59 protein-coding genes (2 of these 59 only partly in view) are annotated in these 55,501 nt (G+C 66.7%); 19 read left to right on the top strand and 40 right to left on the bottom strand.

Translation table 11 applies throughout. The features are described from left to right. From PY310_RS08045 to dacB, 19 genes are all read right to left on the bottom strand, one after another. On the bottom strand, positions 1-516 hold the 5' portion of the coding sequence (locus tag PY310_RS08045) for a GAF and ANTAR domain-containing protein (RefSeq protein ID WP_275213865.1). 195 nt of this gene lie to the left of the window's left edge; only the first 516 of its 711 coding nucleotides appear in the window; the start codon lies at positions 514-516; its stop codon lies off the left edge, out of view. 9 nt (positions 517-525) lie between these two features. Then, a complete protein-coding gene (locus PY310_RS08040) occupies positions 526-1,218 on the bottom strand; it encodes a GAF and ANTAR domain-containing protein (RefSeq protein WP_275213864.1) in 693 nt (230 codons plus the stop codon). A 130-nt stretch (positions 1,219-1,348) separates the two neighbouring features. Further along, positions 1,349-1,594 (bottom strand): hypothetical protein, encoded by a 246-nt coding sequence (locus PY310_RS08035; protein ID WP_275213863.1) that lies wholly within the window; start codon positions 1,592-1,594, stop codon positions 1,349-1,351. Between the two features lie 8 nt (positions 1,595-1,602). Beyond that, positions 1,603-1,824, bottom strand: a complete 222-nt coding sequence (locus tag PY310_RS08030; RefSeq protein ID WP_275213862.1) for a hypothetical protein — start codon at positions 1,822-1,824, stop codon at positions 1,603-1,605. 128 nt (positions 1,825-1,952) lie between these two features. After that, positions 1,953-2,882: a 4-phosphopantoate--beta-alanine ligase gene (locus PY310_RS08025; RefSeq protein ID WP_275213861.1), complete on the bottom strand. Its 930-nt coding sequence runs from the start codon at positions 2,880-2,882 to the stop codon at positions 1,953-1,955. A 1-nt stretch (position 2,883) separates the two neighbouring features. After that, positions 2,884-3,774 (bottom strand): Rossmann-like and DUF2520 domain-containing protein, encoded by an 891-nt coding sequence (locus tag PY310_RS08020; RefSeq protein WP_275213860.1) that lies wholly within the window; start codon positions 3,772-3,774, stop codon positions 2,884-2,886. Then, positions 3,767-5,314 (bottom strand): PH domain-containing protein, encoded by a 1,548-nt coding sequence (locus tag PY310_RS08015; RefSeq protein WP_275213859.1) that lies wholly within the window; start codon positions 5,312-5,314, stop codon positions 3,767-3,769. Before PY310_RS08015 ends, PY310_RS08020 begins: the two co-directional genes overlap by 8 nt. Then, positions 5,311-5,823 carry a PH domain-containing protein gene (locus PY310_RS08010; RefSeq protein ID WP_275213857.1) on the bottom strand — a complete coding sequence of 171 codons (513 nt, stop codon included), beginning with the start codon at positions 5,821-5,823 and terminating at the stop codon, positions 5,311-5,313. Before PY310_RS08010 ends, PY310_RS08015 begins: the two co-directional genes overlap by 4 nt. Then, positions 5,804-6,334: a DUF3180 domain-containing protein gene (locus PY310_RS08005; protein ID WP_275213856.1), complete on the bottom strand. Its 531-nt coding sequence runs from the start codon at positions 6,332-6,334 to the stop codon at positions 5,804-5,806. The genes PY310_RS08010 and PY310_RS08005 overlap by 20 nt, the downstream gene beginning before the upstream one ends. A 2-nt stretch (positions 6,335-6,336) precedes the next feature. Continuing rightward, a complete protein-coding gene (folK, locus tag PY310_RS08000) occupies positions 6,337-6,873 on the bottom strand; it encodes a 2-amino-4-hydroxy-6-hydroxymethyldihydropteridine diphosphokinase (RefSeq protein WP_275213855.1) in 537 nt (178 codons plus the stop codon). Next, positions 6,870-7,229 carry a dihydroneopterin aldolase gene (gene folB / locus PY310_RS07995; protein ID WP_275213854.1) on the bottom strand — a complete coding sequence of 120 codons (360 nt, stop codon included), beginning with the start codon at positions 7,227-7,229 and terminating at the stop codon, positions 6,870-6,872. The genes folK and folB overlap by 4 nt, the downstream gene beginning before the upstream one ends. A 14-nt stretch (positions 7,230-7,243) precedes the next feature. Next, on the bottom strand, positions 7,244-8,164 hold the full coding sequence (gene folP / locus PY310_RS07990; protein ID WP_275213853.1) for a dihydropteroate synthase: 921 nt from the start codon (positions 8,162-8,164) through the stop codon (positions 7,244-7,246). A gap of 10 nt (positions 8,165-8,174) precedes the next feature. Continuing rightward, positions 8,175-8,819 (bottom strand): GTP cyclohydrolase I FolE, encoded by a 645-nt coding sequence (gene folE / locus PY310_RS07985; RefSeq protein ID WP_275213852.1) that lies wholly within the window; start codon positions 8,817-8,819, stop codon positions 8,175-8,177. A gap of 10 nt (positions 8,820-8,829) precedes the next feature. Next, positions 8,830-10,896, bottom strand: a complete 2,067-nt coding sequence (gene ftsH, locus PY310_RS07980; RefSeq protein ID WP_275213851.1) for an ATP-dependent zinc metalloprotease FtsH — start codon at positions 10,894-10,896, stop codon at positions 8,830-8,832. A 182-nt stretch (positions 10,897-11,078) separates the two neighbouring features. Next, the gene (locus PY310_RS07975; protein ID WP_342755737.1) at positions 11,079-11,729 is read right to left on the bottom strand and encodes a LacI family DNA-binding transcriptional regulator; all 651 of its coding nucleotides are present in this window, start codon (positions 11,727-11,729) and stop codon (positions 11,079-11,081) included. A 94-nt stretch (positions 11,730-11,823) separates the two neighbouring features. Continuing rightward, complete coding sequence (hpt, locus tag PY310_RS07970; RefSeq protein ID WP_255769214.1) at positions 11,824-12,375, bottom strand: hypoxanthine phosphoribosyltransferase; 552 nt, start codon at positions 12,373-12,375, stop codon at positions 11,824-11,826. A 30-nt stretch (positions 12,376-12,405) separates the two neighbouring features. After that, positions 12,406-13,467, bottom strand: coding sequence for a tRNA lysidine(34) synthetase TilS (gene tilS, locus PY310_RS07965; RefSeq protein WP_275213848.1), 1,062 nt, complete (start codon positions 13,465-13,467; stop codon positions 12,406-12,408). Positions 13,468-13,599: 132 nt separating this feature from the next. Further along, the gene (locus PY310_RS07960) at positions 13,600-14,733 is read right to left on the bottom strand and encodes a zinc-dependent metalloprotease (RefSeq protein WP_275213847.1); all 1,134 of its coding nucleotides are present in this window, start codon (positions 14,731-14,733) and stop codon (positions 13,600-13,602) included. A 181-nt stretch (positions 14,734-14,914) separates the two neighbouring features. Continuing rightward, positions 14,915-16,429 (bottom strand): D-alanyl-D-alanine carboxypeptidase/D-alanyl-D-alanine endopeptidase, encoded by a 1,515-nt coding sequence (gene dacB / locus PY310_RS07955; RefSeq protein ID WP_275213846.1) that lies wholly within the window; start codon positions 16,427-16,429, stop codon positions 14,915-14,917. Between the two features lie 153 nt (positions 16,430-16,582). Between dacB and PY310_RS07950 the strand changes: the two genes are divergently transcribed. The 3 genes from PY310_RS07950 (at position 16,583) to PY310_RS07940 (ending at position 19,374) form a co-directional block, all read left to right on the top strand. Then, positions 16,583-17,071 carry an inorganic diphosphatase gene (locus PY310_RS07950; protein ID WP_024818962.1) on the top strand — a complete coding sequence of 163 codons (489 nt, stop codon included), beginning with the start codon at positions 16,583-16,585 and terminating at the stop codon, positions 17,069-17,071. A gap of 222 nt (positions 17,072-17,293) precedes the next feature. Continuing rightward, a complete protein-coding gene (locus PY310_RS07945; protein ID WP_419095458.1) occupies positions 17,294-18,559 on the top strand; it encodes a carboxylesterase family protein in 1,266 nt (421 codons plus the stop codon). Then, complete coding sequence (locus PY310_RS07940) at positions 18,556-19,374, top strand: DUF429 domain-containing protein (RefSeq protein WP_275213842.1); 819 nt, start codon at positions 18,556-18,558, stop codon at positions 19,372-19,374. Before PY310_RS07945 ends, PY310_RS07940 begins: the two co-directional genes overlap by 4 nt. A gap of 22 nt (positions 19,375-19,396) precedes the next feature. On the opposite strand, the gene PY310_RS07935 is transcribed toward PY310_RS07940, so the two are convergent. Next, on the bottom strand, positions 19,397-21,820 hold the full coding sequence (locus PY310_RS07935; RefSeq protein ID WP_419095457.1) for a phosphoketolase family protein: 2,424 nt from the start codon (positions 21,818-21,820) through the stop codon (positions 19,397-19,399). A 156-nt stretch (positions 21,821-21,976) separates the two neighbouring features. Between PY310_RS07935 and PY310_RS07930 the strand changes: the two genes are divergently transcribed. Next, positions 21,977-22,576: a hypothetical protein gene (locus PY310_RS07930; RefSeq protein ID WP_275213841.1), complete on the top strand. Its 600-nt coding sequence runs from the start codon at positions 21,977-21,979 to the stop codon at positions 22,574-22,576. A gap of 28 nt (positions 22,577-22,604) precedes the next feature. On the opposite strand, the gene PY310_RS07925 is transcribed toward PY310_RS07930, so the two are convergent. Next, positions 22,605-23,456 carry an HAD family hydrolase gene (locus PY310_RS07925; RefSeq protein WP_275213839.1) on the bottom strand — a complete coding sequence of 284 codons (852 nt, stop codon included), beginning with the start codon at positions 23,454-23,456 and terminating at the stop codon, positions 22,605-22,607. Between the two features lie 237 nt (positions 23,457-23,693). On the opposite strand from PY310_RS07925, the gene PY310_RS07920 reads away from it, so the two are divergent. Then, the gene (locus PY310_RS07920; protein WP_275213838.1) at positions 23,694-24,716 is read left to right on the top strand and encodes a type IV toxin-antitoxin system AbiEi family antitoxin domain-containing protein; all 1,023 of its coding nucleotides are present in this window, start codon (positions 23,694-23,696) and stop codon (positions 24,714-24,716) included. Positions 24,717-24,782: 66 nt separating this feature from the next. Here PY310_RS07920 and serS read toward each other — a convergent pair whose 3' ends face one another. Next, positions 24,783-26,063: a serine--tRNA ligase gene (gene serS, locus PY310_RS07915; protein ID WP_275213836.1), complete on the bottom strand. Its 1,281-nt coding sequence runs from the start codon at positions 26,061-26,063 to the stop codon at positions 24,783-24,785. A gap of 89 nt (positions 26,064-26,152) precedes the next feature. Between serS and PY310_RS07910 the strand changes: the two genes are divergently transcribed. Then, positions 26,153-27,211 carry a diacylglycerol/lipid kinase family protein gene (locus PY310_RS07910; RefSeq protein ID WP_275213835.1) on the top strand — a complete coding sequence of 353 codons (1,059 nt, stop codon included), beginning with the start codon at positions 26,153-26,155 and terminating at the stop codon, positions 27,209-27,211. A 12-nt stretch (positions 27,212-27,223) separates the two neighbouring features. On the opposite strand, the gene PY310_RS07905 is transcribed toward PY310_RS07910, so the two are convergent. The 3 genes from PY310_RS07905 to PY310_RS07895 form a co-directional block, all read right to left on the bottom strand. Then, positions 27,224-27,430 (bottom strand): hypothetical protein, encoded by a 207-nt coding sequence (locus PY310_RS07905; RefSeq protein WP_275213833.1) that lies wholly within the window; start codon positions 27,428-27,430, stop codon positions 27,224-27,226. Between the two features lie 102 nt (positions 27,431-27,532). Then, a complete protein-coding gene (gene pheA, locus PY310_RS07900) occupies positions 27,533-28,495 on the bottom strand; it encodes a prephenate dehydratase (RefSeq protein ID WP_275213832.1) in 963 nt (320 codons plus the stop codon). 42 nt (positions 28,496-28,537) lie between these two features. Then, positions 28,538-28,864: a rhodanese-like domain-containing protein gene (locus tag PY310_RS07895; RefSeq protein WP_275213831.1), complete on the bottom strand. Its 327-nt coding sequence runs from the start codon at positions 28,862-28,864 to the stop codon at positions 28,538-28,540. Positions 28,865-28,973: 109 nt separating this feature from the next. Here PY310_RS07895 and PY310_RS07890 point away from each other — a divergent pair, with 109 nt between their 5' ends. The 3 genes from PY310_RS07890 (at position 28,974) to PY310_RS07880 (ending at position 31,244) form a co-directional block, all read left to right on the top strand. After that, positions 28,974-30,446, top strand: a complete 1,473-nt coding sequence (locus PY310_RS07890) for an amidase (RefSeq protein WP_275213830.1) — start codon at positions 28,974-28,976, stop codon at positions 30,444-30,446. Positions 30,447-30,529: 83 nt separating this feature from the next. Next, positions 30,530-30,733: a hypothetical protein gene (locus tag PY310_RS07885; RefSeq protein ID WP_275213829.1), complete on the top strand. Its 204-nt coding sequence runs from the start codon at positions 30,530-30,532 to the stop codon at positions 30,731-30,733. A 109-nt stretch (positions 30,734-30,842) separates the two neighbouring features. Then, the gene (locus PY310_RS07880; RefSeq protein WP_275213828.1) at positions 30,843-31,244 is read left to right on the top strand and encodes a hypothetical protein; all 402 of its coding nucleotides are present in this window, start codon (positions 30,843-30,845) and stop codon (positions 31,242-31,244) included. 70 nt (positions 31,245-31,314) lie between these two features. Here PY310_RS07880 and PY310_RS07875 read toward each other — a convergent pair whose 3' ends face one another. Together PY310_RS07875 and PY310_RS07870 are read right to left on the bottom strand one after the other, a co-directional pair. After that, complete coding sequence (locus tag PY310_RS07875) at positions 31,315-31,929, bottom strand: DUF4190 domain-containing protein (RefSeq protein ID WP_275213827.1); 615 nt, start codon at positions 31,927-31,929, stop codon at positions 31,315-31,317. Positions 31,930-31,982: 53 nt separating this feature from the next. Continuing rightward, positions 31,983-32,912: an NERD domain-containing protein gene (locus PY310_RS07870; RefSeq protein ID WP_275213825.1), complete on the bottom strand. Its 930-nt coding sequence runs from the start codon at positions 32,910-32,912 to the stop codon at positions 31,983-31,985. Positions 32,913-33,148: 236 nt separating this feature from the next. Here PY310_RS07870 and pgm point away from each other — a divergent pair, with 236 nt between their 5' ends. Further along, positions 33,149-34,819 (top strand): phosphoglucomutase (alpha-D-glucose-1,6-bisphosphate-dependent), encoded by a 1,671-nt coding sequence (pgm, locus tag PY310_RS07865; RefSeq protein ID WP_275213823.1) that lies wholly within the window; start codon positions 33,149-33,151, stop codon positions 34,817-34,819. A 168-nt stretch (positions 34,820-34,987) separates the two neighbouring features. Here pgm and PY310_RS07860 read toward each other — a convergent pair whose 3' ends face one another. Beyond that, positions 34,988-35,593, bottom strand: coding sequence for a malonic semialdehyde reductase (locus tag PY310_RS07860; protein WP_275213822.1), 606 nt, complete (start codon positions 35,591-35,593; stop codon positions 34,988-34,990). 200 nt (positions 35,594-35,793) lie between these two features. Between PY310_RS07860 and PY310_RS07855 the strand changes: the two genes are divergently transcribed. After that, complete coding sequence (locus PY310_RS07855) at positions 35,794-37,146, top strand: uracil-xanthine permease family protein (RefSeq protein ID WP_275213821.1); 1,353 nt, start codon at positions 35,794-35,796, stop codon at positions 37,144-37,146. Positions 37,147-37,214: 68 nt separating this feature from the next. Here PY310_RS07855 and PY310_RS07850 read toward each other — a convergent pair whose 3' ends face one another. From PY310_RS07850 to PY310_RS07835, 4 genes are all read right to left on the bottom strand, one after another. Beyond that, on the bottom strand, positions 37,215-38,078 hold the full coding sequence (locus PY310_RS07850; RefSeq protein ID WP_275213820.1) for an SGNH/GDSL hydrolase family protein: 864 nt from the start codon (positions 38,076-38,078) through the stop codon (positions 37,215-37,217). Continuing rightward, positions 38,075-38,890: a GAF and ANTAR domain-containing protein gene (locus PY310_RS07845; RefSeq protein WP_275213819.1), complete on the bottom strand. Its 816-nt coding sequence runs from the start codon at positions 38,888-38,890 to the stop codon at positions 38,075-38,077. Before PY310_RS07845 ends, PY310_RS07850 begins: the two co-directional genes overlap by 4 nt. A 193-nt stretch (positions 38,891-39,083) precedes the next feature. Next, positions 39,084-39,593, bottom strand: coding sequence for a hypothetical protein (locus PY310_RS07840; protein WP_275213818.1), 510 nt, complete (start codon positions 39,591-39,593; stop codon positions 39,084-39,086). Between the two features lie 43 nt (positions 39,594-39,636). Beyond that, positions 39,637-40,536: an SDR family oxidoreductase gene (locus PY310_RS07835; protein WP_275213816.1), complete on the bottom strand. Its 900-nt coding sequence runs from the start codon at positions 40,534-40,536 to the stop codon at positions 39,637-39,639. 199 nt (positions 40,537-40,735) lie between these two features. Here PY310_RS07835 and PY310_RS07830 point away from each other — a divergent pair, with 199 nt between their 5' ends. Then, positions 40,736-41,230 (top strand): DUF6328 family protein, encoded by a 495-nt coding sequence (locus tag PY310_RS07830; RefSeq protein WP_275213814.1) that lies wholly within the window; start codon positions 40,736-40,738, stop codon positions 41,228-41,230. 29 nt (positions 41,231-41,259) lie between these two features. On the opposite strand, the gene PY310_RS07825 is transcribed toward PY310_RS07830, so the two are convergent. The 3 genes from PY310_RS07825 to PY310_RS07815 form a co-directional block, all read right to left on the bottom strand. Continuing rightward, positions 41,260-42,384 (bottom strand): glycerate kinase, encoded by a 1,125-nt coding sequence (locus tag PY310_RS07825; RefSeq protein ID WP_275213813.1) that lies wholly within the window; start codon positions 42,382-42,384, stop codon positions 41,260-41,262. Positions 42,385-42,429: 45 nt separating this feature from the next. Continuing rightward, complete coding sequence (locus tag PY310_RS07820; protein WP_275213964.1) at positions 42,430-43,242, bottom strand: class I SAM-dependent methyltransferase; 813 nt, start codon at positions 43,240-43,242, stop codon at positions 42,430-42,432. A 98-nt stretch (positions 43,243-43,340) separates the two neighbouring features. Further along, positions 43,341-43,730 (bottom strand): DUF7793 family protein, encoded by a 390-nt coding sequence (locus PY310_RS07815; protein WP_275213812.1) that lies wholly within the window; start codon positions 43,728-43,730, stop codon positions 43,341-43,343. 76 nt (positions 43,731-43,806) lie between these two features. On the opposite strand from PY310_RS07815, the gene PY310_RS07810 reads away from it, so the two are divergent. The 3 genes from PY310_RS07810 to PY310_RS07800 all read left to right on the top strand — a co-directional run bounded on the left by PY310_RS07810 (position 43,807) and on the right by PY310_RS07800 (position 48,285). Further along, positions 43,807-45,489 carry a sensor histidine kinase gene (locus PY310_RS07810; protein ID WP_275213811.1) on the top strand — a complete coding sequence of 561 codons (1,683 nt, stop codon included), beginning with the start codon at positions 43,807-43,809 and terminating at the stop codon, positions 45,487-45,489. 28 nt (positions 45,490-45,517) lie between these two features. Next, positions 45,518-47,050, top strand: coding sequence for a putative bifunctional diguanylate cyclase/phosphodiesterase (locus PY310_RS07805; RefSeq protein WP_275213810.1), 1,533 nt, complete (start codon positions 45,518-45,520; stop codon positions 47,048-47,050). 185 nt (positions 47,051-47,235) lie between these two features. Beyond that, the gene (locus PY310_RS07800) at positions 47,236-48,285 is read left to right on the top strand and encodes an EAL domain-containing protein (protein ID WP_275213808.1); all 1,050 of its coding nucleotides are present in this window, start codon (positions 47,236-47,238) and stop codon (positions 48,283-48,285) included. A 52-nt stretch (positions 48,286-48,337) separates the two neighbouring features. Here PY310_RS07800 and PY310_RS07795 read toward each other — a convergent pair whose 3' ends face one another. From PY310_RS07795 to PY310_RS07780, 4 genes are all read right to left on the bottom strand, one after another. Next, positions 48,338-49,081 (bottom strand): glycerophosphodiester phosphodiesterase family protein, encoded by a 744-nt coding sequence (locus tag PY310_RS07795; protein ID WP_275213963.1) that lies wholly within the window; start codon positions 49,079-49,081, stop codon positions 48,338-48,340. An 86-nt stretch (positions 49,082-49,167) separates the two neighbouring features. Next, the gene (locus PY310_RS07790) at positions 49,168-49,416 is read right to left on the bottom strand and encodes a hypothetical protein (protein ID WP_275213807.1); all 249 of its coding nucleotides are present in this window, start codon (positions 49,414-49,416) and stop codon (positions 49,168-49,170) included. 99 nt (positions 49,417-49,515) lie between these two features. Further along, complete coding sequence (locus tag PY310_RS07785; protein WP_275213806.1) at positions 49,516-50,334, bottom strand: HAD family hydrolase; 819 nt, start codon at positions 50,332-50,334, stop codon at positions 49,516-49,518. A 149-nt stretch (positions 50,335-50,483) separates the two neighbouring features. Continuing rightward, positions 50,484-51,125, bottom strand: coding sequence for a DNA alkylation repair protein (locus PY310_RS07780; protein WP_275213962.1), 642 nt, complete (start codon positions 51,123-51,125; stop codon positions 50,484-50,486). 209 nt (positions 51,126-51,334) lie between these two features. Here PY310_RS07780 and PY310_RS07775 point away from each other — a divergent pair, with 209 nt between their 5' ends. Then, positions 51,335-52,231: a glycosyltransferase family 2 protein gene (locus PY310_RS07775; protein WP_275213805.1), complete on the top strand. Its 897-nt coding sequence runs from the start codon at positions 51,335-51,337 to the stop codon at positions 52,229-52,231. A gap of 4 nt (positions 52,232-52,235) precedes the next feature. Continuing rightward, on the top strand, positions 52,236-52,430 hold the full coding sequence (locus tag PY310_RS07770; protein WP_275213803.1) for a DUF2795 domain-containing protein: 195 nt from the start codon (positions 52,236-52,238) through the stop codon (positions 52,428-52,430). Between the two features lie 20 nt (positions 52,431-52,450). On the opposite strand, the gene PY310_RS07765 is transcribed toward PY310_RS07770, so the two are convergent. Further along, positions 52,451-53,389, bottom strand: coding sequence for a carbohydrate kinase family protein (locus PY310_RS07765; RefSeq protein WP_275213802.1), 939 nt, complete (start codon positions 53,387-53,389; stop codon positions 52,451-52,453). A gap of 66 nt (positions 53,390-53,455) precedes the next feature. Between PY310_RS07765 and PY310_RS07760 the strand changes: the two genes are divergently transcribed. Both PY310_RS07760 and PY310_RS07755 read left to right on the top strand, forming a co-directional pair. Continuing rightward, complete coding sequence (locus PY310_RS07760; RefSeq protein ID WP_275213800.1) at positions 53,456-55,147, top strand: sialidase family protein; 1,692 nt, start codon at positions 53,456-53,458, stop codon at positions 55,145-55,147. A gap of 211 nt (positions 55,148-55,358) precedes the next feature. Further along, positions 55,359-55,501, top strand: partial view of an ABC transporter substrate-binding protein gene (locus PY310_RS07755; protein WP_275213799.1) — the beginning only. Its footprint extends 1,480 nt past the window's final position; the window shows 143 of its 1,623 coding nt (coding positions 1-143); its start codon is at positions 55,359-55,361; the stop codon falls past the right edge of the window.

Here is a 55,501-nt window from a genome sequence, read left to right as displayed (position 1 = left end):
CGCTTCCCTGATGGTGCGCTCCTGCATCAGGCTGATCGTGGCGACATCCGCAAGGGCCTGTCCAATCGCGGTGTCCTCTGCCGTCAGGGGCCCCGCGGTGGAACGGAAGAGTCCCATGGCGCCGATGGCGCGGCCCTGGACCCGCATGGGCACTGCGTGCACGGAGCGGAAGCCCTGAGAGAGCGCGGCCGCACGGAAGTCGGGCCACCGTGTCAGGGCGCTTACATCGGCCACAACCACCGGAACCCCGGATCGGTATGCGTCGACGCACGGACCGGCCCCGGCCTGAAGCTGCAACACCTCTACGAGCCGGCTCTCCTCGCTGGTGGAAGCCACCACTTGGAGTTCTCCCGTGGGATCGGCCAGCACCAACCCGGCGGCCGAGACATCAAGCAGCCCCACGGCCTCCTCCACCAGAGTGTGCAGGAGATCAAGGACGTCATAGTCCGCCACCAGCGTGTCCGTCAGCTTCACGAAAGCCAGGCTGACGCGCTCCGCACGGGTACTCGTTACCATGGCGCCATTTTACTGCAGCGCCGGGCCCGGCTCCCCATCTGACGCGGGGTCGAAACTAAGACGCCCCTCAAGGACAGCATCGGCCGCGGCCTTCAGGGTGAGGTCGTTGGCGAACGCATAGGCACGCAACAGGAGCAAGGATTCTGCCGCCGTAGCGCCGGACTGCGCGAGGACCATCCCGGTGGCCTGATGAATTTCCCGGCGCGACATCAGCGCCGGCTCCAAGGCGGGATCGCCCTCAGCGGAATTGACGCTGAGGACCTTGCGCAGCAGATACCAGGAGGTTTGGCCGGCCAACGCTGCCGCTGCGGACTCCGCGGAACGGCTCAAGTTTCCACGCACCGTGTGATACAGCTCCACGACGCCAAGGTCCAGGGCACCCACGGTCAGCGGGAAGACAAATAACGCCGCCGCTGGCGTGCCCTCGATGGCGCGGTGGAACATGGGCCACTCGCCGTCCACGGTGGTCTGCGCATCACCAAGGAGCACCGGGAGCCGGGTCTGCATCGCCCGCCATCGCGGACCTTCCCCCAGGTTGAACTGCAACTCGTCCAGCCGCGCAGCCATTTCATCGCTGGCTGCGACCAGCGTGGCGGCGGCAGTCCCGCCGAAGAGCGATACGGCGACGCCCGTGATGGGCAACTGTGCGAGATAGGGAGCACAGAGGTCCGCTTCACCCGCTGCGTCGGGCCCACTGTCCATGGTCAGCCTCTGATCCCTGATTCATTCCCGCTGCGCAAATGCCGGCTGCAGGCTGAACCGGAACGGCGGAGTCGTCATCCCAACAATACATAGTGGCTATGCCCCGGGCACGGCAACGCATCGGACAGTCCTATTGCCCCGGTTCGGCGTTGACTATTTTCACGGTTTCGCGCAGGTGTTCCAGCAAGGCCATCTCGGGGGCATGCGGGTGGGCGGCAAGGCACCGGGTCAGCCGTTCCTTGACCCCGTCCAAACCAGGGGACGGATCATCAAGGATGGAGACGATGATTTCGTGGGCCTGTCCTTGGAGCGGTGTGGCCCCTGCGTCAAACCTGTGATGCCGCCCGAGTTGCAGCATGCCGTCAGCTCCTGGCATGAGGGTCCTCAGAAGTCCAACCGTTCGTGCGTCTCGCCGAACGGCACAGCCTCACTGACGGCAACCGTATAAGTGTCGTGGGCGTGGCGGGTCACCAGGATCCCGCATAGCCCGGTGGTGGACGCGAACTGTCGCGCCATGTTTACTGCGGAATTCAAGTAGTCGTCAACAACGGCGGCGTTGGGGACTCTAACGAGGTACGACAGACCGTCGTCCACTGTGCGGATCATGGGGTTTGCTCTTCCTGGGGACGCCAAATGGGGCGATGCCAGGGTCCGGGGCACTGAAATAAGCTTAGTCGATCCGAACGGAATCCAACAGACTTTTTGCGCCGCCCACCCGGCACGAGGTCCAGGGATCAGGAACTCAACGGCACATTGTCGATCAGCCGGACCGGGCCCACTTTTGCTGCGATGAGAGCCAGTCCCTCACCCCGGAAGGGAACCTTCCGGCAGTTTTCGGCGAGTGGTTCAAGGGTCCGCGGATCCACCACGTCGAAGTAGTCAAGTTCCACCAATGGCTGGGAGGCCACCATGGCCTGGGCCGAGTCGAGGTCCAGCGGCTCCTGGGCGTTGGCGCGCTCCTCAAGAAGCCGCAGGGCCCGCGAGAGCACCAACGCGGCTTCCCGCTCCTGGTCGGACAGGAAGCGGTTGCGGCTGGAGAGGGCAAGGCCGTCGTCGGCACGGACGGTGGGTACCGTCACGATGTCCACGGGAAAGTTGAGGTCGGCCACCATCCGCCGCACGAGTGCCACCTGCTGGGCATCTTTCTGCCCGAAGTAGGCCCGGTAGGCGGGCAGGCCGGCGGTGCTGCCGGAGACGAAGGCCCCGGCGGACGGGAGGCCTGCAGCCGGAGCGCCGTAGTGCAGCAGCTTCGCCACGACGGTGAGGGCCCCGTCGAAATGCCCGGGCCGCGAGGCGCCTTCCCATTTTTCCCCCAGGGAACCGGCGGTGATGCGCACCAGGGGTTCCCCGTCCGGGTAAACATCCTCCACCGAGGGCGCAAACACCAGGTCCACGCCCTGGGCCTCAAGCAGCGCAATGTCGGCTTCGAGCGTCCGCGGGTACCGGTCAAGATCCACGGCATCGCCGAACTGCAGCGGATTCACAAAGATGGAGGCCACCACAACGTCGTTCTGTTCGACGGCGGTCCGTGCCAGCCGGGCGTGCCCCTCGTGCAGTGCGCCCATGGTTGGCACCAGGGCCTGGGAGCGGCCTTCCTTCCCTGTCAAGAGGCGGGCACTGGCCTCGCGCAGTTCCGCCGCCGTCCGTACCACTTGGGTAGCCACGTTATTCTCCTTCTTCCAGGGCCGATCGGATGGCCCCCAGTTGATCCGGTTTAAGTAGGCCGCGGGTTTCCGCCCGCCGCGCGGTGGCACGGGCCATGGCGAGGTAGGCCTCAAGGACATCGCCGTGGGTCCCGGCGTCGTACTCGCGCAGCGCCTCGGCGTGAGCCGCCACGGTGCCCACATCGCCGCGTGCCACCGGCCCTGTCAGGGCTGCCTCGCCGGAGGCCAGCGCATTTTCGAGCGTTGCCCGCAAGAGGGGCCCGAGCATCCGGTCCGGGGCGTCCACCCCCACATCCCGGAGCAGTTGGGAGGCCTGCGCCACGAGGGTGACAAGATGGTTCGAACCGTGGGCAAGGGCTGTGTGATACAGCGTCCGGTCCGCCTCGGCAATGGCAACTGGCTCGGCGCCCATCTCCACCACCAGGGCCTGCGCGATGGGCAGCATGGCGGCGTCCGCCGTCACCCCGAAGGTGCAGTCGAGCAGGCGGGTCAGGTCCAGGCTCATGCCCGTGAATGTCATGGCGGGGTGCAGGGCCAGCGGGATCGCGCCGGCGGCCCTGACGGGGCGGAGCACACCCACGCCGAATCTGCCCGACGTATGTGCCACCAACTGTCCGGGCTGCCAGGCCCCCAGTTTGGCGAGACCGTCCACCAGGCCGGCCAGGGCGTCATCCGGCACGGCCAGGAGCACCAGTTCGGCGCGTTCCACAATCTCCTGGATTTCCAGCACCGGGACGCCGGGGAGCAGGGCTTCGGCCCGGTCACGGCTGGCCTCGGATACTGCGGAAACCCCGACGACGGCGTGTTCGGCAGCGCGGAGGGCGGCACCGAGTACCGCACCGACTTTCCCGGCGCTGATGATTCCGACGCCAAGGCGCCCCGGTTTAGCCACGGTTGGTGCTCTCCTGTTGGTTGGTGGTGCCGTGTTGGTTGGTGGTGCCGTTCGCCGGCGGTTCCCCCGCGGCAGGTCCACGTGCCGGTGACGGGGCAACCTGCGCCAGCCATTGTTCGCTGGTCTGCCGTTTGCGGGCCAGCCGTGCGCGGGCGGACTGTTCGTCAAAAAGGGTACGCGCCTCGTCCAGGCCGGCCTGCCTCAGACGCGGTGACACCGGCCCGGCAGTGGTGTGGAGGATCAGGTCCGCCAGGCGGAACTGGCGGGCGAGGGGTCCCTGGTGCATGGCCATGGACTGGGTGCGCTGGTGCGGGACCAGCACCAGTTCCCGCCACCACCGGCCCGAGCGGATCAGCAGCGCGGTGTCGGTGGAGGCGAAGCCGTTGCGGCGCCAGCCCAGGGGCGCGAGGAACCGGCCGCGGCGCGGTGTGGTGACAAATCCGCCGTCGGAATCGAGTCCGCCAAGCCCCCCCGCGAAAATGCGTCCGGGCTCCGGCGTCCCCGGGTCCGGCAGGACCAGTGCGAGCATGCTCATCACCTCGGGAAGCTTGCCGACGGGCAGGAGCGTGGTCCGGGACGCCGGCTCGCCGTTGCTGCCCGGCGCGCCGTAGCCGGCAACGTTGACCTGGATCCGGTACCAGCCGAAGATGCGCCACAGCGGGGACTGGACCACCTTCAGCGCCTGGATCCTGCCGGGCGGCAGCGTCTGCGCCTGCGTGTCCAGGAGTCCGTAGCGGAGCCGGATCCCGTCCGGGGAGATCGCCGCTGTGAAGTTGTAGCCCTTGTTGAAGGAGCCCCAGTAGCTGGCGGTCAGGCCCAGCGCCGCCGGGATCAGGTAGAAGTAGAAGCTCCGGTTGTCCGTTACGGCGGAGAGGATGACGGACGCGACGCCGCCCAGCACCACACCGACGCTCTGCTCGCTGAGGAGCAGCGAACCCAGAAGGCGCGACGGCGGCACGGACAGTACCGGAAATTCCGGTGCCTCGGGTGGGGCCTCCTGCGGCCGGGCGGGGTCGGGAACCACACCGGCGGCACGTGCCAGGATGGTGGCGCGGAGCTGCCGGGCGTCGTCCATCCGCAGGTAGGCGAGCCTGACGGCGGATTCCCCGGCGTCGGCGACCTCGAACTTGAGTTCCGCCAGGCCAAAAATCCGTGCCAGCAGCGGCTGGACGATGTCGATGGCCTGGACGCGGTCAAGCCGGGCCTGGCGCTGCTGGCGAAAGAGGAAGCCGGAATTGATCCTGACGTAGCCCCCGGAGACCTGGTATTTGGTGAAGTACCAGGTGAGGATGAAGCCCAGGACGGTCAGCACCAGCATGATCCCGCCGCCGGCTACCAGCAAAGGCGCACGGCCTGCGAAATCGTCGTCAATGAGGGGCCGGCCCTGCAACAGCCGTTCGAAGATGTCCCGCCCAAAGAAGAAGCCGATGGCCGCCAGCGCCACCCAGCCACGAACGAACGGCGAGGCCGGATGCACCCGCAGCCACTCGCCGTCGGACGCTGCCTCCGGCACTCCCCGTTCCGGAAGGTCAGCGGTCACAGCCCTGCCAGCCTGGCTTCGCCCCGGGCGGCGAGCTGTTCACGCAGGCGCGCCCCCTCACCGGCGGGCAGGCCGGGGATGGTGGCGTTCGTGCCGGGCGAGGCGGTGTGGAGTTTCAGCGTGCACAGCCCCAGCCCGCGCTCGACCGGACCCACCCCGATGTCCACGTACTGCATCCGGCCGTAGGGAACCGCCAGGGTGCGCTGGAAGAAAATCCCGCGGCGGATCAGCAGGTCATCGTCCCGTTCGGCGTAGCCGATGGCACGCACCTGGCGCGGAATCAGCACCAGCCGCCAAGCGGCCAAAACCAGGGCGGCCGCCGGCACCAGGATGGCCAGCCATAGCGGCGGCCAGCGCCACCAGCCCAGGAGTACGAAGACCAGGGGCAGGCTCAGCACAATCACCGCGAGCAGATTGCCGGCGGCCCATTCCACCAGCCGCACGGTGACGTATTTTGGTGACACCCGCTGCCAGGAGATGCCCGCCGGATCAATCGCCTCGGTAGGCATACTCACCCTCCCCCGCGGCTTCCCCGCGGACCCCGTGGCCGGGCTTTCCGTCACCGGCCGCGTCCGTGTCTTCGGGCGGGATCCGGCAGAACCGTTCCACCAGCAGGCCCACGACGATCATCACCAGGCCCCCGCCGGCCACGGCAATGGCCACCCACGTGATGCCCTGGTCGCTGCGGAGGTTCCAGATTCGCAGTTGGTCCAGGAAGATTCCCACGTGCCACCCCAGCAGGACAGTGCCTGCATAGGCACAAGCCTGGGCGAGTACCAGGGTCCGGGCAGCGAGGATGGGGTCGAGTGCCTTCTTCCGTTTCGTGCTGTTGCGCCAGCGAAGCACCCGGATGCCAAGGATCAGCGTGATCACCACGATGACGGCCATGGTGGCAAGGGCTGTCACCGGAAGCACGGGCGTGGCCAGGCTGTAGCGCGTGGTCACCACGGTGGCTGACCAGCCGACGACGGTCAGGGCCACGCCGATCAGAAGGAGCCGACCGGGGCTGATGGGTTTCATTGCTATTCCACCGCCCCGGCCGTGGGAACACCGTTGTAGTCGCCGAAGCCGTCGAACGGCACGATGTCGGCGAAGTCTGCCGCCCGCGCAGCAAGGTCGCCGATCCGTTCGCCGCCCAGGGTTGCCGCCGGTTCGATCAGGGACCAGGGGTAAAGGACAAAGGCGCGCTCCGCAGCACGGGGATGCGGCAGGGTCAGGTCCGGATCATCACGGGTGACGTCACCGTAGGTGATGATGTCGACGTCGAGCGTGCGGGGTCCCCAGCGCACGTCGCGGACGCGGAGGTGCTTGTTCTCCACCGCCTGGCAATGCTCCAGCAGGGCTTCCGGGGACAGCATGGTTTCCACGGTCATCACCATGTTCAGGAAGTCGGGCTGCCCGGCCGGGCCACCCACCGGTTTGGTCTGCACCACCGGGGAGACGGCCAGCAGGCGCACCTCCGGAGGATCCACCAGATCCGCCACCGCCCCGGATAGGGTGTCGTTTCGTTCGCCCAGGTTACTGCCGAGGGCCAGGACCGCCCTCGTGTACGCCGTCATGGTCTCTCCCGGTGCACGCTGACGGCCACATCGCCGAACGGCACCTCGATGGGGGCCTGGGGCTTATGGACAGTAATGTCCACGGCCCTGATGCTGAACCGGCCCAGCAGGTCATCGGCGATTCTCACGGCCAAGGCCTCGATCAGGTTCAAGGGCTCCCCCGTGATCCAGTCCCTGATCCGCTCAGCCACCTCGCCGTAATGCGCAGTGTCCCGGACGTCGTCGGATTCCGCGGCTTTGGCGAAGTCCAGGTGCAGGACGGCGTCCACCACAAAGGGCTGGCCCTCGCGGCGTTCAAAATCAAAGACGCCGTGATGGCCGACGGCGGTGACACCGCTCAGCGTAATCCTGTCCATGGGGTCCCCCGGCCCTAGTGAGTGGTGCGGGCAGCCGCCACGCGCGAAGCGACCTTTACAGCGTCAAGGCTGGGCCCGACGTCGTGCACGCGGACGGCCCAGGCGCCGCGGAAGGCGCTGATGGCCGTAATGGCCGCGGTGGCGGCATCACGCTCCTCCGGGGCGGCGGACTTGCCGGCCACCGTCAGCAGGGTGCCCAGGAAGCGTTTGCGGGATGCAGCCACCAGGACCCGGTGCCCCAGGCTGTCCAGCTGGTCCAGGTTCTGCAGGAGCTCCCAGTTCTGGGCATCGTTCTTGGCGAAGCCCAGGCCCGGATCAACAATGATCTGGTCCGGGCTGACCCCGGCCGCGAGGAGCTTGTCCCGCACGCCGGCCAGTTCCGACACCACTTCGCCGGCAACGTCCTTGTACTCGGCCAGCGAATTCATGGTGCGGGCATCGCCACGGCGGTGTGTCAGGACGTAGGGCGCTTTGGACGAGGCCACCAGCTCTGCCATTTCCGGCTCCATGGTGAGGCCCGAGACATCGTTGATGATGGCGGCTCCGGCCTTCAGCGCGGCCGCAGCCGTGGACGTGTGCGTGGTGTCGATGGAGACCAGCGCACCCGCCTTGACCAGGGCCTCGATGACGGGGACCACCCTGCGCTGTTCTTCCTCCGGGCTGACATCCAGGGCGCCGGGGCGGGTCGATTCGCCGCCAACGTCGATGATGTCCGCGCCGGCATAAAACATCCGCAGGCCGGCGGCGATGGCGGTGTCCGCCGTGAAGTGCTTGCCGCCGTCGCTAAAGGAGTCAGGGGTGACGTTCAGGATGCCCATGACCAGGGTGCGGCCGGTGGGCAGGTCTGCGAATTTCGCGGCCGGGCGCGGTTTGCGCAGCATGGGCAGCGGGGACGTTGCGGGCCCGGTTCCCGGGGCTGCAGCTAATGAGTCCATGGTTTGTTACTTACCTTCCGAGGATGAGGCTCATGGCCTCGGCACGGGTGGCCGGGTCATGAAGCTGCCCGCGTACCGCGCTGGTGACGGTCTTCGCGCCGGGCTTGCGGACACCGCGCATGGACATGCACATGTGCTCGCATTCAACAACAACAATCGCGCCACGCGGCTTGAGGTGGGTGACCATTGCTTCAACGATCTGGGTGGTGAGCCGTTCCTGCACCTGCGGGCGCCGGGCGTAGATGTCCACGAGCCGCGCCAGCTTGCTCAGGCCGGTTACCTTGCCGTCATGCGAGGGAATGTAGCCCACGTGGGCCACACCGTGGAACGGCACCAGGTGGTGCTCACACGTGGAATAGAACGGGATGTCCTTGACCAGGACCAGTTCCTCGTGGTCCAGGTCAAAAGTGGTGGACAGGACGTCAGCCGGGTCGTGGTGCAGGCCGGCGAACACCTCCGCATAGGCTTTGGCCACCCGTTTGGGAGTGTCCTGGAGCCCGCCCCGGTCCGGGTCCTCGCCGATGGCGAGCAGGATTTCGCGGACCGCGGCTTCAATCCGGGGCCGGTCCACCTTGTCGTGCTTTTTATGGTGGGATCCGTCCTCCGCCGGAAGTCCGGCGGAGGAGAGGTCGTCGTCGTCGTCGAAGTCATTCACAGAAGAAAGCTTAGCCGCGCAGGGCGTCAGGACCCGAGTCGGGGATGCCGCCCTGGAAAGGAGCATCCTCCGGAACACCCTGCGGGTGCGGGGGCTGGGCGTCCAACGGTTCGTCGAGGCGGGCCTTCTTGGCCTCCTCCTGGGCTTCGCGCTCCGCCTTTTCCTGCCGCGATTCCACCGGGCCGGCCTGCTGGACCGGCCGGGTTTCCTTGGACAGCCAGACTTCGCGGAAGTCACGCTTGCGGATGTCGCGGAAGATGTCAGCGATCTCGGCCTGGTTGAGGGTTTCCCGTTCCAGGAGTTCGAGGGCCAGGAAGTCCAGCACGTCGCGGTTCTCGGTAAGGATGGCGTACGCCTCGTCATGGGCCTGATCGATCAGGCGGCGCACTTCCTCATCCACCACGTAGGCGATCTGGTCGGAGTAGTTCCGCTCGTGGCCGGCGTCGCGGCCCAGGAAGGGCTCGCCGCCGCCCTGGCCCAGGCGCACCGCACCCACCCGTTCGCTCATGCCGTATTCGGTGACCATCTTGCGGGCCGTGGCCGTGGCCTTCTCGATGTCGTTGGAGGCGCCGGTGGAGGGGTCGTGGAAGACGATCTCCTCCGCGACGCGCCCGCCCATGGCGTAGGCCATCTGGTCCAGCAGTTCGTTGCGGGTCACGGAGTACTTGTCGTTATCCGGCACCACCATGGTGTAGCCCAGGGCACGGCCGCGGGGCAGGATGGTGATCTTGGTGACCGGCGCCGAGTTGCGCAGGGCAGCAGCCACCAGGGCGTGGCCGCCTTCGTGGTACGCGGTGATTTTGCGCTCGTGTTCCTTCATGACGCGGCTGCGCTTCTGCGGGCCGGCCATGACACGGTCAATGGCCTCGTCCAGGGCGCGGTCGTCAATGAGGTTGGCGTTGGAGCGGGCCGTCAGCAGGGCGGCCTCGTTGAGAACGTTGGCCAGGTCAGCGCCGGTGTAGCCCGGAGTCTTCTTGGCCACGCTCTTGAGGTCAACACCGGGCGCCATCGGCTTGCCCTTGGCGTGGACCTGCAGGATCTGGTCACGGCCGATCAGGTCCGGCGCCTCAACCGTGATCTGCCGGTCGAAGCGGCCGGGGCGGAGCAGTGCGGGGTCAAGGACGTCCGGCCGGTTGGTGGCCGCGATCAGGATGACGTTGGTCTTGACGTCGAAGCCGTCCATCTCCACCAGCAACTGGTTGAGGGTCTGCTCGCGTTCGTCGTTGCCGCCGCCGATGCCGGCGCCGCGGTGACGGCCGACGGCGTCGATCTCGTCCACGAAGATGATGGCGGGTGAGTTGGCCTTGGCCTGCTCAAAAAGGTCGCGGACACGGGACGCGCCCACGCCGACGAACATTTCCACGAAGTCGGAGCCGGAGATGGAGAAAAACGGCACGCCGGCCTCGCCGGCGACGGCGCGGGCGAGAAGGGTCTTACCGGTTCCGGGCGGGCCGTACAGGAGCACGCCCTTGGGGATTTTGGCGCCCACGGCCTGGAATTTGGCGGGCTCCTGCAGGAACTCCTTGATTTCCTGGAGTTCCTCGACTGCCTCGTCGGCTCCGGCAACGTCATTGAAGGTCACCTGGGGCATGTCCTTGTTGACCATCTTGGCCTTGGACTTGCCGAACTGCATGATCTTCGAGCCGCCGCCCTGCATGCGGGTCATCAGGAACCAGAAGAGCGCACCGAGGAGGATGACAGGAATCAGCAGGGAGAGCAGGCCGGAGAACCAGTTGCTTTCGATCGGCTGGTCGGTGTAGCCGTTCGCGGGCTTGGCGTCGGTGACGGCCTTGACGACGTCGGCCGCGCGGGCATCGACGTAGAAGAACTGGACGCTCTTGCCCTTGTCCTGACCGTCGATGTTCAGGCTGTCCTTAAGGACCAGGTCAACACGGTTTTCGCCGTCGAAAATCTTTGCCTGCTCAACCTTGCCGTTCGCGGCGAGGAGCCCAAGGCCCTTGTCGGTGTCGATCCGTGCTGCGCCGCCGGGAGCCAGCGTTGCAAAGGCCACGAGGAGCATGGCGATCACAACAACGATCCAGATGCCCGGGCCCTTGAAGAAACTCTTAGCTTTCATCTGTTCGGGGGCTGGCCCCGTCCCTCCTGGTAGTGCTGCACGGCGAGTGGTCTACGCGCGTGTGGTGCTGCATCAGCTACTAGCTATACACCGTCCGGAGTAAATCACGCACGATGCCGCCTAAAAGTTCCCTCTGGGCGTAGCAGCCGCATCCGGCGCGGCCCCGATCCGCGGGCTTCCCGCTACTGGGCGGGCACTTCCGGTGGACCGGCGGCGGGATTAGGCCGGCCAGGTTGGGGAGGGAGGTTAGCGTCCGCGGCTTCCTCGATGGCGTCGATGAGGATCCCGGCCGCGCGGGCAGCGCGGGCGGCCTGTTCACCCCGTTCGGCTGATTGGTCGACGGCGGCCGGGGCGCCGTCGACGTGATCTGGCTTTTCCACGGGCGTGCTGCTGCCGCTGTCAACGGTGACCACCGGCACCACAGGAACAGGGCCGAAGTCAGGGAGTTGATGGGGCCGGGGGTGCCGGGGCGCATAGAGGATTCCGTCCACCCCGCGCCTTAGGAGGGACCCGACGTCGGCCTCCCTGGCCCCGAGGGTCTCCGACGTGGACGTGGTGATCACCAGCAGATGGTAACCACGGGCGCGGGCTGCCCGGTCGGCGCCGAGAATAAGCTGACCGGCCCGAGGATTGTCCCCGGCGTCCTCGATGATCAGTCCCAGCAACGCGGTCCGGCTGGTCCGCAGCGCACGGGCCACACTGTTTGGCCCGTAGCCCAGCCGGGCGGCCACGGCCCTGACCCGGTCCCGGGTTTCCGGGCTGATCCGGGCCGAGGGAACTTCGTTCAGGACGTGCGAAACCGTGGTCGGCGAGACGCCGGCGGCCACGGCCACGTCCCTGATGCCGATGTTCCTGCCGCCTTTGTTGTTGCCGGTGTTGTTGCCACCGCTGTTGTTGCCACCGCTGTTGTTGCCGGCGGAAGAGTGTTTACTCGTAGACGTGCGGGGCGAGGGTGCCCACGAAGTCCAGGTTGCGGTACTTTTCTGCGTAGTCCAGGCCGTAGCCCACCACGAACTCGTTGGGGATGTCGTAGCCGACGTACTTGACGTCGATTTCCACCTTGGCGGCCGTCGGCTTGCGGAAGGCCGTGCAGATTTCCACGGACGCGGTGCCGCGGGATTCGAGGTTGGTCTTGAGCCAGGAGAGCGTCAGGCCGGAGTCGATGATGTCTTCGACGATCAGGACGTCCTTGCCCATCAGGTCCGTGTCTAGGTCCTTGAGGATGCGGACCACGCCGGAGGACTGGGTGCCTGAGCCGTAGGAGGAGACTGCCATCCAGTCCATCGAGACGTGGCTGTGGAGCGCGCGGGCGAGGTCGGCCATGACCATCACGGCACCCTTGAGAACGCCGACAACGAGGATTTCACGGCCTTCGTAGTCCTTGTCGATTTCGGCAGCGAGCTCGGTGATCCGCTGCTGGATCTGTTCCTTGGTGTAGAGAACGTGTTTGAGGTCTGCCTGGACGTCGTTTGAATCCACCAATGGCTCCTGTGTAGATGCGGGGTGCGACTATTTTTGGGGCGGTTTTTGAGGCCGGAATACAAGCTTCCCACAGCGCGCCGCTTCGCGGGGAACGGAAGTGCCGCCGTCGGGGTCCTCCGCAGTGCGGTGCGGCTGGCCGGCGGCGTCCAGCTCAGCCAGCGACAACCGGTACACGCCCACCGCCCCGGGGAGCTCCACGGGACCGGCCGAACCCTGCCGGCGCAGCAGTGCTTCCGCCGCCAGAAGGCGCTGATAGCTGGGTTGCTGGCCCCCGACGTCGGCCGCTGCCTTGGCGATGACCCGGAACCTGATGGCGGGGGAAAGTTCGCCGAGGGCGGCCTCGGGAAGGCTGATTTCCTGGCCGGATCGCTGCGCCAAATCCACGTATGTGCGTTCCGCCACGTCCTCGAGGTAATCGGCGTCCAGCTGCAGGATCGACGCCGTCCGGGCAAGGGACTCCGCCACACCCGGTCCGAGCTTTTCCTCCAGGAGCGGGAGCACTTCCACCCGGGTACGGGAGCGGGCGAAGGCGGGATCGGAATTGCTGGGATCGTGCCAGGGCTCCAGCTCCTCGACGCGGCAGATCTCCAGGGTGTCCTCGCGCCGGAGGCCCAGGAAAGGCCGGAGCAGCAGGCCCCGGGCGGGCCGCATTCCGGCCAGCGAACGGGTGCCGGAACCGCGGGCCAGGCCCAGGAGGACCTGCTCAGCCTGATCGTCCAAGGTGTGTCCGAGCAGGATCGCGGCTGCGCCCTGTTCGCGTGCTGCTTCGTCCAGGGCGGTGTGCCGGGCGTCCCGGGCTGCCGCCTCCGGACCCATGCCCGTGGACGCCACATCAACGGTCCGGACCTCAACCGGGGCAAGCCCGAGTTCCTTGAGCGCCTGGGCCGTGGTTGCAGCCACCTGCGCCGAGCCTTCCTGCAGCTGATGGTCCACCACCACGGCGCCCACCGTCAGCGGATGCCCGTCGACGTGGCCGCGGCGGCCAAAGTAGGCTGCCACGGCGGCGAGCGCCAGCGAGTCCGGGCCGCCACTGCAGGCCACCAGCACATGCGCCGGATAGCCGGCCTCGGCCAGGGCGTTCTGAAGCATTTTGCGCGCTTTGCCGACGACGGGCGCGAGCCTGCCGGGCCGCCGTCGTCCGCTTGCGCGCGGCACTCTGACGTCGTCGGCCAGCGGACCCGGCGTGTGCGGCGGACCCGGCGGGTGGGGGGAATCCGGCACCTAGAGGCCCATCCGGTCCACCCACAGCTTGGGTTCGTGGATTTCGGGTTCTGTGGGGAGGTTGTCCGCGGATTCCCAGACCCGGTTGAACCCCTCCATCCCGGCGACGTCCACCACCGCCCGGACAAACTTGGCGCCGTCGGAGTACTGGCGCATCTTGGCGTCAAGGCCCAACAGGCTGCGGATGAACTTCTCCAAAACGCCGCGGTCCTTGCCCCGGTCGGTGAAGCGCTGGCGGATGGTCTTGACGGACGGGACAATGCTGGCGTCCACGGCGTCCATCACCACGTTGGCGTGGCCCTCCAACAGACTCATCACGGCCGTCAGGTGCGAGAGGGATGCCTTCTCCTCGGGGTTCTGCAGCAGGTCCAGGATGGCGCCGCGGCCGGGGGTGTTGCCCGTGGCGCTGCGGTCTTTGAGCGAGCGGGCCGCAGCTGAGGCGCGTTCCATCAGGGAATCCACGTTGCCCAGCAGGTGGCCGCTGAGGTTGTCGATCTCGGAAAGCATGTGGTGGCGGAGCCAGGGAGCGGCGGCGAACTGCACCCGGTGGGTCTGCTCATGGAGGCACACCCAGAGCCGGAAATCCTCCGGGGTGACGTTCAGTTCCCGCTCCACGGAAACGATGTTGGGGGCCACCAGCAGCAGCCGGCCGCCCGCCGGCGCCTTGGAACCCTCGGCGAGGGCCGCGAAAGGATCGTACTGGCCCAGGACCTTGCTCGACAGGAATGCCAGGACGGCGCCGAGCTGGCTTCCGGTGATGGCGCCGCTGACGCTGGCCGCGGCGGGGCTGACGGTCCCGCGCCGGCTTTCGAGCATCTTTTCCATGGCGGGCTTGAGCATCACGGCGAAACTCTGGGTGTTGGCTTTGGCCCAGTTGGCGCGGTCCACCACCAGGACGGTGGAGTCCCGGAGGTCGCGGGCGGCTTCGAGTCCGGTGATCTCGTGGACGTGCGGGACCGACGCGTCCGCCAGGCTGCGGAGGCTGTCCACGGCATCGTTGATTTCCGCCGTGCCGAGCGTTGGCCCCGCGGAAGCCAGCCGCGACGCAGTGGATGCGGCCAGGTCCCAATTGATCATGGCCTGGGCCGGGCTGGATGATGCCGGTGCTGACGAATCACGCGCAGTGGACTCCATGTCCCCATCACATCACAGCCGACGCCGGATGGTCCTTAAGTTCGCTGACCGGCGAACGCCCCAGGCCACTGCCACGATCCGGCGGGGCCGGACCGCTTATGCGGGGCCGGACCGCTTATACGGGTCCGCGCCGCTTTTAGGGCACGCCCCGCCGGTGCCTGCAGGACCGCTGTCCCCTGGCTTACCGGCAGCCGCAGGCCGCGAGTGCCGCCGCGGCCCTGTCCACGGCGTCGCGGTTGCCGGCGGCGCCGGGGGCCAGCCCGTTGCCGATGAAGGAGAAGACCAGGAGCCGCCCGTCAGCGTCCACCACGTAGCCACTGAGCGCAATGACCGTGTTCAACGTCCCGGTCTTGGCGCGCACCAGGCCGGCACCGCGGGACGTTGCGGCACCCTCGTAGCGGGCGTCCAGGGTTCCGGTCAGTCCCGCCACCGGGAAGCCGTCCAAGGCCTCCCGCAGGCGCTGATCCGTCCCGTCAGTGATGGCACGCACCACCTCGGCCAACTGGCGGGCTGAAACCTGGTTTCCGATAGCCAGTCCGGACACATCAGCGAACCTCATGGTTGGGGTGTCGATGCCCAGTTCGGCCAGTTGGGCCTGGACCGCAGCCGTTGCGCCGTCGTTGCTCGCGGGGCGTCCGGTGGCTGCGGCGGCCATCCGCCCCAGCACCTCGGCCAGGTAGTTATCAGAGGTCTGCAGCATCAAGTCCACCTGCTCGCCAACCGTGGCGGACTGCACTTCTGCCAACACCGCACTGCCTGCCGTTCCTGCTTCGGCAGGGGTGGAACGCCCGACGCCGGCCGCTACCGTGAGTCCCGCAGCGGCGCCCGCCGCCTTGAGCTGCCCTGCGAACGCCTCCGCAGCGGTCACCGCGGAGTCCTGCGGGCGGGGGCCCGTGGTCACGGCGGGGTTGTAGCGTGCCGAGTTCAGTGCGAGCGGGTACAGCGGCGCCACCTCACCGGCGGCGACGTCCCCGTCCGCCCAGGCGGGGTTGAGGGCGGGCCCGCTGAAGAGCGAATCGTCCACCAGAACCGTCAGCTCCCCGGTTGTTCCCTGGGCTTGGAGGGCGGCCACGGTGGCGGCGGCCAGCGTGCCCAGCCCGGCGTGGCCCATCACCCGGTCCGGCGCAGACCCGCCTGGGTTGAGGAGCACGTCGCCTCCACCGGTGAGCACCACCTGGTTGGCGGTGGTGCCAGCCAGGACCCGGGTGCTGAAGCGATGGTCCGGCCCCAATGAGCGCAGGGCGGCCGCCGCGGTGAAAAGTTTCATGTTGGAGGCGGGGACACGGTTCTCCGAACCGCCACGGTCATAAAGGACATTCCCGGTGAGCGCATCCTGGACAAACCCCGTAAAGCTGCCGTCGCCGTCGGGCTTTAACAGGGTATCCAGCTGCGCCGTGACGGCCGAAGGCAAGGGCACGGGCGCGCTGTCCAGGAGCGGCGTCAGGCCCTGCCGGGCGGAGAGGGTGGCAGGGGGCTGCTGCCAGACCGGCACGGAGGGGGCGGCCGCCGGCGGTAACGGGGGGATGAAGCCGGGCACAACCACCAGGGCAGCAGGTACAGCGAGCGCCAGCAGTAGGGCCAGCAGCCCGGCAAGGGGCCAAGCCCGCCGCACAATGGTTCCGGCGCGGGCCAGCAGGGAAGGCGAAACGTCCTTACGGGCGGTTTTTGACCCGGCAGGGGGCGATGTTTCCTTCATGCTGCTGCTGGTCCTCAAGTCCTGAAATTTCCCCGCAAGTTCCTGAAACCTGGGCCTCTCGCTATATCCTCAATAATAGTCGGCGGCACCGACACTCCTTTTCTGGTTCGTCTCCTGTGCCGCGAACCCCCTGCAATTGCCGAGGAGCATTCCATGAAGCATGACGTGACCATCGAGATCCCCAAGGGATCACGAGTCAAGTACGAAGTTGACCACGAGACCGGCCGGGTCCGCCTGGACCGCGTCCTCTTCACCTCCATGCAGTACCCCACGCACTACGGATTCTTCGAGAACACGCTGGGCGAAGATGGCGACCCGCTGGACGCACTGGTGCTCCTGCAGGACTTCGATCTGCACCCGGGCGTCATCGTTGAGTCCCGCCCCATCGGCGTGTTCAACATGACGGACGACGGCGGCGGCGACGCCAAGGTCCTGTGCGTGCCGGTGGATGCCCGCTTTGACCACATCCAGGAAGTCAGCGACGTCAGCGAATTCCTGATCAAGGAAATCGAGCACTTCTTCACCCGCTACAAGGACCTGGAGCCGGGCAAGTGGGTCAAGGCTGAGGGCTGGGGCGACCGCGCCGCCGCCGAGGCCGAGCTGGAAGCTTCCATCAAGCGTTACGTGCCCGCCGCGCACTAATCCCCCTGGGCCGGTCGCGTGGTGCGGCCTGCTCGAAAAATCCCCGTCTCCCGGACAAATCCCCGCGTCATGCGAGGGGGAAAAGTCCGGGCGGCGGGGATTTTCTGTTGCCCCACCACAGTTAATCTGTGGAATCGTTGACCTGTGAGTTCCGAGCTTTCCTTTAATTCCCCCTCTTTTGACCCCCCGTGCGGGCCCACCACCGGTTGGCGGGATGGTGAGGTGCTACGCGCCACCGGGATCCCGTACGCCACCGCCGGCCGTTTTCAGCCTCCTGTGGCTGCGCCCGACTGGACCGCCCCCTTCGCCGCGACCAGCCTCGCGCCCGCCTGCCCCCAGGGTCCTGTCCCCTTCCTCGACGACGTCCTGGGAACCCGCTACGGCGAGCTTCCCGGCAGCGAGGACTGCCAGCGCCTGTCCATCACCATCCCGTCCGGGCTGGCCGACGGCGAGCGGGTCCCGGTCATGGTGTGGCTCCACGGCGGCTCCTATACGTCCGGCTCCGGGGACCTGGCGATCTTTGATGCTTCCTCACTCGTGGCGGAGAACCGCGTCATCGTGGTCTCGGTGACCTACCGGCTGGGCCTGTTCGGATACCTGGCCACGGGAACCGGCAGGCCCGCCAACCTTGGCCTGCTGGACCAGTTGGAGGCGTTCCGCTGGGTGCAGCGCAACATCGCAGCCTTCGGCGGGGATCCGCGCCGCGTCACGGCCTTCGGCCAGTCAGCCGGCGGCGACTCCGTGGCCCACCTGATGGCCACGCCGGAAGCACCGTCACTGTTCCAGCGGGCCATCATCCAGAGCGCTCCCCTGGGCATCACCCGTGGCCGGCACAAGATGAGCCGGGCAATGGGAATCGCCGCCGAAGCCGTCACCGAGGACACCCCGGCAATGGACGTGGTGGCCATCGAGGACCATGTTTCCCAGGTTTCCCGGAAATACGGGCTGATTGCCGCCATGCCGTTCGGCACGCAGTACGGGCATGCTCCGCTGCCGCCGGAAGCCGACATCGAGGACGCCTGGAATGCCACCGCGCCGGGCATCGAGGTGCTGATCGGGCACACGTCCGACGAGGCCAGGCTGTTCATGCCGCGGAGCCGGTTCGCCGCCGGGCTGGGCAAGGTCCCCCTCGTGGGTACGGCCGCCGTCCGGACCATCAACTGGGCTGTTACCGAGGCGGTGTACGGCAGGGCCGCCCGGAAGTTTGCGCGCCGTCATGCCCGCGCCGGCGGCAAGGCCCACAGCTATGTGCTGTCCTGGGGCGCGCCCGGAAACTTCTACCGAGCCGCCCACACCGTTGACCTTCCGCTGCTGTTCGGGAACCGGCAGACCTGGGCCGCCGCAGGACTCCTTACAGGCGCCAGCTGGGACGAAATCGACGCCGTAGGCCGCGACGTGCGCCGGCTGTGGGCTTCCTTCGCCCGGGGTGACAGCCTCGGCAGGGCAGGCAGCATCCCCGGGGCCCTCGAATACCACGCCGCCGCATGAGGACACTCGGCGTCGATCTGGCGGCGTCGACCAAAAAGACGGCCGCCGCTGTTCTGGACTGGTCCGCTGGCACGGCCCGTCTGGAGTACCTTGCCCTCGACGTGGGCGACCGGGAAATCGTGGAACTGTTCGGGGCCGGTTCAATGACGGGCATCGACTGCCCCGTTGGCTGGCCGGACGCATTCCTGCCGTTCCTCGCCGGACACCTGAACTTTGATGGGCCTCCGGTCCTGGGGCACGACGGCATCGAGGGGCGCCGGCTGCTGGCCTACCGGGACACGGACCGCTTCGTCACCGCGCACACCGGGCTGATCCCGCTCAGCGTCTCCGCCGACCGGCTCGCCCATCCGGCCATGCGGTGCGCCGTGCTGCAGGCCAAGATCGCAGCCGGGCACGGGCCGCAGGCCAGGGACGGCTCGGGCCGGCTGGCGGAGGTCTATCCCGCCGCTTCCCTGAAGGTCTGGGGTCTCCTGGCCCGTGGATACAAGGGCCGGGGCGCGCCCGAGGCGGATCGTCTTGGTGCGCTCCTGGCAGACCTGTGCGAGGCGGCACCATGGCTGGACCTTGCCGGTAACGAGGACAGGCTGGCCGCCTCCGATGACCTCTTCGATGCGGTCATGGCCTCGTTGACGGCCCGTGCCGTTGCCGTAGGCCAGACCCTCCGTCCGCCGGTTTCCCACGCGGCAGCGGCTCTGACCGAAGGCTGGATTCATGTCCCGTCCGGTGCGCTTACCGGACTCGCGGCCCCGGCCCCGGGTCCCGCAGGAGCAACGCGGGGTCACTCCTGGTCCGAAAACCCTGATAATCGGTCGTAAAGTGACCCCGCGTTGCTTGGAGTCAGGCGTTCAAAGTCCAGGTGCGGATATCTTCCAGGTCCTCGCCTTCGGTCCTGGTGTGCTCCCGCGCCTGCATCCTGCGGTCCTGGAGGCGCTGGCGCAGCAACGAATGCTTCTCCGCCATGCCCGGCACCCGGTCGATCGCGTCGATGGCCAGCTGGAAGCGGTCGATGCCGTTAAGCATGGCCATATCGAAAGGCGTGGTGGTGGTGCCCTCTTCGTTATAGCCCCGAACGTGCAGGCCCTCCTGGTTGGTGCGGCGGTACGCCAGCCGGTGAATCAGCGCCGGGTAGCCGTGGTACGCGAAAATGACGGGCTTGTCCGGGGTGAAGATTCCGTCAAAGTCGCGCGAGCTCAGGCCGTGCGGGTGCTCGCTCGCGTCCTGGAGCCGCATCAGGTCCACCACGTTGACCACGCGGACCTTCAGTCCGGGGGCGCCTTTCTTCAACAGTTCCGCTGCGGCCACGGTCTCGACAGTTGGCACGTCGCCGGCGCAGCCGAGCACAACGTCCGGTTCCTCCCCCGGAACCTCGGACCCTGCAAACTCCCAGATGCCCAGCCCCCGCCGGCAGTGGTCCGCAGCGTCCGCCGGACCCAGCCACGTGGGTGACGGCTGTTTGCCACTGACCACGATGTTCACGTAATCCGTCGATGCGAGGCAGTGCTCCATGACCGAGAGCAGGGTGTTCACATCCGGCGGCAGGTAAACGCGGATGACCTCGGCTTTTTTGTTTACCGCATGATCGATGAACCCGGGGTCCTGGTGTGAAAACCCGTTGTGGTCCTGCTGCCACACATGCGAGGAGAGGAGGTAGTTCAGCGAAGGAACAGGCTGGCGCCACGAAAGCTTCCGGTGAACCTTGAGCCATTTGGCGTGCTGGTTGAACATCGAATCCACGATGTGGATGAAGGCCTCATAGCAGCTGAACACGCCGTGCCTGCCGGTCAGGAGATACCCCTCCAGCCAGCCCTGGCAGAGATGCTCGCTCAGCACCTCCAGAACCCGGCCGGACCGCGCGAGGTGCTCATCGACGTCGTCAATCCGGTACTGCCAGACCTTGTCCGTCACCTCGTAGACATCCTGGAGCCGGTTGGACGCCGTCTCATCCGGTCCAAAGAGGCGGAAGGTCTCCATATTCAGCGAGATGACGTCGCGCATCCACGAGCCGAGCCTAATCATCGGGCTGATGCGTTCGGTGCCCGGCCGGGCGACCCCGACGGCGTGGGCCGAGTAGGCGGGCAGCTTCAGCGCTTTGCGCAGCAGTCCGCCGTTCGCGTGCGGGGTGGCGCTCATCCGGAGGTTCCCGGACGGCGCATTCGTGGCGACGTCGGGCCGGAGTCTCCCGTCGGCGTCGAACAGTTCCTCCGGCCGGTAGGACTGCAGCCACTCCTCCAGCTGCTTCAGGTGTCCGCCGTTGGTGCGGACTTCGGACAGCGGGACCTGGTGCGCCCGCCACGTGCCTTCAACCTGTTTCCCGTCCACCGTCCTCGGCCCGGTCCACCCCTTGGGTGAGCGCAGGACGATCATCGGCCAGCGGTGCCCGCCCTCCCCGGGCTCGTTCGCGGATGCATCCCGCCGGTGGGCGTCCTGAATGGCCTCGATGTCCGCGAGGCAGCGGTCCAGGACAGCGGCAAAGTCCTGGTGCGCCTGGCCGGTGTTGCCGGGATCCGCCACCGTGACGAAGTACGGCTCGTGGCCGTAGCCGCGGAGCAGCTGTTCCAGCTGTCCCTCCGGCATGCGGGCCAGAATGGTGGGATTGGCGATCTTGTAGCCATTCAGGTGCAGGATGGGCAGCACGGCCCCGTCGTGGACGGGATCCAGGAAATTGTGCGAGTGCCAGCTTGCCGCGAGCGGTCCGGTTTCCGCTTCCCCGTCGCCAATCACGACGGCGGTGATCAGCCGGGGATTGTCGAAGACAGACCCGTAGGCGTGGGCCAGGGCATACCCCAGTTCGCCGCCCTCGCTGATGGACCCGGGGGTTTCCGGCGCGGCGTGGCTGGGGATGCCGCCGGGGTAGGAGAACTGGCGGAAGAGCTCCGCGAGGCCTGCCTCGTCCTGCCCCACAGCACCATAAATTTCGGAGTAGGTCCCCTCAAGCCAGGCGTTGGCCACCACGGCCGGCCCGCCGTGGCCTGGCCCGGCCACGAACAGCATCTCCCGGGAGTCCCTGCGAATGACGCGGTTCAGGTGCGCGTACACGAAATTCAGCCCCGGCGTGGTTCCCCAGTGCCCCAGCAACCGGGACTTGGTGTGGCCCGCGGCAAGGGGTTCCCGGAGCAGCGGATTGGACCGGAGATAGATCTGCCCCACAGAGAGATAATTCGCGGCACGCCACCAGCGGTCCACAGTCTCCAGGTCGTCCGGCGTCACGTCGCCCTGCGTGAATTCGTCCTGCATCAAGTCGTCTTGCGGGCTGCCAGTCATGACCGTCCTCACGTCGCTGCGCGCCGCCCGGAGCGGCCGTCCCTCCATCGCAACATTTTCGGCGCGGCTGCACAACCCCGGGCCCACCCTGACCTGCTGCGGGACCCTGCGTTCACTTGCCCTCGGCATGCTACCTGCGGGTAGTCTGTTTTTCACATGTTCACGTTGACCATCAACCAAACCGATAGCCGGCGCGACGGCGACCGCGTTCCTCAGCTGCTGAAGGACCTGCGGCATATTCCTGCGCGCCTTGATTTTGACCGTTCGGTGGAAGATGAAGTCCAGGGCATCGTGGAGTCACCGCATCAGGCGGTGGAAGCTGCACTGATCGCACTGCGCTGTGGCTCCTGGTATGTCGGCCTGGGCGTGGGACCGGTCAACGAACCGCTGCCCAACCAGATCAAGGACGCGTCCGGCCATGGCCTCGTCTACGCCCGCCGCGCCGTGGACAGGCTTCGCAACGCCAAGGAACGCATCCCGGTGGCCGTGGAGGGTCCGCTCGCCGACGTTGCCCATGAAGCCGAATCGGTCCTGAGGCTGCTCGGCCACATCGTCCGGGACCGTTCCGGGGCGGAGTGGCGGGTCCTTGACCTGATGACTCCCGGGGTCCGCGGGCAGCAAAAAGCCGTGGCCCAGGAACTGGGGATCACCACGCAGGCCGTCAGCAAGGCCGTCGCCAGGGCTCAGTGGACCGAAGAACACGCCGCCCGGCCGGCGGCCGCCCGGCTCCTGTCACTCATCCTCGAGGTGCGCTGACCGCAGGCTGCCCCGGGAAAAGTACCTCCTACCGAAGGAGGCTGAGCAGCACGTGGGCGGCGCCGTCGTCGAACACTGAAGCTGTGACCTCGTCAGCGGCCGCAATGACCTCGTCCGGCGCCTGTCCCATGGCCACCCCGCGACCGGCCCAGCCCAGCATTTCAATGTCGTTCCGGCCGTCGCCAATCGCCACGGTAAGGTGCGGCTCAGTCCCCAAATGGCCGCGGAGTCTTTCCAGCGCACTGGCCTTGGTGACGCCGGCGGCGGCAATGTCCAGCCACGCGGTCCAGCCGACAGAGTAGGTGACGCCGGCCAGGCCGATCTGCTGGATGGTTTCGGAGAACTCCTCCGGCGTGTTCTCGGTGCTGAACACCACCAGGCGGACGGCAGTGGCTTCCAGCAGCGTACGGAAGTCCACGGGGACCGATTCAACGCCGAAGCTGGCGTCATGGAAGCGCTCGGTGGCGAGGAAGTTCCCATCCTCGTCTTCCAGCGCGTACTTAGCAGTGGGCAGGCGGTCGCTGAGGGCGCGCAGAGCGGGGGCCGGATCGAACGTGGACTTGTGGATGATTTCGTAGCCGTCGGCCAGCTCCGGATCCAGCCGCAAAGTCACGCCACCATTGCAGCAGACGGCGTAACCGGTGCTGATGCCGATCTGCTCGATGATGGGCAGGGTGGCGGTCAGGGACCGCCCGGTGGCAATCAGCACGTCGTGGCCGGCAGCCACGACGGCCTGGGCTGCTTCACGGACCGGGGCGGACATGTGGCCATCATGGTCCACCAGGGTGCCGTCCACGTCCAGGGCCACCATGAACTTGTTGTCGGTTGCGTTCCGCTGGTCATCGATGCCAGCGACTGTGGATTCAGTCAAAATAGTCATCCATCAAGTAGACCAGACACCCCCGAAACCGGCTAGGACGCAGGCCACAGCCCCCGGTGAACACGTGGTTAATACTCACGGGGCCGTGGCGTTTCTTGGCCCACCGTTCCCCGCTGAACGGTCAAATCCCCGCGGGCCACCGAGGGGAAAAGACCGTTCCCGGGGGAATTGCCGGAGTTATCCACATCCGGGCATACGTGGCTGGCGGCGCCCCGGCAGGCGGCAAAGTATGGAACCATGAACTCCCCTCCCCCTGCCCTTATCCTGGCCAGTCGCAGGCGTGCCCTTACCGGAAGCAGCCGCAGCTTAAGCCGGGCCTACAGCAAGGGGGAGCTGGTCCGTGTCAGGGCGGGCGCCTACTACAACAAGCCCGCGTGGCTCTCCCTCAAGGCCTGGGAACGCTATTCCGTCACGGTGGCCGCTGTGGCCGCCACCGACCCGTCGGCCACCTTCTGCTACCTGACCGCTCTGCGGATCTGGCACCTGCCGAGCCCGCGGGTTCCCGACCACGTCCATTTGCTCACACCATCGCCGCACAAGGCCGGAAAGCATCCCCCCACCACAACGGCCGCGCAGGATCCGAAGACGGGCTCCTCCGGGCTCGAAGCAGCAAGAGGGTACGGGGTCTCCCGTCATCACTGGCAGGCAAGCGTGGTGCGGCACAGAGGTTTCGGTGTCACTTCCTTAGTGCAGACCGTCCTTGACTGCATCGTTCGGATGGAGCTTCCCGAGGCAACAGCGGTGGCTGACCACGTGCTCGGAGGCCGCTGCGCTGAAGGCGAACGGCTCACCCGGAACCAGATTGAGGAGGCATCCGGCTTTTTCGCGTCGGCTGCTAAGCGCCGTCGTGTCCTTGAAGTACTGGCATTTGCCGACGAAGCTGCAGAAAGCGCCGGAGAATCCCGGAGCCGCGCGCTCATCCATGTCTTAGGCTTCCCGGCCCCGGTACTCCAACAGGCCTTTTACGACAGCCAAGGATTCATTGGGCGCACGGACTTCTTCTGGCCTGAGTTCGGTGTGATTGGCGAGTTCGACGGCGACGCAAAGTATCTCGACGACGACCTCCTTGGGGACCGCACGGCTCGCGAAACCGTGCTGGCCGAAAAGAAGCGCGAGGACAGGCTTCGTGCCCTGGGCTATACGGTGGCCCGCTGGGACTGGAAATCCGTCAAGAAGCCGGACCTCCTGGGACAGAAGCTCGCAGCGGCCGGCCTTCCGCGCAGAAATCCCCGCCGGGTGGACCAAACCCCCTGGCGTTAGCCGGGGAATGGACCATCAGACGGGGAATTCTGCGGGAAGCGGCGGCGGACGCTGGACGGAGCCGCCCTAGAGGACCGGGAAGACCTCCAGGCCGCCGAGGTACTTCTGCAGGGCTGCGGGGACGTTGACCGAGCCGTCGGCGTTCTGGTGGTGCTCCAGGATGGCCACGATCCAGCGGGTGGTGGCCAGGGTCCCATTGAGGGTGGCCACCGCGCGGGTGCCCTTGGCCACGCCTTCGTCATTGATGACGCGCTCACGGATGTTCAGGCGGCGGGCCTGGAACGTGGTGCAGTTCGAGGTTGACGTGAGCTCGCGGTACGCGCCCTGGGTGGGCACCCAGGCTTCGCAGTCAAACTTGCGGGCGGCGGACATGCCAAGGTCCCCGGCGGCCGTGTCGATGACCCGGTAGGGCAGCTCGCACTTGGCCAGCATCTCCTCTTCCCAGGCCAGCAGGCGTTCATGCTCGGCCGCGGCTTCCTCAACAGTGGTGTAAATGAACATCTCCACCTTGTTGAACTGGTGCACGCGGATGATGCCGCGGGTGTCCTTGCCGTGCGAACCGGCCTCGCGGCGGTAGCAGGAACTCTGCCCGGCGAAACGGATGGGACCCGACGCGAAGTCCAGGATTTCGTCCGCGTGATAGCCGGCCAGCGCCACCTCGGAGGTTCCCACGAGGTAAAGGTCATCCTCGGCGAGACGGTAGATCTCGGCGTCGTGCTTGACATCAAAACCGGTGCCCTGCATGGTTTCGGGGCGCACCAAAGTAGGCGTGATCATGGGAACAAAACCTGCCTCGATGGCCTGGTCCATGGCCATCTGCAGCAGCGCCATCTCCAGCCGCGCCCCCACCCCGCGCAGGAAGTAGAAGCGGGAACCGGACACCTTGGCGCCGCGCTCCATGTCAATCGCGCCGATCAGCTCGCCGATTTCCAGGTGGTCCTTGGGCTTGAAATCGGGGAATTCGCGGGGCGTTCCGACGGTCTTGACCACCACGTAGTCGTCCTCGCCGCCCTCGGGAACACCGTCTTCAATGAGGTTCGGGATGGAGCGCAGCAGTTCGTCCTGCTTGGCCTGCACGGCATCGGCCTCGGCGGAGGCTGCCTTGACGCTGTTGGCCAGCTCTTTGACCTCGGCGAGGAGGGCTTTTTTCTCGTCGCCCTTGGCCTGTGCCACCTTCTTGCCGAAGACGTTCTGCTCGGCCCGGAGGTTTTCATACCGGATCAGTGCGGCACGCCGGGCGGAGTCTGCTGCGATGATCGCGTCCACCACTGACTCGTCGGCGCCGCGGGCGCGCTGGCTGGCACGGAACTTGTCCGGGTTTTCGCTGAGGTCTTTTACGTCGATCACCAGACAAGAGTATCTAATCCCGCGCACTGGGCACTGCCGCCGGGATCGCGGAAATGGGGGCACCCCGCCCGGGCTACTGTTGAAGCACGATGAACGACTGGCTTCTCTACCTCCTGAGCGCGGCAGCGCTGGCTTTTGCCGTCTCCAGCTGGTGGGGTGTGCGCAAGCTCAAGGCACTGCATATCCGGAGCGCCGTCAACGAAGCCGCCCACGAAGCCGGGCTCACCCACCAGCGTGTGGCCGTCATCCTCAATCCGGTGAAATCACGGGCGGCCGAGGCGAAAGAAGCCATTCAGCGTGCCTGCCTCACGGCCGGCTGGGAGGACCCCCTCTTTTTGGAGACCACGGCGGAGGACCCCGGCTATTCGCAGGCCAAGGCGGCGCTGGAGTTCAAGGCCGACGTCGTCCTGGTGGGCGGCGGCGACGGTACCGTGCGGGTGGTGGCCGAGTCACTCGCACACACAAATGTAGCCATGGGCATCATCCCGCTGGGAACCGGCAACCTCCTCGCCCGCAATGTGGACCTGGACGTCAATGACCTGCGCGCCAACATCAACGCTGCCCTGTTTGGTCAGCAGCGCTACATCGACACCGCGCGGATGAACATCGAAAACTCCCGCACCGGCCACTCCTCCGAACACCTGTTCCTGGTGATCGCCGGCATCGGCATGGACGCGGAAATCCTGGCAGACACCAACGACGGGCTCAAAAAAGCGGTGGGATGGCTCGCCTACACCGAGGCCGGCATGAGGCACCTTCCCGGCCGGCGGCGGAAGGTGTCAGTGTCCCTGGATGAAAGCCCGGAGCAGGCACGAAACATCCGGAGCGTGCTCTTCGCCAACTGCGGGCTGGTGCCCGGCGGCATCGACTTCATTCCCGAAGCCATGATTGACGACGGCATGCTTGACGTGGTGGTGATGAGCCCGCGCAGCGCCTTCGGCTGGCTCGCCATGTACGGAAAGATCGTGTTCAAGCACCGGGGCAACCTCCCGATGATGACCATGTACCGGGCCGGGAAGATCGTCATCAAGTGCCCGGAACCCCTGCCCACCCAGGTCGACGGCGACCCATCGGGCCTGGCCACAAAGGTCACCGTCCAAGTGGCGCCCCGGTCACTCCTGATCAGGGTGAAGTCGCAGCCGGCCTAAGCCGGGCCGCCTTCAGGCGGTAGCTTTCTTCGCAGCTTCCTCGGCGGCGGCCTTGGCGGCACGCGCCTCAGACTGCTCGCGGATCATGGCCTGTTCCTCTTCGAAGCGCAGCCGATCAGCGCGGTCAGCTTCATCGCCGTCCCAGTCCTGGTTGTCGGCCGTCGGTTTGGGGTTAACGATCATGCCCTGGCCGTCATTATCTGTACTGCTGGTGCTCATGACCCGCTCCCTTCGTTAGGGGCCGTCCCCCCAAGTTGATCAAGCAAGCATACGCACAGTAACCAGCACGCGGAAGTACCTCTCGTACGCTGTGGGCGAAGCCTAGGAAGCCGTCTCCGGCAGGCCCGGCCGCGGCTGAAGAATCCCGTCCACCCATTGATGCGCTGCATGGAATGCTTCGTCCGACGTGTGCGGAGCCACGACGACTTTCTGCGCATCGGCCCGCCCGTAGGAACCCAGGAACCGGGTGGCCGGGCTGATGCGGTGAAGCCCGGCCAGGGCATCGGCAACCCGGGCATCCTGGACATGGCCGTCAGCGTCGATGCTGAAAAAGTAGTGGCCGAGGTACTGCCCGGTGGGCCGGGATTCGATCCGGCTGAGGTTCACGCCCCGGGTGGCAAACTGGTCAAGGATTTCCATGAGCGCGCCCGGCCGGTCCTCGGGCAACGGAACCACCACCGTGGTCTTGTCCGCCCCGGTCCGCTGCGGCAGTTCGCCGGGCCGGCTCACCATGATGAACCGCGTCACGGCACCCGGGTTGTCTCCGATGTTCTCCGCAAGCACAGACAGTCCGGGCTGCTCCTGAGCCACGATGGGCGCACAGATCGCCGCATCGTAGTGGGCGCCATCAGCCAGCAGGCCCAGGGCGGCGGCCGCCGTGGAGGAACCGGGAACGTATTCCGCACCCGGTATATTTGTTTCCACCCACAGGCGGCACTGCGCCCAGGCGTGGCCGTGCGTGGAGATACGGCGGATATCAGCGAGGGCCATCCCCGGCCGGGCCACCAGCACAAAGCTGATGGGGACCAGCACCTCCCGCGTGATACGGAGTTCCGGGCCGCCGGCGATGGCGTCCAGGGTGGCGGTGACGCCGCCCTCCACGGAGTTCTCGATCGGGACCATGGCGGCATGTACGGAGCCGTCCCGGACCATGTCCAGCGCGGCGTTGACGTTGGAGGCCGGGACGCGGGTGGCCTCGGCAGCCCCGGGAACCTGCATCAGCGCGGCTTCGGTGAAAGTTCCCTGAGGTCCAAGGAAAGTGTAGATAGCGGCTGGTCCGGGCATGGCGGATTCCTTCAGGACTTTGGATTCAGGGAAAGTCGCGGCTTAGAGGACCAGCGGCTTGAGCCCGTTATCGGATACCAGCGGCTTGCCTGATTCCAGCCACTGGTCCATTCCGCCGGCGACGTTGATGGCTGCATAGCCTTGGCCCGTGAGCCACTGCGCAGCGCGGAAGGAACGGCCGCCGGTCCTGCAGATGACGTACAGGTCCTGGTCCGGGTCCAGCTCGTCCAAGCGCGCGGGAAGCTGATCCAGCGGAATGTGGAGGGCGCCTTCGGCATGCCCGGCCACCCACTCGTAGTCTTCCCGAACGTCCAGAAGGGCCGCGTCGGCGGGAACGTCGTTGACAGGCACGGACTCGAAATCACTCACGGGATTCCCTTTCAGATGACGATGGTCTCCTCCCAGCCTAACGCCGGGAAGATGCCCTCCCGGCCGGGAACGGGCAGGTTACGCTTCTACGAGATCCCGAGGAGGACCCATGCCCACCGAGCAGCCCACCGCTTCCCCGCACGAGCTGCATGAGATGTCCGCCGTCCAGTTGCGGAACTCCCTACGCTCCGGTGAGGTCTCGGCCCGTGAAACGACGGCGTACTTCCTGGCCCGGATCACCGAACGCAACCCCTTGCTGGGCGCTTTCATTACCGTCACCGCCGAACAGGCCATGGCCGATGCAGCCGCTGCGGACGACCGCTACGCCCGGTTTCGGCGGAGTTCGGCGGCGCCTGCAGAGGGTGGAGCGGCGGACGGCCTGCCGCTCCTGCACGGCATACCCACCGCGTTCAAGGACCTGACCGATGTGGCCGGCGTGGTGACCACCCACGGCAGCGCGGCCCTGGACCACAAACCTGCGCCCACCGACGGAGCCCTTGCCGCGGTACTGAAGGCCGCCGGCATGATCTCGCTGGGCAAAACGCAGGTTCCGGAGTTCGGGCTGACGGCCTACAGCGAAAACCGCATCGCGCCGCCGTCGCGCAATCCGCACGCCCCCAGCCGCAGTTCCGGCGGCTCCTCCGGCGGCAGCGCAGCCGCGGTGGCGGCCGGCCTGATTCCTGTCGCTCCCGGGAGCGACGGCGGCGGCTCCATTCGGATCCCCGCGGCGGCCTGCGGACTGGTGGGACTCAAACCGGGCCGGGGTCTGGTGCCCTCGGGCGAAAGCGCAGCTAATCCCGCCGGGCTGGTGGTGGCCGGCCCGCTGGCCCGGAGCGCCGCCGACGCTGCGCTGCTCATGGACGCTCTGGTGCCCTCGCCCGCAACCTGCTACCTCGACGCCGTGGCCCGCGAACCACGTCCGCTGCGGATCGGTGTGAGCCTGGCCAGTCCGTGGTCCGGTGCCTTCCCGTTCACACCCGGGCCGGAAGCCCTCGCGGCCCTGCAGGCGGGCCGCGAGATGCTCGAACACGCCGGACACGCCGTGTCTGAAGCGGACATCCGCTACGACAACCGCTACCCGGACGCCTTCACGACGGCCTGGACTGCCGCCGTCGGCACGGCCCGGATCAGTCCGCAGCGTGAAGCATTGCTGACCCCGCTCACCAGGACGTTCCGGCGCAGGGCCCAGCAGCGCAGCACCTCCAAACTGGACGAATCCCTGGCGTTCCTCCGACGGTTCACCCGTGACACCATCACCCAATACGCCGCATGGGACCTGATGCTGATGCCTGCCCTGGCTCAGACGCCACGTCCGGTGGGCTGGTTTACCGGTGCCAGCCACGGCGATGCGCGCTGGCCTGCCGCAGCCTGGGCGGGCGACGCCGATGAGGACTACCGCCGGCAATGCCAATTCGCGCCGTGGTCCTCCATGGTGAACGTTTGCGGCCTGCCGGCCGTGACGGTTCCCGTGCACTGGACCGGCGGACAACCAGGCGAGGGGCTCCCCATGGGGATCCAGCTGATCGGTCCGGAAGGGTCCGAGTTACTGCTGCTGCAGGTGGCGTCCCAGCTGGGATTCTGACCCGTGGATGAACGGCCCGGGGTGTCGACTCTGCGGCCAAATGGGTGGACGATTAAAAGGCAGTCACCTAAAGGAGGCCTGTGATGTGCTATTCATCAAGCAAGGATTTCGGGTGGGGCATCAAGAAGGACGCCACCCGTGAACCCGAAGCGCGCCAGCAGACACCGCCTGACCGCACGGAGCCGCATTTCACGGCGAAGGACTTCACTTTCTGGGCCTTCCCGCGTCGGCGGAAGACCTATGAAGCCGAGGAACCTGCTGCTGAGCGCACCAGCGAGCGGGTCTGACCTGTTGGCCAAGCCCGCTTAAGGAAAGGCCCCTCCGGGGCCTTTCCCCTGCCCGGCATGACACCGCCGTCCTGGCACGGCCGCCACAGCGGCGCGCTACCGGGAATCCATGCAGAACACCCCAAAGACCATCATGAAGTGGAGTCCTTCCATGCGCGGACAATACGTTCATCAAGCAACAGTGCTCATGGCTGCCGGATCCGATCCCAGCGCACCCGGAGCCGCAATCACCCTGGAACTTTGCGGCAGCTGGGAGCATGAGCCGCCCTGCCCGCTGGCTCCGCACCACACGGACTATGCCCGGAACGGCAACGACGTCACGCTCAGGATCGTATTCGCCGCAGAACCCGACAAAGAGGGGGACGTGCGGCGCCGGATAGAAAGGGCCCTGGCCGGCGAGTCGCTCACCAAACCGGGCGGAGTGAAGACGAACTGGACCTATCGTGGCGGCGGACCCGCCGTGCTGAGTGCAGCAGAACAGGAACAGGCCAGGCGGATCGCCGCAGCTTAGGACCCGCTGGCCTGGTACGACGGGCGCTTGGTAAACGCTTGGTAAAACGGACGAGGGCCTAGTACCCGGCCTAGTACCCGTACGAGGATGAGCGGTAGGCCGTCAGGCCGACCAAAAGGAACAGCCAAAAGGCACCGTATCCCAGCAGGCACAGGTAGCCCAGAACCAGCCCGGTAATGGACATGGCCCTGCCTGAGCGTTCGCGGCCCAGTGCCAGGTGGCCGGTGATGATCGCGGCGAGCTGCGGAATGAGGAACCACCCCAGCAGGACCGAGGAAATACCACAGATCATGCTGGTGATGCTGAGGCCCTTGGGCTCGGCGGCGGGTTGGCCGTAGTACGCCGGCTGGCCGTAAGGGCTGTTCTGGTAAGGGCTGGGCTGGCCGTAGGGACTGGGCTGGCCGTAAATGTCCGGCGGACCGTAGGGGCTTCCCGGCTGCGTGTATCCCCCTCCGTGTTGCCCGCCTGGCTGGCTGTACGCATCTGCTCCGGGCTGGCTGTAAGCGCCTCCGCCGTACTGTTCTGCCCCGGGCCCGCCTTTGCTCCAGTCGTAGAGGGGCGGCGCGGGAATGTCCTGGCCCTGTGGCGGCACAAACTGTGGAGGCTCGTAGCCGGCCGGCGACTCGCTTGCTCCTTGAGCGCCCGGCCCATGGGAATCGGGGCGCGGCGTGGTCTGGTCACTCATGGTTTTCCCCGTTCGAAGTCTTGGTTCTTCAGCGTACCGCCAGGCCCCCAGTCCTATCGTCCCAAATATGGCAGCACGTAGACAGCAAAAACCACGAAGGCCGCCAGACACAACAACCGGCCCATCCCCGCAGCGGTCTGCTGCTGGGCATTCGCTTTCCGGTGTCCGTACCCGCTGCGCACTCCGGCGCTGACGGACCGCTGGTGCCGCGGACCCGGGCCGGCGCCGCTCCCGTTCGCTGGCGCCGCGAGGTGCCGGGACTCTGCAGGCCGGTCTGCTGCCCCGGACCCTGGCAACACCTCACGCCGCGGGAACGCCTCGGGCCCCGGCGACCATTCGCGCCCCTGCGACAGCTCCGGCCGCTTGCCGGTCAACGACCTGAAGGTGGGACTTTCCGCAGCCGGTTCCTGCGTGAGCTGGTGGCTAAGGTGCGTGTACAGGCCCGCCACTTCCCGCAGGTCAAGCAAGGTGGGCAAGGACAGCACGGCCTCAACAACGCGGTCGGCCCCTGCCACGGCCACGTCGGCATTCGTGATGGCGAAGAGGTCCGGCTGGCCCGCGAGGCAGATCAAGGGGCGGACCAGGCGGCGATGCGGCGGCGCCATGACCGAGGTGACGGCGGCGCATTGCGCCAGGGCCCCTTCCACCGACTGCGTCCTGGCGAACCGGCCCTGCCAGAGGACACCGGCGGAAACGCGGACCTCGCCCGTCCAGTTCTTGGCATTCACAACCACCACGCCGCCCGGACCCACCAGCACGTGGTCGAGGCTGGCCGTGGGCCTGCCGGGCCAGTGCACGTCATGGAGCAGAAACCAGCCGTGCGGGACGAGAAGGCTGAGCTGTTCAGCAATAGTCCCGTCGCCCACGGCGCCCTCGTCCCAGGACCTGGTGGCGCGTTCGGCTTGGTCCAGGCGGCGTTTTAGCTGCTGAACGCGCTCCGCTGCGAGCCGTGACTGCTCGGCTGCGCCGTCCCCTGTCCCCATGACCGGTCCCTTACTTTAGTGGCAGCTTTACTGCCGCACCCACGACGGCGGGCTGCCGCCGTCGTGCTTTCCATGCTGACTTTCCCGAACGTAACAGCGGCGCCGGGAGCCGGTATATAGGTACTTTTGGGCTGAGTACTCAGGTTTAACCACCTGTTCATGACATTCCGCGTCACAGGGTCCGGAATTTGGACAGGGGCGTATGGCCGTCCGCCCGCGTCTGGCATGCTGGTCCCATGGCTAGCCGCGCGGGCACAGTTGCCCAACCCCAGGACCTTGTTGACATTACTGCGCTCCTTGACGCGTACTACGACATTTCGCCGGATCTGGGTGATCCAGGCCAGCGCGTAGTCTTCGGCACGTCGGGGCACCGGGGATCCAGCCTTAAGGCGTCGTTTAACGAAAAGCACATCATTGCCATCACGCAGGCCATAGTGGAATACCGTGCCGGGCAGGGCATCACCGGCCCGCTGTTCCTGGCGAAGGACACCCACGCGCTGAGCGAGCCGGCGCAGAACTCCGCCTTGGAAGTCCTCGCGGCCAACGGCGTGAACGTGCTCATCGACGCCCGCCACGGCTACACCCCCACACCGGCCCTCAGCCACGCCATCCTCACCCACAACAACAACCGCGCGGCCGGCGCCCCCGAGGCTGACGGGATTGTGGTCACGCCCAGCCACAACCCGCCCGGTGACGGTGGCTTCAAGTACAACCCGCCGCACGGCGGCCCTGCCGATTCGGATGCCACCGGCTGGATCGCCAACCGCGCCAACGAACTGCTCGAAAACGACCTCCGCGGCGTCAAGCGCGTTCCCGTAGCGGACGCCCTCGCAGCGGACAGCACGGGCAAGTTCGACTTCCTCAGCAGCTACGTTGACGACCTCCCCTCCGTCCTGAACCTGGATGCCATCCGGGAAGCCGGCGTCCGCATCGGTGCCGACCCCATGGGCGGCGCGTCCGTGGACTACTGGGGCGAGATCGGCGAGCGCCACCACCTGGACCTCACCGTGGTGAACCCCACCGTGGACCCGCAATGGGCCTTCATGACCCTGGACTGGGACGAGAAGATCCGGATGGACTGCTCCTCACCCGCCGCGATGGCTTCCCTGATCAAGCGGATGTCCGACGGCGGCAGTTCAGCCGCGTTCGACGTCGCCACCGGGAACGACGCCGACGCCGACCGCCACGGCATCGTGACGCCTCTTGTTGATGGCGTGGGAGGGTTGATGAACCCGAACCACTACCTCGCCGTCGCCATCGATTACCTGTACCGCAACCGCAGCGGCTGGAACCCGAACTCGGTGGTGGGCAAGACCCTGGTTTCGTCCTCGATCATCGACCGTGTGGCGGCGAGCCTGGGCCGCAAGCTCGTGGAGGTCCCCGTGGGCTTCAAGTGGTTTGTGCCGGGCCTGCTGTCCGGCGAAGGCGCGTTCGGCGGAGAAGAGTCCGCCGGCGCCTCCTTCAACAAGCTGGACGGCAGCGTCTGGACCACGGACAAGGACGGCATCCTGCTTGCCCTGCTGGCCTCCGAAATCACCGCTGTCACAGGCAAGTCACCCTCCCAGCTGTACAAGGGATTGACGGACCAGTTCGGCGCCCCCGTCTACGCGCGCATCGATGCAGCAGCCACACGGGAGCAGAAGGCGGCACTCGGCAAGCTCTCGCCGTCGGACGTCACCGCAACTGAACTGGCAGGCGAGACCATCACCGCCAAGCTCACCGAGGCCCCGGGCAACGGCGCACCCATCGGCGGCCTCAAGGTGGTCACGGAGAACGCCTGGTTCGCGGCCCGGCCGTCCGGCACCGAGGACGTCTACAAAATCTATGCCGAGTCCTTCAAGGGCGAGGAGCACCTGAAGCAGGTCCAGGCCGAAGCCAAGGCGCTGGTGGACAGCGTCATCTCCTGACCCGCCAGGTACCCCCGGTACTCCCCACCCAATGGAACGCTCTCTCACTTAATGCGCTTAAAACGCCGATGCTCTCTCACTTTCCTGAAGAAAGTGCGAGAGCATCGGCGTTAAGCCCACATTAAGTGAGAGAGCGTTCCCCAAAAACCCACATTAAGTGAGAGAGGGTCAGACGGTGCGGACAACGTCCTCGTAGGTGAACTTGGGCTTGGCTGCGCCCCAGGCATTCTCGCCGGGCTGGCCGATGTTGACCACGAGGAAGCTCTTCTGCTCGCCGGCCGGGAACAGCTGGGCGTCGATGCCGCCGAAGTCGGCACCGGTCATCGGGCCGGCGGCGAGGCCGAGGGACCGGACGGCAAGGATGAAGTAGCCGGCCTGCAGGTGCGCGTTGTTGCTGCCGGTGGCGGCAGCCAGCTCCGGAGCGGCATCGTACATGGCCTTCGGCGCGTTGTACCCGGGCAGGAAGTTGTCCCACTGCTCAGCCCAGGCGGTGTCGTAGCTGAGGACTGCAACCAGCGGAGCCGAGGCGGTCTTGGCCTTGTTGCCGTTGGACATGGCGTCAACGAGCCTGGCGCGGGCCTCGTCGGAGCGGACATAGGTGACGCGCAACGGCTGCGAGTTGAAGGCCGTCGGGCCAAACTTCGTCAGCTCGTAGATGGCGCGGGCCTGGTCCTCGGTCACCTCGCCGGTGAAGGAGTTGGCGGTGCGGGCTTCGGCAAAGATGGCATCGACGGCGGCCGAGTCGATGACGGCTTCTTCGTGGGCAGTGGTCATATGCGTCCCTTTCGCTGGGCCCGCTCATCGGGCTGATGGGCCGGCGGTCTGCTTCCATAGTTGCAACTTCAAGCGTTCGTGTCTTCTTCCCGTGAAGCAGCGTGACGTTTGGCACAGCCGGACGGCGGGCGGGTCCGCGCGGTATTGTTGCACCGGAAGATTTCAGCCCCAGCGGCAACCCCCTTGAAAGGCCCCCGACCATGAGCATGCTCGGAATGAAATGGAAGCTGCACGGCACCGGCAGGTCGATTAAGCCCGGCCACGTGGTTGCCCCGGACGAGCGGCTGGCCTGGCCACTGACCATCGGGGTGGGAATGCAGCATGTTGTGGCTATGTTCGGAGCCACGTTCCTGGTCCCCATCATCACCGGGATGCCGCCGGCCACCACCCTGTTCTTTTCGGGCATCGGCACTCTGCTGTTCCTGGTCATCACCAAAGGCCGGGTACCCAGCTACCTCGGTTCCAGCTTCGCGTTCATTGCGCCCATCATGGCGTCCCAGCAGCAGTTCGGCATCCCCGGAGCGCTGGGCGGGGTGCTGCTCGCCGGCGTCGCACTGGCCCTGATCGGCGCGATCGTCCAGAAATTCGGTGCGGGCTGGATCAACCGGCTGATGCCGCCGATCGTCACCGGCGCCATAGTGGCCCTGATCGGCCTGAATCTTGCTCCCGCGGCGAAGATGAACTTCGCTGCCGCCCCCATCACCGCAGTGATCACCCTCGCCACCATCATCCTGGTCAGCGTCCTCTTCCGCGGGATTATCGGCCGGCTGAGTATCCTGGCGGGCGTGGTGGTCGGCTACCTGGTGGCCATGCTGCGCGGCGAGGTGAGCTACGACAAAATGGACGCTGCCGCCTGGATCGGCCTGCCGCATTTCCAGACGCCGGAGTTCCATGTGGGCGTGCTGGGCCTCTTTGTGCCGGTGGTCCTGGTCCTCGTGGCTGAGAACATCGGGCATGTGAAGTCCGTGGCGGCCATGACCGGGCAGAACCTCGACGACGTCTCCGGGCGGGCGTTGATGGCTGACGGCATCGCCACGGTGCTCGCCGGCGCTGGCGGCGGTTCCGGCACCACCACCTATGCGGAAAACATCGGTGTTATGGCCGCCACCAAGGTGTACTCGACGGCGGCCTACTGGGTGGCCGGAATCTTCGCCATCGTGCTGAGCTTCTCACCCAAGTTCGGGGAACTGATTGCCACGGTCCCGCAGGGCGTGCTCGGCGGCGCGGCCACCATGCTGTACGGCATGATCGGCATCCTCGGCGTGAAGATCTGGGTGCAGAACAAGGTGAACTTCGCCAACCCGGTAAACCTGACCACCGCCGCCGTCGCCCTCATCATCGGCATCGCGGACTATACCTGGACCATCGGGGAACTGACCTTCACCGGCATCGCACTGGGCTCGGCCGCCGCCCTGGTGATCTACCACGGCATGAGGGCCATCGCCAAGGCACGTGGCACCGTGGCGGAACCGGAAACGGAAGTGGCCGGCCTTCCCCCCGCGGCCAAGGCAGCCCTCAACGCGGCAACGAAACGCGGCCCGAAGAGGCGCTGACAACCACAGGCGCTGAACAACCACAGGCGCTGAACAACCAGGGGCGCTGAACAGCCCGAGGCGCTGATTCAGGCGGCGTGGCCTCCACTCAGGTAGGGTGCCGGCGGGGAGCCCAGGCCGAAGACCGGGCCGGGCTCGGGCCGTTTGGCCGTCAACTCCGCTTCTGAGGGGTGCTTCAACTGACGCACCACCCATGGGAAAAGGTACTCGCGTGCCCAGACCAGGTCTTCCGCCCGGGCCTCCCGCCAGCTGCGCGGCAGAGGCGGTTTGGGCTCCAGCGGCACCAGCGAGTGCGGGACGCTGAGTTCCTTCAGCACTGCGCTGGCGATGGTGTGGTGCCCCAGGGGTGAGAAGTGCAGCCGATCCGGGTCCCACATGCCGGGATGTGTTAGTTCCCGGAGGAACCACAGGTCCACCATCACTGCGCCGTGCCGGGCGGCCACCGCATGAAGATTTTCGTTGAAGATGGCCACCTTGCCGCGGATCTGGCTGAAGACCGGCGTGGCACCCCAGTCCGGTCCGGCAAAGAGCACCACGGTGGCGCCGGACCGGGCCAGCCGCTCCACCCCCACGTCAATCCGTTCCGCCAGCCGGTCCGGATCAGTGCGCCGGAACACCATGTCGTTGCCGCCGGCCGATAGGGTCACCAGGTCCGGCTTCAACGCCAGGGCCGGTTCCAACTGCCGGTCGAAGATCTGCTGCAGCAAGAGGCCGCGGATGGCGAGGTTCGCGTAGGCAAAGTCCGGCTGGCTGATGCTGAGTTCCTCGGCCACGCGGTCTGCCCAGCCCCGCAGGCCGCCCTCGCTGCGGGGATCCGGATCACCCACCCCCTCGGTGAAGGAATCCCCCAGGGCCACCATCCTGCGCCACGGGTGACCTGCCGGCTCAATGGGGGCGCTTGTGGCTGCCTTCTCCTGCTTCCTGAGCTTCATGATGTGCTCCCTGTTTTGTAGGGTCCTTCATTAAGCGCCGGCGTTTCGACCGCGATAAGGCCGAAGCCGGCATCCTCCTGACGGGTTTCCCCCGTCTCCGGGCGGGAGGCCGCCACGATATTCAGGGCCGTCTGGCGCAGCCCCTGCCCGGTGTGACGCGCGACGGTCCGCATATATTGCACCGCCGCCTCATGGCCGAGCCCGTAGTCGGCCACAAGGATGCCGACAGCCAGGTCCATGAGGACTGCAGAACTCTGGGCTATTGCCAGTTGCGCATTACCTTCCACCCGCTCCGCCACGCGAACCACCAGGCGCAGGGACCTGGCCACCTGCCGGACAAACCGGCGCGCCAGCACGATGTCCTGGCTGCTGAAGGCATGGGGGGTGGCGGCATAGAGGCTTAACGCGGCCTGTGAACCCGCCGCAGACACAATGGGGATGGACACCAATGATCTGACCCCGTGATCTGATGCGGCACTGGCGTAACCGGGCCAGCGGCGGTCGAGGGCCGTGTCTGCGACGTGGACAAAATCAGCGGTGCGCAGGGATTCGAGCACGGGTCCGTCCGCGAACGAACACTGCTCTTCGTCTGCTGCCCGGGCCGCGGCGCTTCCGGCGGCGGCCGTCCGGACCGCTCCGGGGCGGAAGAAGGTGACGGCCCAACTGATCAAGCGGGTGTCGCCGTCCAGGTCGTGTATGAATTCGCCGGTGACAGCAGCAAGGAAGTCCTCAACATCCGAGCTCTCGAACACCACATCGTGGGGGTCTGGCAGGGATTCCCAGCCAGGCCCCCGTGGAGTCTCCGCGGCCATAATTCACGCCCAGGATCGATACGCGCGGCCCACTGCAAAACCTGTTATTAGGATACGTCCGGAGCTGGTTTCACGGGTGCGATTCTGCAGCATGAATTGCGGCGCCGGCGACGCAAAAGTGCCGCCCGGCGTACGGCCCGGCGGCACTTTGCAGTCACGACTGGCGCGGGGCGAACCCCGGCGGCAGTGTTGGTCAGCCGGCGTCGAAGCTTTCGTCGCCGTCGTTCGGGGATTTCTCCTTGGACAGGTCATTTCCGCTGCCGTCCGGCAGGCCGGCAGCATCCTGCCCGGACTCCGAGGAGAACGGCTCGGCGCCCTGGGAATCCGCGTTGGACTCGTCGATTTCGGCCTCTGCGGAGGGGACGGCAGCATCACGCGGCAGGTGCTCACCGGGTTCGAAGCCGGGATCGTTCGAGTCCACCTCGGCATGGCGCTGCTCGTCGGTGCCGCCGAACCGGCCGGCTCCGGGTTCCCCGGCACTGTCCGAGTCCTCCTCGCCGAAGTGGCTGAGGTTGGGCGTGCCCGTGGCGAACGTCTCGCCGTCGGGGCTGTCCTGGTTCAGGCCGGCGGCGTCGAAGTCCTCTTCGTCCCGGGGCTGCGCGAACTGCTTGTTATCCGTGCCACCCATCTCCTGCTCTGCGGTCGGCGAGCCGTAGCCGCCCACTTCCTCGTCGGGTTCCTTGCGCTGATTTTCCTGACTCATGGTTCCTCCTGTTGTGGATGTGGATGAATCTGATGGGCAAGTATTAGAGACCCTTGCCGCCGGTCACCGGCAGCACCGCCCCGGAGATATAGGACCCCTGTTCAGATGCCAGCAGCACATACGCCGCTGCGAGCTCCGCCGGCTGGCCGGCCCTCTGCAGGGGAGTGTCCTGGCCGAACGTGGGGAGCTTGTCCGGCCATTCGGTTGCCGGGATCAGCGGGGTCCAGATGGGCCCGGGAGCCACAGCATTGACGCGGATCCCCTTGGGTCCCAGTTCCTCGGCCAGCGCCTTGGTGAACGCCACCTGCGCGGCCTTGGTCATGGCATAGTCAATCAGCCCCGGGGACGGGTTGAAGGCCTGAATGGACGCCGTGCTAATGATCGAGGAGCCGGCTTTCAGGTGAGGTACGGCAGCCCGCGCCGTCCAGATCAGCGAGTACAGATTGGTCCGGAACACCCTGTCAAATTCCTCGGTGGCGAGGCTCTCGAAGCTGTCCCGGTTCTTCTGGTAGGCGGCATTCAGCACCACAACGTCGAGTCCGCCGAACCCGGCCACGGTGTCCTCCACGATGCGGGTGCTGAAATCCTCCTCGCGCCCGTCTCCGGCCAGCAGCAGCGCGCGCCGGCCGGCCTTGCGGATCCACTCTGCCGTGTCCTGGGCATCCTCCTCTTCCTCCGGAAGATAGGAAATTGCGACGTCGGCGCCCTCGCGTGCGAAGGCAATGGCCGCGGCCTTGCCGATCCCGGAGTCGCCGCCCGTTATGAGCGCTGCTTTGCCTTGCAGGGCGCCGTGACCCTCGTAGCTGAATTCGCCATGGTCCGGTTTGGGATCCATCGGGGCCGTGAGCCCCGGCTGTTCCTGCTCCTGCTTCGGGAACCCGCCCGAATGGTAACTGCCCCGGGGGTCGGCGGGGGGTTCGGTCTGCTTCTGGTCATCGCTCATAGTCCACCTCTTCACTGAATCGGTTTTCGAAGGGCCCCTGCTGCACCAGCCCCTCGAAACTATCCCGCCCGGTAGAGCAAGTCCACCGTTCGACACGAACAATAAGCAACCTTAGCAATTGTTGATCTAAGCGCAACTTCGGCCTAGCTTGAGAGCACGCCGCTTGGGTGGCCAAGCCTCCGGAGCAAGGAGAAAAACGATGCCGAATGTGGAGGATTTCACGGGCAAATCAGGCCGGCATGAGACCCGGGAAGAACAGCTGGACCGCAACTGGGCCGAACTGCTTCAGGAGCTCCGGGTCCTGCAAACGGGGGTGCAGATTTTGGCCGGTTTCCTCCTCACCCTTCCGTTCCAGCAGCGGTTCGAGAAACTGGACGGCTTTCAGGTCACGCTCTATCTGGTCAACGTGGTGATCGCGGCCCTCACCACAGCCTTCATCCTGCTTCCGGTGAGCGTCCATCGCCGCCTGTTCCGCCAACGCCTGAAGGAGACCCTGGTATCAAGCGCCGATACCATCACCAAACTGGCCCTGGCCGGGGTGGGCATGCTCAGCGTGGGGACGGCGGCGCTGGTTTTTGACGTCACCGCCGGGCGCGCGGCGGGGCTGACCGCAGGCGGCATCCTGCTGGCGGTCCTCCTGGTCCTGCTGGTGCTTGTCCCGCTGCGCCTGAACCGCCGCGCGCGGGTGCGGTAGCCCGGGCACCCTCCGCAGAGGCTCCGGCCTCAGGCGCCTTCCAGGACCTGGCTGGTTGCCCAGGCGAGGTACTTCGCGGCGTTGGCGACGGCGTCTTCCGGGCTTGGTGCCACGTCGAGCAGCTGCGCGGCGGCCACGACCCCGTGGCCGGCCAGGTCCTCGGGCGTTACCATAATCCGGCCCGCCACCACAATCACCGGAATGCCCCGTTCCCGGGCGGCATCGGCGAGGGCGATGGGGGCTTTGCCGGTCAGGGACTGCGAGTCCAACGACCCCTCGCCGGTGATCACAAGGTCCGCCTCATCAAGCTGGGCCGGCAGTCCCGTGAGCCCGGCCACCAGCGCAAACCCGCCCTCCAGCCGCGCGTTGCCAAAGGCAAGGAACGACGCCGGGAAGCCGCCAGCCGCGCCCGCGCCCGGGAGGTTGATGTCCCGGCCTGTCGCCTCCTGGAGGACGGACGCCCAATTGCGGAGGCCGGCGTCGAGCAGTTCCACAGCGTCCGCGTCGGCTCCCTTTTGGGGGCCGAATATGTGGGCGGCGCCGGTGGCGCCGAACAGCGGGTTCTGCACGTCAACGGCGATCCGAAAGGTAACGGCGGTCAGTCGCGGATCCAGTCCGGAGGTATCGAGGGCCACTACATCGGCAAGCGACCCGCCCCCCAGCGGGACCACGTTTCCTGCGCTGTCCAGCGGCTTGAGGCCAAGCGCACGCAGGGCGCCGCTGCCGCCGTCGGTCATGGCTGATCCCCCCAGACCCAGCACAATTTCGGTGGCACCGGCGTCGAGGGCCGCGGCGATCAGCTGGCCGCAGCCGTAACTGTGCGCCCGCAGGGCGTTGGCGGCAGTGGGCTCCATCTGCGCGAGTCCGGAAGCCTGCGCGGTCTCGATGACCGCAACGGCACCGCCTGCGGGGTTCTTCCGGATCGCCCAGGCCGCCCCCACAGGCTTCAGGATGGGGCCCACCACGGCGTTGATCCGCTCCTCGTAGCCGGCGGCGACGGCCGCCTCCAAGGTTCCCTCCCCGCCGTCGGCGATGGGGAACTGGTTGGCGACGGCATCCGGGTACACCCTGAGCGCCCCTTCCGCCATGGCCGCGGCGGCCTCGGCAGCGGTGAGGGAGCCCTTGAATTTATCCGGTGCAATCAGAATGCGCATGCGCTCCATCATGCCAGCCGCCTGTGCCGAAGCGGCTGTCCGCCGCTACGCGGAGAGTGGCTCCTGTGCGGGCGTTTTGCCCTTGAGGACGGCGAAGTAGCCGGGGACCCTGCTGTTCCCCTCGGCATCCATCAGAGGATTGGTTTCGATTGTGGCGGCACCGTCCTCCACCAGCGTCCAGCGGTCTGTTGGCATCACAACTGCCAGTTCGTCCGGGCCGAAGTGGCCGGGCATGGGGAGTTTGCGGATGGCCAGCTCCAGCGGCGCCGGGATGCTGCGGCGCGACGCCCCCAGATGCGAGACGTATTCCACCGGATTGCCGCGGAAGTTCGTTTCCGCCAGGAAGACCCGGCCGCGCTCGCCCACCATCTGCCGGAGGTTTTCCATCAGGGCAGCCTGATCGGCGGTGCCCAGGACATGCAGCACGCCCCGGATGAAGACGTTGGCGTCCGTTGGCCCCACGAGCCCGGCACCGGCATGTGGCCGTGTCATGTCACACTCCGCGAAGCTGAGATTGTCCATGGCTTCCGATTCGGCCCGCGCGCGGGCCACCGCATGCTCGGCCACATCCACGCCGATTACACGGGGTGAAAACGCCGCGAGGGCCCGGCTGAAGGCACCGTGCCCGCAGCCCACATCCACCACGGGAAGGTCCGGGTCGAAGTGCCGCGCCAGGATGTCACGGTAGCCGCGCAACTCGTTGTCAGAGCCGGAATCCCAGAGCACTTCGCTGCTGGTTCCGGTGCTGACGATGCCTTCCCAGTACTTGTCCCAGGCGACAGCCCGGTCCTTGGGGGCGGAGCGGGACAGCCGGATGAGCTTGGGCAGGATGAGGTACTTCCGCCAGGCGGAGCGCATCGGTTTCGAAGGGGAAGGCACCGTTCAAATATAGGTCCCCGCATGCCTCCCACCTGCGCCGGAGTCACGAGTCGGTCGCAATGGTGTGGCGGGGAGGTTCAGGCGACGGCCTGCTGCTGATCCTTCAGCAGCCATGCCGTAGCATCGTCCCGCGAGGTGAAAAACCGGGTGGGGCAGGGCAGTTTGTTGATTCCCAGGATGAAGTTTGCCAGCACTTTGTCCACGGGCGACGCCCCCAGCAGCGCTATCCGGGACGCCTGGCACGGCCGGCCGAAGACCGCGCGGGCACCCCGGCTGACCTGGGCCGTGGTGGCCATGTCCACCAGCATGGGATAACGGACGTTACCGCACAGGTCATTGACGCCGCTCATTGCGGCTTCGGCGTCGGCCTCGGAGATGGACACCCCGCGGGCCCACTTCAGTTGGACCACACCCTGCCCGTCCAAGGTCAGGTCCGCCTTCACACTTTCTGCAGGCTGCTTCGTCACGTTTACCTTCCATACATTCCTCATAAGGGCCAGCTCTGCCCGGTCACCCTACAATGTACTCATTCATGACTGAACAGTGCTTACCAGCATCGAGGGGGACGGGTTGCCAGCGGACACACCACACGTAGCAACCGTGCCCTACCTGGCCGTGGTGGCGGACCCGGACTCCGGGCGCCGTCAATTCGTGGCCGCAGCACTGGAATCGGCGGGTTTCACGGTCCGCGCTGCCGGGAACTCCGCGGACCTGTCCGCGATTCTGGACGAGGCCAAGCCCTCGGTGCTGGTCCTCGACAGTTCCCTGTCCGACATCGACGTTGCGGCCCCCGTGCTGGCGCTGGTGGACCTGGACAGTCCGTCCGAAGTCAAAGCCGTGGAGCATGCCGGCGTGCGGGACTGCATTGCCAAACCTCCCGCGGCCAAAGAGTTGATCCACCGTGCCACGGCCCTGATCAACCTGGTTTCCCGGCGGACGGAAGCCCGGCATGAAGCGGAGACGCTGCGCGAAAGGCTGCGGCAGGTGTCGGCAGCACTTCGCGGGACCAACGATCCCCAGCAGATCGCCGACTTTGTGGTGACCGGCTTCGGTGAGACCTTCGGCGCGGACCGGGTTTGCCTGGCCACCTTCGAGGACGACCGGGTGCCGCTGATCACCGCCCAATGGCACCGGCGCGGGCTGGATCCCCTGCCCGGGACGGTGTTCGCGGCCGCGGAGGATGCCCGCCCGGCGGCGGATCTGCTGTGGTCACGGGCAGAACCCCTGACAGCCAACGGAGCTTCCGTTCAGGGCGGCACCGACGACGCCGAGCTTCCGGCCCAGCTGGCCGCCCTCAATGCGTCAGCTTACGTGGCGGTTCCGATGGGCGATGGCAGTTCCTCGCTCGGCATCATCTGGATAGCGCTGCTGGACGCCCCCAGGGAGTGGTCGCGGGCCGAGCTCGGACTCATCCAGCACGTCGCCGGCAACGCGGCCCATGCGCTGATCCAGAGCCATCTGATCACCAGCCAGCAGCAGGTGGTCAAGCAGCTCCGGGAGCTGGATAAGGCCAAGACCGACTTCCTGGCCACGGTCAATCATGAGCTCCGCACCCCGCTGACCTCGATCATGGCGTACCTGGACATGATCCAGGAAAACACCACGGACCCGGTGTCCACCGACGTCCACCAGATGCTGGACATTGTGGTGCGCAACACGGAACGGCTGCGCCTGCTGATCGAGGACATGCTGAGCGTTTCCCGCCATGGTCACGAGCTCAGTCCGCTTCAGCTGACGCCCGTCCGGCTGGCGCGGACCCTGAAGATTGTGACCGCCGCGCTCACCCCGCTGGCCAAGCTGCAGAACGTCAGCATCGTCTTGGCCCCCGTGGCCGAGGACCTCGACATCCTGGCGGACGAGGTCCAGCTTCAGCAGGTTTTTACCAACCTGGTTTCCAACGCCGTCAAGTTCACGCCGGGCGGCGGCCGGATCGACGTCGGCTGCGTATTCGAGACCGACGCCGGCGGCACCGGCCGGGCAGCGGTCACGGTAGCGGATACCGGGATGGGCATCTCCGACGATGAGCTGGCCCACATCTTCACCCGCTTCTACCGGGCCTCCAACGCCATGTCCGGGGCGGTGCCCGGCACCGGCCTGGGGCTGGCCATTACCCAGGACATCGTGGACCGGCACGGAGGCAGCATCGACGTGGCGTCGCAGCTGGGCCAGGGCACCACGGTCACCGTCAAGCTCCCCCTCGACACACCTTCGCCCCAGAACCACTAGACCCTGCACCCCCGGAGAGGAGGTCCCGTTGTTCGCCGATGATGACCCCAGACTGTCCCAATTGTTGGAGGGAATTGTCCGGCTTGCCTCGGGAGACCTCCAGTCACGGATAGAAGTCTCGCCCGCGCGCGACGAACTCGACGCCATCATCATGGGCACCAACCTCCTGGCTGAGGACCTGCAGATCATTTATGAGGAACTGGAACAGCGCGTGGAGGACCGCACCCAGCGCCTCCACGAGGCCCATCGCGAAATGCAGAAGATGGCCATGCAGGACCCTCTTACCGGCCTCGCCAACCGGTCCGCGCTCCTTGCTGCGCTGAAGTCCGCCCAAGACCAAACCGGCGCCGCCCAGCCCGTGATCCTGCTCCTGGACCTGGACGCCTTCAAGTCCATCAACGACAGCCTGGGCCACGCCGCCGGGGACCAGGTGCTGACCACGGTCGCACGGCGTATCCGCGGCGCTGTCCGGCGCACTGACGTGGTGGCCCGCCTCGGCGGGGACGAGTTCGCGATTGTCATGCCTGCCACGGGCACCGACCAGGCCGTCGTCGTCGGTCAACGCATCCTGGCCGCCCTTAAGGAACCGATCGAACTGCCCGACCGGAACATACGCTGCGGTGCCAGCATCGGGCTCAGCGCCGGGGAACCCGGGCGGTCGCCGGAGGACCTGCTGATGGAGGCTGACGTGGCAATGTACGCCTCGAAGGCCGAGGGCCAGAACCGGCTCCACGTGTTCGAGCCTGGCCTGCTGCTAGTTCGCAGGCTCCGCAGCCAACTCCTCGATGACCTCCGGACGGCGGTGAAAGGTGAAGGACTGGTGCTGCATTACCAGCCCGTGGTTGAGCTGGACACAGGCCGGATTGAAGGGGTGGAAGCCCTGGTCCGCTGGCAGCACCCCACCCGGGGGCTCATCATGCCGGACGAATTCATCCCCCTCGCCGAAGACGCCGGCCTGATCTCCGAGCTAGGGCTCTGGGTCCTCACAACGGCGGTGAACCAGCTCCGCCGCTGGGTTGACGATGCGCTGGTGGACAGTTCCTTCTCCGTGCGGATCAACATTTCCGCCACCGACCTGCAAAGCCTCCAGTTCATCGAAGATGTCCGCGGGGTGCTCAAGGAAACAGGGGTGCGGCCGGAGCAGGTTGTCCTCGAACTCACGGAAGTGGCGATCGTCAGGGGCAACGAACTGGACCGGTACTCCCTGGGCGGGCTGCGCGGGCTCGGAGTGGGAATTGAGATTGACGACTTCGGGACCGGCTACTCATCCATCAGCTACCTGCGCCGCCTCCCGGTGGACCGCGTCAAGGTGGACCGGTCGCTGATCGAAGGGCTTGGTACCGATCCCAGCCAGCCTCCCCTGGTGGCTGCCGTCCTGCAGTTGGTGCGGGCCTGCGGACTGGAAGCCGTTTGGGAAGGTGTGGAAACCGCGGAGCAGGCTGAACACCTGCGGAACCTGGGCTGCCTCAGTGCGCAGGGCTACTATTTCAGCAAACCCGTTCCGCCCGAACAAGTCCCTGGCCTTCTGGCCGGAACTCCCGCGCAAACTCATAGCGCTTAGGCATTTCAGGGGCTGCGCTTTTCGCCCCTCCCGATATACGATCTAGTTGCGGTATCCGATTCTTCCAGGTCAGGAGATCGGCCAAATCGAAGCATCGGATTTCGGAAAGCGCCAGGAAATTTGAAAATAGAACGGCCACTGAGGCATTACTTCGTCAACTGGGGGCGTCGATAATGACAGTTCGCGTGCAAGCATGGGGAGTTATCGCTGCAGTATTAGCGGATCCTGATCCTGCTGGTGCGGCCATCCGCCAGCACCTCAGCGACCGCCTGGGGGAAAACCCCGGCGTACCGGAACGGGCCCTGCTCGAATACCTGCTGGAACGCCGGCAGCTGGACGCCGCGCAGGAACGCGCCACGGGCACGCCCAGCGCCCATCAACCACTGAACTCCGTACCTCCGCATCTGGCGGAACGGATGGATTCGCTGCGGAGCCTCTCCAGAATTAGCGCCTTGCTGGAGAAGCAGATGCTGATGACCGCCTTCCAGCCCATTTACGGACTGGATTCCAAGAGCGTGGTGGGTGTCGAGGCGCTGTCCCGCTTTGTCAGTGACGACGGAGCCGGCGCGGAACTCTGGTTTGCCGAAGCTGCTGCGGTTGGTTTGGGCGCCAACCTGGAATTCTCGGCGCTGGGTTCCGCGGCACTGGCCGCCGCGAACCTTCCCCAGCACCTTTATGTGGCGATGAACATCTCGCCGGCATCCTGCCTTGATCCGCGCCTGCCGGAATTGTTTGACCACATTGAGTTGCCGATTGAACGAATAGTCCTCGAATTGACCGACGGCATTCCGGACGAGCAATACTCGGATTTCATTGCCGCAATAACTCCGCTGCGGGAACGCGGACTGAGAATTGCCATCGATGACTCACACTCCAGTGCCGGCACACTGAGCCGGATGCTGCATTTGCGGCCCGACTTCATCAAGCTGGGACGAAGCGTGATCAGCGGCGTTGACCAGGATCGCACGCAGCATGCGGTTGCCGCCTGCATGATTGAATTTGCCACCCGGATCGGAAGCGTCGTGGTCGCCGAAGGCGTGGAAACCGCCGAGGAACTCACCGTCCTGGCCGAGCTGGGCTTTAGCGCCGGGCAGGGCTACCTTCTGGGCAGGCCCTCAGTACGGCCCAAGGATTGGGCTGCCTGGAATGCACCGCTCGACCTTGACGAGCTCCGGTTCCTGACGGCCGAGTCCGGCCGCTTCCCGGGTCCCGGCGGCGCCGACCGGCGTCAGTAGGCGGCACCGCCTTCCTTGCGCGGGGGCGTGGGCCCGGCATCGCGGCGGAACTTCAGCCGGGCCACTCGTTCCGTTCCAGAAGCACCTGCCTCAGCAGGTCCGCCCGGTCCGTCACGATCCCGTCCACGCCGAGGTCCAGCAGCCGGCGCATCTCGGCGGGATCGTTGATGGTCCAGACGTGGACTGCCAGGCCGAGCGCGTGCGCGCGGCGGACGAAACCCCGTGTCACCACCCGGATCGCGCCCTGCCGCACCGGAACCTGCAGCGCCTGAACGTCGCGGAGCGGGCCCCGGAGCACCAGGCGAAGCACCGGGACCGGGAGAACAGGGCCAAGAAGAACAAACAACCCGTTCGTCACCACCCCCGCAGAGGACGCAACCGGCCGGCTCAGCAGCTTCAGCACCGCCCGGCGTCGGCGGTCTGAAAAGCTGGCCACCAGGACACGGTCATGGGCGCCGTGACGTTCAATGCCGGCGGCCAGGGTACGCACGGAGGCCCAGTCCTTGATGTCCAGATTCACGCGCACGTCCGGGTACGCCGTGAAGAGTTCATCGAACAGCGGCACCGGTTCGGACCCGCCGATCCTGGCGGCGGCAACGTCCGCGGCGGTCAGTTCCGAGATCCGCCCCTGGCCGTCAGTGACCCGGTCCAAAGTGTCGTCGTGGAAAAGCAGCAGCACGCCGTCGGACGTGGTGTGGACGTCGGTTTCGACGTACCTGCACCCGAGTTCCACCGCGGCGCGGAAGGCGGCCATCGTGTTTTCGAGCCCCTCCCGGGAGAAGCCGCGGTGGGCCATGGCGATAGGGGGCTGCGGGCGCGAGGCACCACCGGATGGGTCAAAGTACCGCTCGGTCACGCTGCGAGCGTACCGGAACCTGGCCGCTAGGCGCCCTGCGGCACGATCTCCACGTCATCGCTGCAGTGGAGCATCGTGCGTCCCAGCCCGCCGTCGAGGTTCACCCACACAGAGGTGCAGTCCGAGGTGATGGCATCGACGAACCCGCCGGTTTCGTATCCGGGAGTGATGAGGATGCGCACACGGTCGCCTTCCTTCAGCGCCTTCCAGTGCGCGGCAGGCTCTGCCGGGCGGATTGCCGCTTCGTGCCTGCGTTGATTGCCGTTCCTTGCCATGACGTTCCCCTCAAGCTGTGGATGCTTGTCCACGCCAACGTTAGGCGGCGAAAGTTAACGTGAGGTGAGCGGTAGCTGTGAAAAGGGCCATGGCAGCGGTCAGGCGCGCTGTACACCCAACTCCGCGAGCCTGGCCTCCAGAACCTGGGCCACGCCGTCGTCGTCAAAGTGGGGTGCCTGTTGCCCGGCCGCGCGGATGGCATCCGGGTGGCCGCTGGCCATCCCGTATCCGCTGCCTGCCCAGCGCAGCATCTCCACGTCGTTGGGCATGTCGCCGAACGCCACCACGTCCGCGGCGTCGATCGAGAGGGACCTGGCGTACTCGGCCAGGGTGACTGCCTTGTTGACGCCGGGAAGGCACAGTTCCAGCATGGCCACGCTGGGAGCTGAGTGCGTTGCGTACGCGAGGTGCGCGACGGCGGGACGGACTTCAGCGAGGAAATCGTCCGGAGTGCCCTCCCTGACGATTGCGAGGAACTTCACGACGGCGTCGTCCGCGGTGAGCGTTTCCGCCAGCGGGGCGGGGGTGAATTCGGCCAGCAACTCGCTGGAGCCGTTCTCGATGAAGCCCGGCTCCAGATGGAACCCGGTGAGGGTCTCGGCCGCGAACAGCGCGGCCGGACGCAGGGACTTAATAATCCGGCGGGTTTCCCGGACGGCGTCAAGGCTGAGTGTCCGGGCGGAGACCAGCCGGTCGGCCTCAAGGTCCCAGACCACGGCGCCGTTGGAGCAGATCACCGTGCCGGTGTGGCCCAGCTGATCCTGCAGCGGGTGCAGCCAGCGCGGCGGCCGGCCGGTGACAAAGACCAGTTCGACGCCGGCCTCCCGGCAGGCGTGGAAGGCACGGACGGTGCGGTCGCTGATTTTTCCGTCGTGCCCAAGAATGGTCCCGTCAATATCACTTGCTACCAGCCGCATACAGTCAGTCTACGTGGGGCGTTTTGGGCGGCGGAGCCCACGTTTCCTCGGAGCCCACGTTTCCTCGGAGCCCACGCCCGTCGAGTGGCGAGGTCTCGGCGCTAAGTGCCTCGCTTAGCGCCGAGACGTCGCCGCTCGATGTCCTCGGACTACTGCTGCCGCCGCTTGATCATCTCCGCGATCCAGATGGGCGCGTACGGCGAGGTGCAGTTCGCTGGCGTCGGGTAGTCCTTGAGCACTTCCAACCGCTCCCCGATGTCCAGCGCGCGGGCCCGGTGCCCGGCGTGTTCAATGCCGATCTGGGCCAGGCAGTGGTTCATGGCCCACTGCAGGCGCTCCGGCGCGGACTGCATCTCCGCTTCGATGACGTCCAGGAGCCCCGGGAGGTCAAGGCCCTCCGGCTCTTTCGCCACGCGTTCTGTTGTCAGGGCCCAGCCGGCACTCGCCACCACCGGATCCGGGTCGGCGAACCAGAGGAGGCGAAGGGCCTCGGCGTGCGGGCTCTTCTTCACCACATAGTTCACCAGCCAGTCCTGCACCTTGGGGGTGCGGGCCCCGCGCAGCATGAGGTCCAGTTCGGCCGCATCGAATGCCTTCGGGCGGCAGATCAGCAGGGCCAACAGCCGCGCCGCGGTGTCCCCGGTCGCCCACAGTTGGAGTGCGAGGTCCTGCTGGACCTTCAGCCGCTTGGCTACCGCCCGCAGCTTGCTGAGGTTCACTCCGTGATCGTCGCCGTGCCGCGCGTTGACCTCGCGGGCCCGGGGGTCCTCAAGTGCAGCCAGCTCGGCCATTACCGCCTCCACCGTGGTCTCGCTCAGCGTCGTCGTCCTGGCCACGTCAGTCTCCTGTCCTCGTGCATTTGCCTCGGCCAACCGATGGCGGCCGGCTGACTTAAAGCCCGCGGGCGTCCTGCTGGCGCAGCGGCGTTTAGAGCGGACCCCTACGGGGTACGCCAGACAATACACCCGTACAAAGTGTCCCCTAACCGAAGGCGGCAGCTTTGAATCGCCACACTTCAGTGCATTGGGCGTCCGGGCAGCCCAGCGCCGACCCGGCCGTGGATGTCCTTATCCCCACCTGCAACAGGCCCGCCGAACTCACTGTCACGCTGGCGGGCCTTGCCGCGCAGGAGGCCCCGGTATTCCGCCTGGTCCTCAGCGACCAGTCGGACGGCGTTCAGGTCTGGAACCACGCCACGGTCGCTGCCATGCTGCGTGTGCTGGCCGCACAGGGCACGCCGATTGAACTGCACCGGCACCTGCCCCGCAGGGGCCTGGCCGAACACCGCCAGTTCCTCCTGGAAAAGGCTCATGCAGAGAAGGCGCTTTTCCTGGACGACGACGTCTGGCTGGAACCCGGGGCCCTGCAACGCATGAGCCGTGCGCTGGATCAGCTCCGCTGCGGCTTTGTGGGCATGGCACCCCAGGGACTCTCCTACCTGGACGACCGGCGTCCCGAACAAACAAATGTTTTCACGCCGTGGGAGGGGGCAGTGACACCCGAACGGATCAGGCCCGGCGATGCAGCATTCCGGCGCTGGACCCTGCACAGCGCTGCCAACCTCAGCCACCTCAGCGCCGACCTCGAGCTGGAGCCGGGCCAGTGGATTCCCTACAAGGTGGCCTGGCTGGGCGGTTGCACGATGTATCGCCGCCAGGCCCTGGAGGACGCCGGCGGATTCCGGTTCTGGACGCAGCTTCCGCCCGAGCATTGCGGCGAAGACGTCGTGGCTCAGTGGCGGGTAATGGAAAAACACGGCGCTGCGGGAATCCTGCCGGCAGGGGCGGTCCATCTGGAATCGCCCAGCACCGTCACGGATCGCCGGGTCGAAGCCTTCGATTTGGTGCTGCGTGACGCGGTGGAAGAAAAATCAGCGCAATTAACCCCCGAAAGGTAATGCAATGGCAGACACACCAAACCCGATCCAGATCCAGAAGTTCCTTGGCGGCGTGGACTACCCGGCAACGAAGGACACCCTGGTCTCGCATGCCAAAGACTCGGGCGCAGACGGCAATGTCCTGGACGCCCTGCAGAAGATTGCAGACAAAGAGTACGACAGCCCGGCGGCGGTGAGCTCCGCCGTATCTGACGCCTAGGCCAGTTTTCCCTGACCCGCCTACTCCTCCGGGACGCCGTTCAGTTCCGACCGGGTGGGCGGGTTCGCGCCGGGCCGGGAGACGGTGACCGCGGCAGCGCGGGAGGCATGAGCCAGGAGTGCAGCAAGGCCCTCGGCCGGAAGCCCGCGGAGGTCTTCGCGGTTCTGTGCGCCGTCCAGGCCGCGGTCAACGATCCCGGAGAGCAGCGCGGCCATAAAGGAGTCCCCCGCGCCGACGGTGTCAGCCACCTCCACTTCCGGTGCGGGGCATTCCACCTCACCCGCAGCGGTAATCCCCCACGGACCGGCCGCACCGCGGGTGACCACCACCATCGCCGGCCCTTCCTCGCCGCCGAGGGCCAGCCAGCGCCGGGCGGATTCCAGCACATCGACGCCCGGATACAGCCACGCCAGGTCCTCGTCGGAAGCCTTCACAACATCCGCCAGGGATGCAAACTTTTCCGCCTGCTGCCGTGCGTAGTCCACGTCGGTGATGATGCTCGGCCTGCAGTTGGGATCGAAGCTGATAGTGGCAGAGGGGTGTGCGTGTTCGACGGCGGCCAGCACGTCAGCGGCGCCCGGCGCCAGCATCGTGGCGATGGAGCCCGTGTGCAGCAAAGTGGTGCCCTGCAGAATAAACGCGAGGCGGTCCGCGAGGCCGGGAAGTTCCCAGGCGAGGTCGAAGGTATAGGTGGCGGCGCCGTCGTCGTTAATCACTGCGGTGGCCACGCTGGTCGGCAAGTCGTCCGGTCCCTGCGGCAGCATCACGGAACTCGCCCGCAGGTGGGCGGCAACGGAGTCCCCGTAGGCGTCACGGCCGTAGCGCCCGATGAACTGCACCGGGTGGTCCAGCCGGGCCAGCCCCACTGCGACGTTGAGCGGACTGCCGCCCACATGGGCCTCGGTTCCGGAGGCGCGCTGGACAACATCAACAAGGCCCTCGCCAATTACAGTGAGCATGGTCATACTCTGCCAGAGAAGCGGCTTCCACACGCGGGTTTGTTGCCCTTCGCCTAGCATCGAGATATGACATCCTACCTGCGCCCGACGATGGCTGCCGTGCCCGCCGTCGAGCATGTCCTCGCAGTCCGGGGCACGGACGGCTACCGCCAGTACAGGATTCCCGCCCTTGCCGTCTCGCGGCAGGGCACCCTGCTGGCGGCCTACGACGGGCGGCCCAATCTTGACGACCTGCCCAACCCGATCGACCTCCTGGTGCGGCGCAGCACGGACAACGGACGCACGTGGGGATCCCAGCAGGTGGTGCGCACCGGCGTGGGGCTCAACGGCTACGGCGATCCGAGCCTCCTGGTGGACGTGGACACCGGCCGGATCTTTATGTTCCATGCCGCCGGAACGCACGCGGGCTTCTTCGAGGCGGCGGCCGGGATGGTGCCGGATGACCAGGTCCAGCACTGCGATCTGAGTTTTTCCGACGACGACGGACTGACCTGGCGGCACCGCCGGATCACCTCTCAGCTCAAACTCCGGCCGCCTGCACGGGCCGGCGAACCGGCCATGACCGGCATCTTTGCCGCAGCGGGGCAGGGCATCCAGATCCACGCAGGGCCGTTCCTCGGCCGCCTGGTGCAGCAGTTTGTGGTCCTGGCCGGCGGCGAGATCATGGCCGCCTCCGCGTTCAGTGACGACCACGGCGAGACCTGGACTCTCGGTGAGCTGATCGGCGCGGCGACGCACGGGGACAGTCCCAACGAAAACAAGGTGGCCGCCCTCGCGGACGGGCGGCTTCTCCTCCACAGCCGCGGGACGCCGCGCCGCCTTGCCGCAACATCCGACGACGGCGGCGCCACCTGGAGCGCGCTGGTTCCGGTTGAAGACCTCCCGGACCCGGGCGATAACGGGTCGCTGGTCCGCTTTGACGGCCAGCCTTCGGTGACCGCCTTCAGCGCGGGTGTCACTGACGCGTGGCTGCTGGCCACAAACAACCACGACACGGCGTTGCGGCGGAATACCGTCCTCAGCCTCTCCCCCGACAACGGACGCAGCTGGCCGGCCAAGCTGATGCTGTGTCCCGGCAGCTCGGCCTACTCCACGGCCACCCGGCTTCCCGACGGCAACATCGGCGTGCTTTATGAGCGGCAGGGGTACCGGGAGATTGTGTTCGTTTCCGTTCCAGCGGAACAGCTCACCGTTCAGCTGACAGCAGGGCCTCCTGACATCGGAACCGCCAGGCCGGACGCCGACGCCGGCTTCGAGTTCGACATGGTTCTCCGCTCCATCACCCCCGGCCGGCCGCCCGTCTGGCAGAATGCCGGAGAGTTCCACGTGATGCCCGCCGGTGCAGGCGAATGGGGTGTGCACACCTGGAAGGAAATCGGCCAGGGCTACACAGCTGACTCAGCGCAGGTGATCGGTACCCGGGAAGCCCAGTACCTCAACTACGGACCCGTCACCCCTGGCTATAAGGCCGGCGATATCCTCGCCTTCACCGGCCGGGCGCGCAACGACGGGGACCTGCCGGTAACCGGCGTCCAGCTGTCCGGCCCCGGTTCACAGGCCTTCCCGGCCACGGACCTCGGCGCCGGCGAGGAAGTCCTCTACTTCACTCCCGGCTACACCGTCACGGCGGCGGACGTGGCACGCGGCCGCGCGGACGTGGTGTTTGAGGTGAAAGGCCAGCGGGGCACTTCAACCGTGCGCCGCCGTCGTGCGTTCACTTTTGATACCCGCACGGGAGCCGTCAGCGCGCCTGACTGAGAGAGCGTCCGCCCAAAACCCGCGTTAAGTGAGAGAGCGTTTGGGAAAAATCCACATTAAGTGAGAGCGTCCCCCCGGGGAGGCGAGGGCGGAGGCGAGGACGAAGGCGAGGGCGGGCGGCGCTTGACGGAAGGCTGTGATCCGACTTACAGTCGTCCTACGAGCTCGGACGTCCTACATCCGATAAACCTTCTGGAATGGCGAGGCCCTCATGAACAACACCCTAACGAACCTGCCGCTGGTCAATGATGCCAGCCGCCGGAACTTCCTCAAGCTGACCGGCGCCATGGGTGCCGCCGCAGCCTTCACCGCCTCCGTGGCCGCGTGCGGCAGCCCCGCGGCCACCACCACCGG

Source organism: Pseudarthrobacter naphthalenicus (assembly GCF_029076445.1).
GTDB lineage: Bacteria > Actinomycetota > Actinomycetes > Actinomycetales > Micrococcaceae > Arthrobacter > Arthrobacter naphthalenicus.
The sequence above is the reverse complement of the archived record's forward strand: the minus strand, read 5'-3'. Positions and strand labels throughout refer to the sequence as shown.

Coding starts and splice junctions, on each gene's coding strand:
- PY310_RS08040 (WP_275213864.1), bottom strand. CDS start 1,218: ATGGACAGTGGGCCCGACGCAGCGGGTGAAGCGGACCTCTGTGCTCCC.
- PY310_RS08035 (WP_275213863.1), bottom strand. CDS start 1,594: ATGCCAGGAGCTGACGGCATGCTGCAACTCGGGCGGCATCACAGGTTT.
- PY310_RS08030 (WP_275213862.1), bottom strand. CDS start 1,824: ATGATCCGCACAGTGGACGACGGTCTGTCGTACCTCGTTAGAGTCCCC.
- PY310_RS08010 (WP_275213857.1), bottom strand. CDS start 5,823: ATGCCTACCGAGGCGATTGATCCGGCGGGCATCTCCTGGCAGCGGGTG.
- PY310_RS08005 (WP_275213856.1), bottom strand. CDS start 6,334: ATGAAACCCATCAGCCCCGGTCGGCTCCTTCTGATCGGCGTGGCCCTG.
- folK (WP_275213855.1), bottom strand. CDS start 6,873: ATGACGGCGTACACGAGGGCGGTCCTGGCCCTCGGCAGTAACCTGGGC.
- folB (WP_275213854.1), bottom strand. CDS start 7,229: ATGGACAGGATTACGCTGAGCGGTGTCACCGCCGTCGGCCATCACGGC.
- folP (WP_275213853.1), bottom strand. CDS start 8,164: ATGGACTCATTAGCTGCAGCCCCGGGAACCGGGCCCGCAACGTCCCCG.
- ftsH (WP_275213851.1), bottom strand. CDS start 10,896: ATGAAAGCTAAGAGTTTCTTCAAGGGCCCGGGCATCTGGATCGTTGTT.
- tilS (WP_275213848.1), bottom strand. CDS start 13,467: ATGCTTCAGAACGCCCTGGCCGAGGCCGGCTATCCGGCGCATGTGCTG.
- PY310_RS07960 (WP_275213847.1), bottom strand. CDS start 14,733: ATGGAGTCCACTGCGCGTGATTCGTCAGCACCGGCATCATCCAGCCCG.
- dacB (WP_275213846.1), bottom strand. CDS start 16,429: ATGAAGGAAACATCGCCCCCTGCCGGGTCAAAAACCGCCCGTAAGGAC.
- PY310_RS07950 (WP_024818962.1), top strand. CDS start 16,583: ATGAAGCATGACGTGACCATCGAGATCCCCAAGGGATCACGAGTCAAG.
- PY310_RS07940 (WP_275213842.1), top strand. CDS start 18,556: ATGAGGACACTCGGCGTCGATCTGGCGGCGTCGACCAAAAAGACGGCC.
- PY310_RS07935 (WP_419095457.1), bottom strand. CDS start 21,820: ATGACTGGCAGCCCGCAAGACGACTTGATGCAGGACGAATTCACGCAG.
- PY310_RS07930 (WP_275213841.1), top strand. CDS start 21,977: ATGTTCACGTTGACCATCAACCAAACCGATAGCCGGCGCGACGGCGAC.
- PY310_RS07925 (WP_275213839.1), bottom strand. CDS start 23,456: ATGACTATTTTGACTGAATCCACAGTCGCTGGCATCGATGACCAGCGG.
- PY310_RS07920 (WP_275213838.1), top strand. CDS start 23,694: ATGAACTCCCCTCCCCCTGCCCTTATCCTGGCCAGTCGCAGGCGTGCC.
- PY310_RS07910 (WP_275213835.1), top strand. CDS start 26,153: ATGAACGACTGGCTTCTCTACCTCCTGAGCGCGGCAGCGCTGGCTTTT.
- PY310_RS07905 (WP_275213833.1), bottom strand. CDS start 27,430: ATGAGCACCAGCAGTACAGATAATGACGGCCAGGGCATGATCGTTAAC.
- pheA (WP_275213832.1), bottom strand. CDS start 28,495: ATGCCCGGACCAGCCGCTATCTACACTTTCCTTGGACCTCAGGGAACT.
- PY310_RS07890 (WP_275213830.1), top strand. CDS start 28,974: ATGCCCACCGAGCAGCCCACCGCTTCCCCGCACGAGCTGCATGAGATG.
- PY310_RS07885 (WP_275213829.1), top strand. CDS start 30,530: ATGTGCTATTCATCAAGCAAGGATTTCGGGTGGGGCATCAAGAAGGAC.
- PY310_RS07880 (WP_275213828.1), top strand. CDS start 30,843: ATGCAGAACACCCCAAAGACCATCATGAAGTGGAGTCCTTCCATGCGC.
- PY310_RS07875 (WP_275213827.1), bottom strand. CDS start 31,929: ATGAGTGACCAGACCACGCCGCGCCCCGATTCCCATGGGCCGGGCGCT.
- PY310_RS07870 (WP_275213825.1), bottom strand. CDS start 32,912: ATGGGGACAGGGGACGGCGCAGCCGAGCAGTCACGGCTCGCAGCGGAG.
- pgm (WP_275213823.1), top strand. CDS start 33,149: ATGGCTAGCCGCGCGGGCACAGTTGCCCAACCCCAGGACCTTGTTGAC.
- PY310_RS07860 (WP_275213822.1), bottom strand. CDS start 35,593: ATGACCACTGCCCACGAAGAAGCCGTCATCGACTCGGCCGCCGTCGAT.
- PY310_RS07855 (WP_275213821.1), top strand. CDS start 35,794: ATGAGCATGCTCGGAATGAAATGGAAGCTGCACGGCACCGGCAGGTCG.
- PY310_RS07850 (WP_275213820.1), bottom strand. CDS start 38,078: ATGAAGCTCAGGAAGCAGGAGAAGGCAGCCACAAGCGCCCCCATTGAG.
- PY310_RS07845 (WP_275213819.1), bottom strand. CDS start 38,890: ATGGCCGCGGAGACTCCACGGGGGCCTGGCTGGGAATCCCTGCCAGAC.
- PY310_RS07840 (WP_275213818.1), bottom strand. CDS start 39,593: ATGAGTCAGGAAAATCAGCGCAAGGAACCCGACGAGGAAGTGGGCGGC.
- PY310_RS07835 (WP_275213816.1), bottom strand. CDS start 40,536: ATGAGCGATGACCAGAAGCAGACCGAACCCCCCGCCGACCCCCGGGGC.
- PY310_RS07830 (WP_275213814.1), top strand. CDS start 40,736: ATGCCGAATGTGGAGGATTTCACGGGCAAATCAGGCCGGCATGAGACC.
- PY310_RS07825 (WP_275213813.1), bottom strand. CDS start 42,384: ATGCGCATTCTGATTGCACCGGATAAATTCAAGGGCTCCCTCACCGCT.
- PY310_RS07820 (WP_275213964.1), bottom strand. CDS start 43,242: ATGCGCTCCGCCTGGCGGAAGTACCTCATCCTGCCCAAGCTCATCCGG.
- PY310_RS07795 (WP_275213963.1), bottom strand. CDS start 49,081: ATGGCCCACCGCGGCTTCTCCCGGGAGGGGCTCGAAAACACGATGGCC.
- PY310_RS07790 (WP_275213807.1), bottom strand. CDS start 49,416: ATGGCAAGGAACGGCAATCAACGCAGGCACGAAGCGGCAATCCGCCCG.
- PY310_RS07785 (WP_275213806.1), bottom strand. CDS start 50,334: ATGCGGCTGGTAGCAAGTGATATTGACGGGACCATTCTTGGGCACGAC.
- PY310_RS07780 (WP_275213962.1), bottom strand. CDS start 51,125: ATGGCCGAGCTGGCTGCACTTGAGGACCCCCGGGCCCGCGAGGTCAAC.
- PY310_RS07770 (WP_275213803.1), top strand. CDS start 52,236: ATGGCAGACACACCAAACCCGATCCAGATCCAGAAGTTCCTTGGCGGC.
- PY310_RS07765 (WP_275213802.1), bottom strand. CDS start 53,389: ATGCTCACTGTAATTGGCGAGGGCCTTGTTGATGTTGTCCAGCGCGCC.
- PY310_RS07760 (WP_275213800.1), top strand. CDS start 53,456: ATGACATCCTACCTGCGCCCGACGATGGCTGCCGTGCCCGCCGTCGAG.